We start from the raw sequence: 57,671 nt of genomic DNA on the forward strand, positions 1-57,671 counted from the left end.
CTCCACCGCCGGCACGGCGACCACCACGGGCAACGCGAACCACCGCCGGCCGGCCGGCGCCGTACCATGGCGTCGCGGGCGATCACCTGCACCCGGACGACGGGGGACCGAGGCCGTGGCGAGCGCCGTCGACCTGGCGAAGCTCCGGCAGGGAGGCTACTGAGATGCCGCAATTCGACCTTTCCCCGGCCGAGCTCGAGCGGTACCGCATCACGACCGCCGAGCCCGAGGACCTCGACGGCTGGTGGGCCGCCCGCCTCGACGACGCGCGCGCGGTGGCGAAGCCGGCCGAGCTCGTCCGGTACCGGCCGGACACCTACGGCCCGTTGCCGGTGTGGGACGTGGAGTTCTCCGGGGCGAACGGGGACCGCATCCGCGGCTGGTACCTGCGCCCGCCCGGCTCGGCGGACGAGCCCGTGCCGCTCGTGGTCACCTTCATCGGCTACGGCGGCGGGCGCGGGCTGCCGGTGGACCACACGGCGCTGCCGTCCGCGGGGTTCGCGGTCTTCGTCATGGACGTCCGCGGCCAGGGCGGCCGGTGGACCGTCGGCGCCACCGGCGACCCCGGGCGGACCGGGGCCGGACCGGAGTTCCCCGGCGTGCTGACCCGCGGCATCGCCGACCCCCTGACCTACTACTGCACCCGGCTGATCACCGACGCCGCCCGCGCGGTGGAGGTCGGCGCGCGCCTGCCGGGCGTCGACGCGGACCGGATCGCGGTGCGCGGGGCGAGCCAGGGCGGCGGCCTGGCCCTCGCGGCGGCCGCCCTGAGCGGCGACGCGGTCCGCGTGTGCCACGCCGACGTCCCGTTCCTGTGCGACTTCCAGCGGGCGGTGACGGTGGCGGGCAGCCCGCCGTACACGGAGATCAGTGACTTCCTCGCCCAGCACGTCGACCTGGTCCCCGCGGCGCTGGACACGCTGCGGTACGTCGACTGCGCGCTGCTGGCCCGGCGCATCACCGCCCAGTGCCTGCTCAGCGTGGGCCTGATGGACGAGGTCTGCCCGCCGTCGACGGTCTACGCGGCCTACCACGAGATCCGGGCCCCGAAGGAACTGGCGGTTTCGCCGTTCGGCGGCCACGACGTGCCCCGCGCGCACTCCGAGTACCAGCTGAGCCGGCTGCGGGCCGGCTTCGGAGGCCGGCCGTGATCGCGTCGACGAGGTGCTGGCCGGAAATCGAAAGAATCGGCAGACGTGCGACGGGCCGGTCATTCCTCCGTGGGCCGCGTCCATTTGAGCCTCACCTCGAACTGGCCGTCCAGCCCGGTTTTCGCGATCACCGCCCCCGCTTCGGCCGAAAGCTTCACTCCGAACTTGATCTCCACCTCGTCCGGCTGGCGTGCCATCGCCTGGAACTGGCCGAGGGCGGCCGACGCCGCGTCCTTCACCGTGCCGAGTGCCCGCTCGAACGAGACCTTCGCGTCGAGCACCAGGTCTTCGCGCCGGGACGCCCGGGTGGTCACCGGTCCCGTGCGCACCTCGACCACCACGTCGCCGCCCTGCTCCAGCTCGAACCGCGCCAGCTCGGTCACTTCCGCTCCCTTCCCTGTCCACAAGGGACGTTCAGCCATTCGACGGCGGGGACGCTCTTGCGGACGGTTTCCAGGTCCGCCAGCAGCTTGTCCAGCCGCGAAGGGTCGTTGAGGTACTCCAGCACCGCCCGGTAGAAGGCGCCGGTCATCGTGGCCGGCATCAGGTCGGAGGCGTCGAAGCACAGCAGCTGCTGCTCCGGGAAGGTCAACGTCGAGGCGACCTTGCGGCTCACCTTGTCGTCGTAGACGTTCGCGACGTCGCCGTCGACCGAGAACACGCTGCCCCGGTGGATGCCGGGCCAGATCCGCTGGGCCTCGTCCGAGGCGAGGTACTTCATCAGCTCGCGCGCCTGCGGGGTGTCGTGGAACATCGCGGCGAGGTCGGCGGACACCTCCGACACCGCGGGCCCGGGGAACGGGAAGAAGTCGAAGTCGCGTTCGGGCCGGGGCGCGGTGCCGTCGGGGCGTTTCATGCCCAGGTACCCGCGCATGGCGAACGAGGCCTGGTGTTCCAGCACGCATTCGGCCGGGCGGGTGAAGAGCCCGCGCCCGGCGTCGCCGAAGTCGGTCAGCAGCGCCGCGGAGGCGCCGCCGCGGACCGCGCCCGGCACCGCGACCAGCGCGCCCCAGTCCGCCCACGCCCGGCGCACGGCCGGGGAGGTCCACGCCAGCTCGCCCGCCGCCCACTGCTGGTAGCTGTCGGGACCGGCCGAGTGCAGCAGGATGTCCTCGATCCAGTCCGTTCCCGGCCAGCCGGAGGTCGGCGGCGCGCCCATGCCCAGGCACCACGGCGTGCGGCCGTCGGCGGTGAGGGCGTGGCCGAGCGCGACCAGGTCGTCCCAGGTGCCGGGCTTGGGGCCGGTGAGCGTGGTGACGTCGTACCAGATCGCGCTCTTCAGGTCGGCCTTGACGGCGACCGCGTACTGCCGGCCGGTGCCGGCCTTCTCCAGGTCCCGCCACTGCTGGGCGTATCCCGGCTGCGGGCCGAGCAGGGTGTCCAGCGGCTTGAGCTTCCCGACCCGGGCGTAGGTCGCCAGCGAGCCGGGGTTCGGCAGCACCGCGATGTCCGGGGCGGTGTCGCGCCGGACGTCGGAGGCGAGGACCTGGTCCAGCGCGCGGGTGCCCTGGTAGTCGGCCTCGATGCCGGTGGCGGCGGTGAACGCCCGGAGCACCGTGCGGAAGTCGTCCTCCTCGGCGCCGGTCCAGGACGCCAGCACGACGACCCGGCCGGCGCCGCGGGTCCCGCAGGCGCTCGCGCCGAGCAGCAGCACCACGAGGGCGAGCAGCCCGCACTTCGTCCACAGTGGATTCTTCATGCGCGGTACCGGTATTCGTCGATGCGGCGGGACATGCCCCAGGCGATCAGGCCGAGCGCGCCGACGGAGAACGCCGGGGCGAGGTACTCGACCCCGCGGGAGTCGGCCGCGTCGCGGGCACGGGCGACGACGTCTTCGGTGCCCGCTTCGATCGCGGCCTCGTCGGCGGGGGTCGCGGCGAACCGCGGCTGGGCCGTGAAGTCCGCGACGGTGCTGCCGCAGCCGGGTGCCGGGTCGCAGTACCGGGCCAGCAGCGTCGCCAGCTCGGTCCGCCCGGCGACGTCGGTGACGGCGATCCGGCTCTGCCGGTCGGCGAGCACGGTGTCGATCCGGGCCCGGACGTCGTCGAGCCGCAGCTGCAGCCCCAGCGCGACGGCGAGGGTGACGCCCACGCCGACGGTCAGCGCGGTCGCGCCCGCCAGCGGCAGGTTGAACCGGCGGCGGAAGCGGCGCCACAGATACCACTGCGTGCCCACGAGCAGGACCGCCGACACGGCCGGGGCGAGCAGCCACAGCGGCAGCAGTGCCGGGCTCATGCCGTCTCGGAGCTGGTTGTCGAGGGCCGCCCGCTGGAGGCTTTGCAACGTCGTCAGCTGGGCGAGGACGCCGTCCGGGCCGTGCAGCAGCCGCGAGGCGTACCAGAGGTCGGCGACGCCGAGGACCTCGCCGCCCGGCTGCCGGAAGTGCGCGTCGGCCTGGCCGACGGCCCCGGAGTAGGCCGCGACGAGCCCCTCGACCACCTGCAGGATGCCGGTGCCCGCGGCCCCGGCCTGGTTGGCCTCGGCGACCTTGGCCAGGCTCTGGCTCGCCCCGGCGAGGTCGTTGGCGAAGTCCTGCCCGGGCCCGGCCAGCTTCGCCTCACCGGTCCGGAAGGACTCGCCGGCGGCGAGGTCGGCTTCGCTGAGCGCGGCGCGGGCGGCGGCCACTTCCAGGACCGCTTCGGTGGTGCGGTCGCGGACGGTCCGGGCGGCGTCGAGGACGCTGAGGACCGCGCCCAGAGAGATGGCGAGCATCACCAGGGTCGAGGCGAGCAATGCGGTGAGGGTGCGGATCAGCCGGACCCGGGTGCGGGTCGGGCGCAGGGGTGGTGCTTCGGCGGGTGCGGTCACGTCGTCACCTCGCCGGTGCGCAGAGCCCCCGTCGACAGCGGGCCCGGATGCGCCCCAATGTGGCGTTGGGTGCGTTGGACGCACCGAACGCCACATTGGGTGCGTTGGACGCACCCAATGCCACATTGGGGCGTTTGGGGCGACACCGGGCCGGCTTCGCTCGACGCGGCCGCGGCTTCCGGCGGTGCTTCGGCGGGTGCGGTCACGTCGTCACCTCGCCCAGCGGGGCCCCACAGCGCTCGCACAGCCGCGCCGCCGCCGGGGACAGCTTCCGGCAGCTCGGGCAGGTGACCGGTGGCCCCTCCGCGTCCGGCTCCGGCTTCGACGTGGACCCGATCCGGGACACCGCGGAGATCAGCAGGTGGAGGACGGCACTGCGGCCGGCGCCGGGGCGCAGGCGGACCGAGCCGGCGTCCAGGATCTCCACCACCCCGCGCAACCGGTCGAGGACCTCCTCGTTGCCCTGCGCCGTCGCCAGCCGGACGGCCGCTCCCCACGCCCGCTCGGCGTCGGCGGTCCGGCCCGCCGCCAGCGCGTCGCCGCCCGTGGTGATCGCTTCCGCCAGTTCGGCCTGTGCCGTGTAGCGCTCCACCAGCGGGTGCACGACCGTCGGGCCGTGTGTCCAGCGGCCGAGCACCGCCGCCGGGCCGTTCGTGCGGGCGCCGGCCACCTCCGCCAGCTCCGCCCAGGCGAGCTGGCGGTCCTCGTCGAAGCTCGGCTCCAGCTTCTCGTCGAGGTCGAGGCGGATGTGGTAGTCCCGGGATTCGTCTCCCGAGAAGGAACCCAGCGCGAGCACCACCTCGCGGTCACCCGCCGGGCGGCAGCGGTCCGTGAGGTCGTACTCGCCGGGGTACACCTGCTTGACGAACCGCAGCGAGCTGTAGTCCATCGTGCCGATTCGCAGCCGGACCTCGGGCAGCACCTTCGTGAGCGCCGCGCCGACCAGCCCGCGGAAGTCCAGCTCGCGGGGCTCGACGACCGAGTCGGCGCTGCCTCGCAGGACCTTGACGATCTCGGCGAGTTCGTCGGGCAGCCATTCGTCGCCGACCCCGCGGGCGTCGCAGACGAAGTGCCCTTCGCACGCGTTGAGGGTCTTCACGAGCGACTCGTGCGTCTCCGACTGGTTCCGGCCGTCGGTCAGCAGGACCGCGTGGCGGACCGTGCCGGTGTGCCCGTCGAACAGCCACTTCGCGTGGTCGAGCCACCGGCCCATCGCGGTGCCGCCGAAGGCGGTCAGGCGCGCGATCTCCTTCCGCGCCGCCCGCCGGGTCTCCGCCGACGCCGTGACGAGCCGGCCGGCCCGCGGGTACACCGTGGACGCCGTTTCGGTGCCCCGCACGACGGCGAACTCGACGCCGTCGGGCAGGACGTCGATCGCCGCCGCGGCCGCGCGCTTCGCCTCCTCGATCTTCGTACGCGGGTGGCGCATCGAGCTGGAACAGTCGATCAGCAGCACCTCCGCGGCGCCGCCCGGCCGGCCGGGACCACCCCGCGCGGTCACCGACAGGATCGCGTGCATCGCGGTGTCGCCCTCGGCCAGGAACTTCTGCTGGTGCACCTCGATGCTCAGCTCCGTCCCGCTCGCCACCGCGCGCTCCCTTCTCAGATCCAGCTCGCCGGCCTGGTCGCGTTGGCCAGGTCGGTCAGCACCTCGTGCGCGTGCCTGCTGCCGGGCGCCAGCCACGCCAGCTCCCGCAACGCCTCCGACAGCCCGGCTCGCAGGCCTTTCCGCGTTGGTTCCACCCCGCAGAGCGGCTTCGCGAGTTCGCCGTGGAAGTCGATCGCCGCCTGCAGCAGGAGCGCCCGCAGCCGGATGCCCGCCGCTTCGCTCAGTTCCATGACGGACAGGCGTTCGCCGGCTTTCCCGAGGTCGGCTTCGGACGGCGTGTCGCCGTTCGGCAGCCGCCCGGCCAGCACGCGGATCCCGGCGAGCCGGGCCGCCTCGTCGTGCCGCGAGAACTCCGGGACCTCGTCGAGCACACCGACCGCGCGCGGCCGGTCGCCCCGCGCCAGCGCCACCCTGGCCAGCCCGAACGCGGCGTTCACCTGGCCCCGGTGCACCCACAGGGCGTCGTAGAACGGCTCCGGGTCCACGCCGGTGTGCTCCGCGCACAGGCCCAGCGCGAGCTTCGGGGTCTCCTCGCCGGGGATGTCGCGGTAGACCGCTTCGAAGTTCTCGGCCGCGGTCACGACGTCGCCGCCGGCCAGCGCGATCAGGCCGCGGTGCCAGCGGAACCGCCAGTCGTGCCCGGCGCGGCCGCCGAGCTGCCGTTCGGCGGCCGTCAGGCGCCGGGCTGCTTCGTCCACTTTGGACAACTCGAGGAGCGCGCGCAGCCGGCGGAATTCGACCTCGACCGACGACGCCGCCCGCTCCAGTTTCTTCAGCAGCCGTCCCGCGTCCGGCGCGCGGACGGTGTGCAGGAACGCCGTCTGCGGGTCGTGCGGGTCTTCGCGGGGCACCGGAAGCCCGAGCGCGATGTCCCGCGGTGACGGCCGGGCGCCGGGGGAGAGCTCGACGCCGGCGGTCCAGTGCTCCAGGGGCGGCGGCCCGCCGAGGCCGGCGTCCAGCAGCACGGTCGGTTCGGTGAACAACGTCGAGACCACCGGCCGGGGCTCGCGGTCCCGCAGCGAAAGGATCTCGTTGAGCACGCCGTCCAGCTGGACGAGCATCTCCCGCGCGGTGGCGAAGCGTTGCTCGTACGGGGCCGTCGCCCGGTCCATGACGTGCCGGAAGCTGCGGATGCCGAAGGCGATCGGGCCGCTCCGCGCGTCCGGCAAGGCCCCGTCACTGGCGCCGAACAGCTCCAGCAGCGTCTTCCCGACGGTGTGGACGTCGGACCGGATGGTCAGCCGGTACCGGCGCAGCTCCTCCTCCGGGGCCTGGTAGCGCGCCGTGCCGACCCACGGGCTCTCGTCGTCGTCGATCCGCCGGATCCCGCCGAAGTCGATCAGCTTGAGCCGCTGCTCGCCGCGGATGACGTTGTCCGGCTTCATGTCGCAGTACAGCAGGCCCTGGTCGTGCAGGTAGGCCAGCGCGGTGAGGATCTCCCGGCCGTATTCGACGACGTGCTCGGTCAGCAGCCGGTCCTCCGCGGGGGCCAGCAGCGCCCGGCCGCGGTTCTTCACTTCGCGCAGCGAAAGCCCGTCGACGTACTCCATCACGATGTACCGGCAGTCGTCGTGGGTCACCACGTCGAAGATCCGCACGATGTTCGGGTGCTCGAGGGCGACGAGCACCTCGCTTTCGTTCTCCGCGATCCGCACCGCGGCGGTGTTGTTGACGTCGATCAGGCCCTTGAGCGCGACGTGCCGGTGCAGCCGGTCGTCGGTCGCGAGGTAGACGAAGCCGAGGCCGCCGCGGCCGATGCAGCCTTGGACGTCGTAACGGCCCGCCACCCGGTCGCCGGGCCGCAGCCTCGGGGCGAACGAGAACCGGCTGCCGCAGTAGGGGCAGAACCCCTCCTCGGTCCCCGGCTGCCCGGGCAGCGACCGGCCGACCGGCTTGCCGCAGCCGAGTTTCCCGCAGAACCGTTCCGTTTCCGGGACTTCCGGCCGGTCGATCACCCGGCCGGTCAGGTCGGGCAGGGCGGCCGTCGGCGACTGCGCCCCGTCGCCCCCGGTGCCCTGCCTGGTGGTCGGCCGCGGCCGGGTGGCGGCGACCTCGGTCTCCGCCGGTGGGCGCACCGGCGCCGTCGGCTCGGAGCCGGGTCGCGGCGGCCGGAAACCGCACTTGGCGCAGTACCCGGTCCGGCCGATGCTGCCGGTGCACGCGTTCCTCGGGCACGCCGTCATGGGCGGCCCGCCGACCGGTCGCGCACCGCGGTCACGTAGGCCTTCACGGCCCGCTCGGCCTTGTCCTGGTCGATCGGCGCGTCGGCCAGCGCCTTCTCGGCGACGCCGTACAGCCGATCGAGCCGCGGGTCCTCGACCAGGCCGTGGTCGAAGGCCATCTCGGCGTAGCACGCCAGCAGGGCCTGCAGCTCCGCGATCCGCGCGCCGGCCTCGACCGCCTGACCGACGCGCCGCTCGAAACCGGCGAGGTGACGCTCGATCCAGCCGAAGTCACCGTCCGCTTCGGCGCCGCGGAACTGGTTGAGCTCGCCGCGCAGCCTCCTCGCGCGGTCGAGCCGGCCTTTCTCGAGGGCGACGAGCCGGTGGACGTCCTCGCCCAGCGCGTCGAGACGCTCGCGCAGGTCCGCCCGCAGGAGGGAGCGCACGGCGGCCAGTGCCGGTGACGACTCCCGGCGGAACCCCAGCAGCAGCCGGATGCCGCGCCGGTCCGCCTGCCCGGCCAGCGCGGAGACCACCTCGTTCACCAGCGGGAGCGGTTCGGCCGCGTTGTCGACACCGTCGATGACCACCGTGCAGTCGCCCGCGGCGCGCAGGTCGTCGAGCTTCAGCCGGTCCTTGACGCGGTGGCCGACTTCGCCGGCGGACTTGCCCGTCGCGTCCACGGCGAGGTCGACCGCACCCGGCGGCGGCGGATCGCCGGCGCCCCGGGGGAACTCCGGCGCGCTCACCGAGAGTTCCCGGTCGGCGTGCACCACGGTCACCCGGATGGCCTTCGTGATCGCCGACTCCTCGTTGCCGGTGACGACCACCCAGACGCTGCCGGAGCCGGTCCGGGGCAGCCAGTTCACCACCTGCCGTGCGAACTGCCGCACGAACTGCCGCACGGACTGCGGGTCGGCGGTGTCGCCGGACTTGACGAAGCTGTCGTCGACGGCGGGTTCGCCGGTGGACCACTCCCGCAGCCGCGGCAGGTGGCCGAGCATCGTCTCGACCGGGATCATCCACGCGACCCGGCCGCCGTCGCCGGTGTACCGGCCGACGATCATGCCGACGACGGCCCCGGTCTTCCGGTCGAGCAGGGCCGTGCCGCTGAACCCCGGCCCGACCCGCACGCCGGAGGTGTTGTCCAGCTGGATCCACTCGCCGCCCGGGCCGCCCTCGCCGACGAGCTTGCCCAGCGTCCACGCCCCGTCGTCCGCGCCCTCCGGGAAACCGTAGGCCCGCACCGGCTGGTCGTCGCGCAGGGACATCCGGTGCAGCCGTGCGCCGCCCACGCCGGTGACCGGCTTTTCCAGGCGCAGCAGGGCGATGTCCCCGCGGCCGTCACCGGTCGGCGGCACCCAGCCGTCCGCCACGACGGTGGCTTCCCCCGAGGGGGCGCCGGGGAGGCCGACGAAGTCGACCGCGACCCGCGCGTGCCGCCCGCCGCAGTCGTCGACCACGTGCGCGCAGGTGAGCAGGTGCCGGTCGTCGAGCATCGTGCCCGCGCCGTGGATCCGGCCCCGGTCGTCACCCAGCCGGACCCGCCACCGGCGTCGCTCCGCCTCCTGCCCCACCGGCCGGACCCTACGCCGGGGCCGGTGCCCGCCGCCCCGGTTTCCGCCGAACTCGGCCGGGCCGGCCCAACGGACTCACCCGGATGGAGTCCGCACGCTGCGTCACCAGCGGCCCGGCTGCCCGAGGCCGCCGGTGAGCGGTGCCGCGGTGTACCGCAGGTAGCGGCCCGGGGTGCCGAGCGCGGCCGCGGCCGCGTTCAGCTGCTCCGGCGTGGTTCCGGTCCACCGGCCGGTTTCGATGCGGGATTCCAGCGCGTGCAGCGCCGCGATCGTTTCCGGCGGCTGGAAGGCGCAGTGCCCCGGCGCGTCGACGAAAGCCTGGCGCAGCAAGGGTTCCCGGCCGGCCGCCCGCACGCGCCGGGCGTACCAGTTCTCTTGCTCGGCCGGGACCAGGTGGTCCGAGGTGGTGTGGATCGTCAGTTCCGGCACGCGGAGGCGTCCGGTCACCATCGACGTGCGGGCGAGGGTGCCGACGGCCTGCGGATCGGGCGTGACGTCCGCGTGGCGGGTCAGGTTCGCCAGGTCGGCGTCGAGGTCGAGGCCGGCTTCGCGGTACAGGGCACGGACTTGCCTTGACAGCGCACTGCTCGCCAGCAGCGACCGGTAGTCGACGCCTTGGGTGAACGCGCTATTCCCGCCCGCGGCGAGTTCGATCTCGTAGCGGCCGGAAACGACGAAGCCGAGCACGAACTGCGTCAAGGCTTGCTGCTGTTGCTGTTCCTGGCCGGCGTAGTCGGCCGGCGCGGTGGGGCCGGTCAGCCACGTCGGCGTGTTCATCAGCGCGGCGCCGAGAGCGATCCGGGCCCGGCCCGCCGCGGTGCCCTGCGCGTCGGTGACGAGTTTGGTCAGCGCCGCGGCCGACGCGCTCGCTTCGGCCGCGCTCGCGAAGCGGACCAGCTTGACCGGCTGGGCCGGGCCGAGCAGGCGGGAAAGCGCATACTCGCCGTCGAGCTGGTAGTTGTTCAGGTTGAGCGCGCCCGCGACGAGGCCGCAGGTCGTCAGGGCGCCGTCGAGCCGGTGGCCGCCGGACTCCGCTTCCAGGGCGCTGACCAGGCCGCCCATCGACGTGCCCCAGGCGATGGTGCGCCGGGGCCGGCCGATCAGCCGGCCGAGCGCGTCCAGCGAGGCGAACTGGTCGCGGACCGCGGATTCGAGCGCCCAGAGCGACGGCCCGCTGTAGGACGAGCCGACCAGCGCGTAGCCCTGGGCGAGCAGGGCCTGCCCGGTCGGCTCGTCCGGCGCGTCGCGCGCCACGAGCGGGCCGAAGCCGTGGCTGTAGAGGATGACCGTGCCGTTCCACGCGCCGGGGACGTCGGCCACCCAGCTCGCGCCGTCCGGCAGGCTCCCGGTGTAGTGCGTGGGCGTCGCGGCGTGCGCGGCGACCCCGGTGGTGAGCTCGAGCGCGGTCAGCGTGGCGGCCAGGAGCGTGCCGATCCGGCGTGGCCACGTGCTCATGCGCGATGTCCTTCCGGTTCGTGGGTGAGGGCCGGCTCCTCCGGCGTGATCGCGCGGTGGCTCGTCTCCCGCAGCGCCAGCAGGCAGAGGGCGGACAGGAGGCAGAACGCGGCGATCGTCCAGGAGACCGGCGTGGTCGAGGTGCTGCCGCGCTGCAGCTCGGCGAAGATCAGCGGGGCGAACCCGGCGCCGAGCCCGGCGAGCTGGTAACCCAGCGACGCGCCGGTGTACCGGCTTTCGGTGGCGAACAGCTCGGTGTACAGCGCGGCCAGCGGCCCGTACATCATCGGGTGGATCACGCCCTGGCCGATCACCAGCGCCAGGACGAGCAGCAGGCCGCTGCCGCTGCGCACCATCGGGAACAGCAGGAACCCGAACCCGGCCATCACGACCACGCCGGCGAGGACGACCGGGCGGCGCCCGACGCGGTCGGACAGCGCGGACCACAGCAGGATGCCGGGCACCGCGCAGGCCGAGGACAGGGTCAGCGCGTTGAGCACTTCCGGCCGCGGATGTCCTTGCTTGACAGCGTAAGCGAGGACGAACGTGGTCAGCGTGGCCTGGACGACGAACGCGGACAGCCCGACACCCACGCCCAGCACGAGCGCCCGCGGGCGCTCCCGCAGGACGGCGACCAGCGGGATGCGGCGCCGCTTTTCCTTCTGCGTGGCCAGGAACGCCGGGGTTTCCTCGACGCGCGAGCGGACGAACAGGCCGATCGCGAGCAGGACGATGCTGAGCAGGAACGGGATCCGCCAGCCCCACGCGAGGAAGTCCGCCTCGGAGGTGAGCGCGGCGGTGCCGGACATCGCGAGCGTCGAGACGACCATACCGCTCGGCGCGCCGGCGTTCGTGAACCCGGCCCACAGGCCCCGGCGGGTTTTCGCGTGTTCGGCCGACATCAGGACGGCGCCGCCCCATTCGCCGCCGACCGCGACGCCCTGGACGACGCGGAGCAGCACCAGGCCGAGCGGGGCGAGCGGGCCGATCTGGGCGTACCCGGGGAGCAGGCCGATGAGGAAGCTGGCGACGCCCATCAGGCTCATGGTGAGCACGAGCATCCGCTTGCGGCCGAGGCGATCGCCGAAGTGGCCGAACAGCAGGCCGCCGAGCGGCCGCGCGAGGTAGCCGGTGGTGAACGTGCCGAAGCTGGCGACCGTGGCCAGCGCCGGATCGAGGTCGGAGAAGAAGACCTTGCCGAAGACCACCGCGCTGGCCGTGGCGTAGAGGAGGAAGTCGTAGTACTCGATGAGGCTGCCGAGGAAGCTCGACGTGACCGCTCTGCGGAGCTGAGTGCTCATGGGGACCCTCGTCTTTGGGGGTGGGGCCGGCGTGGCCCGGATCACGTTAGTCATGCTTGTGACGGCCGTCAATATTCTGCACAACATCAACTGGCTTCCGGCCGGGAGCTACGCTCGTGGGGTGGAGACGCCCCGGGTGAAGTCCGTGATGCTGACCTTCCTCGGCATCCACGTGCTCGGCCGGGCGGTGGCGGTCTCCTCGGGCAGCGTGATCGAGGTGTTCGCGCGGATCGGCGTCTCGGAGGAGGCGGTCCGGTCCACGCTGACCCGCATGGCGAGCCGCGGGCTGCTGACCCGCCACCGCGACGGCCGGAAGGTCCACTTCGGACTGAGCCCGCGCCTGGCGGCGGTGCTGGCGGACGGCCGCCGCCGGGTCTGGGAGACGGGCGCGGTCAACCGCGCGGGCGACGGAGACTGGACGCTGGTGGGCTTTTCCCTCCCGGACAGCCGCCGCGGCGACCGCCACGACCTGCGCACCCAGCTGACCTGGGCGGGGTTCGGCCCGCTGCAGAACGGCCTGTGGGTCGCGGCGGGCATCCGCGACGTCACGGGGATCATCGAGCAGCTCGACCTGGCGGGCCACGTCACGGTCCTGACGGCGCGCCCGGCGAAGCCGACGGAGTCCGCCGAGCTGGTCCGGAAAGCGTTCGACACGAAGACGATCGAGGCGCGTTATCTCGAGTTCCTGGCGAAGTGGGAGACCGCGCGGTCGCCGTGGCCGGACGAGCTGACGCGCCGGCTGATGCTGCACACGGACTGGCTGCAGGTCATCCGCCGCGACCCGCACCTCCCGGCCGAGCACCTGCCGGACGGCTGGCCGGCGGCCCGGGCCGAGCGGCTGTTCCGGAAGCTCGACGAGAGTCTCCGTGAAGGAGCGGCGAAGGAGGCCGGAGAGGTGCTCGAGATGCTGACGCTCAACGGTCCCGAGGTACCCGTCGCCTAGGGCGCTTCACGGCTTTGCGAGCGGCTTGATGAACCGGGCCGACCTGGCGCAGACGTCGTCGTAGCCGAGGCCGCGGTAGAAGGCGTGGGCCGCTTCACGGGCCCGGTTGCTGGTGACCTCCAGCTCCCGGCACCCGAGCCGGCGGGCCTCCCGTTCGACTTCGGCCACCAGGGCGCGGCCCACGCCCCGGCCGCGGCACGAGTCGTCGACGACCAGCGCCACCAGGCGGCCCCGGCGCTCGTCGTGCTCCAGCAGGGGCATCGCGTGGAACGCCGCGACCCCCGAAACCTCGCCGGCCACCTCCGCGACCGCCAGCACGCTGCGCGGGTCGGCCAGCCACTCGTCCAGCCGGGCCCGGACCCGTGCTTCGCCGGTCGGGTAGCCCAGCTGCCCGAGCAACACCGCGATCCGCGCCGCGTCCGCGGCCTCCGCCTGCCTGATGGTGATCGTCATGCCCCCAGTCTGCGGGCAGGATCGGCGACGAGGCATGGCCGCCGCCCGAGCGCCGCGAATGACTCATTCGGGACCTCGCACGTCCCGAATGAGTCATTCGCGACACCGGCGGTCGGCTCGCGGTGCTGCTGAGCCCGCTGGACCGGGCGGGAAAATTCGGATATTTTTCGCCACGTTGTCCCGTCGCCCGGCCAATCGCTTTCGCCGGAATGGTCGTGAAGCCTTCCTGATGTCGGTTTGATGCCGGGTTGAAGCCACCGTTTCGCAGGATTCCGCTCCGTCTGTCCACGGGGGATGTGGCGGGGGATGCGGGGAGGAACAACGGTGCGCGTGCGTCGTGCGGTGGTGGCCGGGACGGTCACCGCCCTCCTGGGTTCGATGCTGACGCTGCTCGCCGGCAGCGGGCAGCTGGTCGCGCCGCGTCCGGCGCCGGTCGCCGAGGCGCCGGACGCGCCCGCGGCGATGGCCGCGGCGCGGCTGCAGGGGTCCCGGGTGGAGGTCGCCGACGAGCGCACGCCCACCCGGGCCGTCTACGCCAACCCCGGGGGCACCCTCACCGCCGAGCTGACGCCGGTCCCGGTGCGGGTCCGGCAAGGCGCCAGGTGGGTCGGCATCGACACCGGCCTCGCCCACCGCGCGGACGGCCGGGTCGCGCCGCGGGCCGCCGACGGCGATCTGACGCTGTCGCCGGGCGGGGACGCCGCGCTCGCGACGCTGCACCGCGACGGCAAGGCCCTCACGCTGTCCTGGCCGGGCAAGCTGCCCGCGCCGGAGCTGTCCGGCTCGCAGGCCACCTACCGCGGGGTGTTCCCCGGCGTCGACCTGGTGCTGATCGCCCAGCGCGACGGCTTCAGCCAGCACCTCGTGGTGCGGGACGCCGAGGCCGCGCGCAACCCCGCGCTCAAGGCGGTCAAGCTGGCGATCAAGGCCGACGGTCTCAAGGTGACCACGGCCGCGGACGGCTCGCTGCGGGCCGTGGACGGCGCCGGGGCCGAGGTGTTCGGCGCGCCGCCGTCGACGATGTGGGACGCGGCCGGGCGGGTCGCGCGGGTCGGCGTGTCCATTGTGGACGACTCGTTGGTGCTGGCCCCGGACGCGAAGTTCCTCGCCGACCCGGCGGTGAAGTTCCCGGTGACCGTCGACCCGACGTGGGCCACGATCCAGAAGTGGGGCTGGGCCAACGTGCTCTCGGGCCACCCCGACACGGCGTACTGGTGGACCAGCGGTGACGGGAACGCCCAGGTCGGGCAGTGCCCGAGGGACCTGCCGGACAGCTACTGCAACGGGATCGGCGAGGGCTGGGCCTACTTCCAGTACGACACCTCGTTCCTGTCCGACAAGACGGTGCTCGAAGCGAAGCTCACCACGGTCGCCATCTCGAGCCCCGACTGCTCCGACCGCGACCAGGTCGTCTACCGCGCCAACGGCGGTATCTGGAGCGGGATGACCTGGAACAACAAGCCCGGCGGCGGCTGGAACCGCACGCGGTCGGTGCCCGGCGTGCACAGCGGCACCTGCGGCACGGGCTGGAAGGAAGTCGGCTGGGACATCCCGGCCGACCTCATCGACCGCGGGGCGCACACCCCGCTGTTCCTGAAGGCCGCCAACTCCGGCGACCAGTACGCGTGGCGCAAGTACGACCCGGCGCAGACCGTCCTCCGGGTCAACTGGAACCGCACCCCGTACACGCCGGGCGCGATCGGGACCGACCCGCCGCTGCCCGCGCCGTGCAAGTTCTGCGGCGGCCTGCCGTACGTCGGCCAAGACTCCATCACGCTGCGCGCGCAGACCGCCGACCCGGACGGGGACCGGCTCTACCCGCAGTGGCGGGTTTCGGCCAACGGCAAGGAAATCGCGTCGTGGGACGGGCCGGCGCAGGACTCCGGCGCCGTCCACACGGCCACCATCAACCTGAGCGACAAGGACGGCCAGCAGATCGGCTGGTGGGTGCACGGCTGTGACGGCGCCACGTCCAGCCCCGCGGCGTCCGGCGCCCCGTTCGTCGTGGACCGCACGGGTGTCCCGCTCCCGCCGACGGTGGGCTCGGACCTCTACACCGAGGACAACCGCTGGCACGGCGGTACGGACGTGGCGGCCGAGTTCACCTTCGGCAGCAACGGCGTCGGCGACATCGACCACTACAAGTACGGCTGGCAGGACCCGCCGAACACCCAGGTCGACGCGGACGCGCTCGGCGCCGGTGCGACGGTCGAGCTGACCCCGCCGGGCGACGGCCCGCAGACGCTGTACGTGCGCAGCTACGACCGGGCCGGCCACGAAAGCCCCCAGCGCGCGTACCGGTTCTACGTCCGCGCCGGCAACGGCCCGCTGGCCAAGTGGTCGTTCGACGGCAACGCGCAGGACAGCGCGTTCCTCGGCGACCGGCACGGCACGCTGAACAACGGCGCCGGCATCCAGGCCGGCGGCGCGCTCGGCTCGTCGGTCCAGCTCGACGGCGCCGACGACGACGTCACCGCGCCGAACGCGGTCCGGACCACCGCCGGGTTCACCGTGTCGGCGTGGGTGAACCTGCAGCGCTACAACGGCGCCCGGGCGGTCATCAGCCAGGACGGCCTGAAGTTCCCCGGTTTCGCGCTGTGGTACCGCGCCGAGAACGACGGCAGCGACGCGCACTGGACGTTCGGGAAAACCGCCACGACGAGCTCGTGGACGGGCATCGCGATGGCCCAGACGGCGGCCGGGGTGCCGCAGCTGAACACCTGGACCCACCTGGCGGGCGTGTACGACCCGGCCGCGAACGAGATCCGGCTGTTCGTCGACGGGAAGCTCGCCGGGACCGCGCCGGCCCCGCCGGCCACGGAGAACGCGGGCGGATCGGTCCGGATCGGCCGGACCATCTGGGACGGCAGGATCGTCGACCCCTGGCCGGGCGCGGTCGACGAGGCGCAGATCTTCGACCGCCCGCTGTCGGCCGCCGAGGTCGGCGGCCTGGTCAGCGCGGGCAACGTCCAGGTCGCGCGGTGGAAGTTCGACGACGACAAGGGCACCACCGCGCGCAACGCCGTCGAGGGCGGCACGGACGCGGTGCTGCAGGGTGGCGCGGCGTTCGTGCCGGACGGCGCGGCCGGCCGCGGCGTGCGCTTCGACGGCGTCACCGGCGGCGCCACGACCGCCGGCCCGATGGTGCGCACGGACCAGAGCTTCTCGGTCGCCGCGTACGTCCGGCTCGACGCGGGCGCCGACGAGAACGGCACGTTCACCGTGCTCAGCCAGGACGGCGAGCAGAACTGCGCGTTCTGCCTGCAGTACCAGAAGAAGAAATGGGTCTTCGTGCTGCCGCGCGCGGACGGGGATCCGCCGGGCTACGACTGGGTCGAGACCGCTTACCAGCCGGCGCGTGACCAGTGGTACCACCTGGTGGGCACCTACGACGCACCCAGCGGCAAGATCCGGCTCTACGTCGACGGGCAGCAGATCGGCGAGGCCGGCCGGGTGACGCCCTGGCAGGCGCAGCACTCCTTCCGGATCGGCTCGGCCCTGATCAACGGCGGGGTCTACCAGCGGCTGCCCGGCACGGTCGACGACGTCCGGGTCTACAGCAGGGCGATCTCGCCGGACGAGGTGCAGTCGCTGGTCACCGGCGCCGCCGTCACCGCGGCGACGTGGAAGTTCGACGGCGACGGCACCGACGCGAACGGCAAGTTCGGGGCCACCGCCGCGCGGGGCGCGGACTGGGCGGCCGGGCAGACGAACCAGCCCGACCCGGGCGACCTCGCCCTGCGGCTCGCCGGCTCCGGGTACGCCGCGACGACCGCGCCGGTGGTGCGCACCGACCGCAGCTTCTCGGTGACGGCGTGGGCGCGGCTGGACAAGATCGGGGCCCAGGCGGCCGTGGTGTCCCAGAGCGGCGCGCACGTGGCCGGCTTCGACCTGCGCGCGCTCGCCGACGGGCGCTGGGGCTTCGTCGCCATGAACGCCGACCAGGCGCAGCCGGGCGACGAGGCGGCCGGGCCGGTCGCGCAGCCGGGCGTGTGGACGCACCTGGCCGGCGTGTACAGCAAGGACCGGCAGCGGGTCGAGCTGTACGTCAACGGCGTGCTCGCCGCGTCGGCCGCGCACACCGGCGGGTTCGACGCCAGCGGCGGTGTCCAGTTCGGACGGTCCCTGTGGGCGGACAACCCGGACGCCGAGCTGTTCACCGGAGCCATCGACGACGTCTCGCTCTACACCCGTGCCCTGACCGGCGGGGAGGTTCAGACGATGGCCGGGCGGGACGTCAGCCTCGCCCACGACTGGACGTTCGACGAGGGCAAGGGCGCCCGCGGCGGCGACACCGCCGGCACCAGGCCGGCCACGCTCGGGGCGGGCGCGACCTTCGCCCCCGGCCGGGCCGGCAACGCGCTCGACCTGTCCGGCAGCGGCGCCTACGCCGCGACGTCCGGGGTGGACGTGCGCACCGACAGCAGCTTCACGGTGTCGGCGTGGGTCAACCTCAAGGACAACCCCTGCGACATCGACACTACGCAGCGGTGCTTCCTCAGCGCGGTGTCCCTGGACGGCGGCAACGGCACGAGCAAGTTCCGGCTCGGGCACGTCGTCGACGACGCCGGCCACGACGGGAACTGGATCTTCGAGGTGCCCGAGGAGGGCGGCTCGGTGACCAAGGCGTCCCTGGCGGTCATCCCGGGCGAGCTGAACCGGTGGGTGCACCTGGCCGGCGTGTACGACGCGCCGGGCAAGACGATCTGGCTGTACGTCGACGGCACCCGCAAGGAGCCCGGCACGCTGCTGAAGCCGTGGCAGGGCACCGGCGGGCTGCAGGTCGGCCGGTCGATGACGGCCGGCGCCTGGGGCGGGTACTGGCGCGGCGGCGTCGACGACGTCCGGCTCTACAGCGGCGCGCTGACCGCCGACCGGGTGTCCGCGCTGTGGCGGTCCTACCCGGCCGCCCAGGCCGCGCCGTTGCCGGTCGCCGACGCCGGGAACTGGAAGTTCGACGAGAACACCGGCACGACCGCGGCCGATTCCAGCGGCGGCGGGAAGACCGCGACGCTGAGCCCAGGCGCCGGCTGGCACACCGGCCACGATGCCTACACCGGCTGGTTCGACGGCAAGAGCGGGTTCGCGGAGACGGCGGGCCCGGTGATCGACACGACGGACAGCTTCTCGGTCTCGGCGTGGGCGTACAACCTGGACAACAGCCGCTACACGACGGTGTTCGGCCAGGACGGCGACCGGTACAGCGCCTTCTACGTCCAGTACGACCCGACGGCGAAGAAGTGGGCGGCGGTCGTGGGAGCGGGCGGTGACCTCAAGTACGTCCTCTCCACCGAGAGCGCCTACACCGACGGCTGGACGCACTTGACGTTGGTTTACAACAAGTCGCAGGGTCAGGTGAAGCTCTACGTGAACGGCGCGCTCTCCGGGGCGATGACCGGTGTCACCGTGCCGCTCGCGAACGGGAAGTTCTCGATCGGCCGGTGCCGCTGGGACGGCGCGAACCAGTGCTTCTTCAAGGGCGGCATCGAGGAGGTCCGCGCGTACGGCCACAAGGCGCTGTCCGACGCCGAGGTCCGGAAGGTGCACGACGACATCCCGCCCGCGTCGTTCGGACGCTGGCGCTTCGACGACGGCACGGTGAAGGACACGTCGTGGGTCGGGAGACCGACCACGCTGGCGGGCACCGCGACCTACCCGGCCGGCCAGTCCGGCAAGGCGCTCCAGCTCGACGGCGCGTCCGCGGCGACCGCGGGCAACGTCGGGGCCGTCATGCGCGACAGCTTCACCGTCGCGGCGTGGGCGAAGCTGACCCGCGACGACAAGGTGGCCACCGTCGCCGCCCAGGACGGCACCCGGTACAGCGGGTTCGCGCTGCAGTACCGCCCGGAGATCGGGCGGTGGATCTTCGGTGCCCCGGCGGCGGACGACGCCTCGGCGGACTACCACCCGCTGACCTACGCGAACTCCACGCAGGCGCCGGCGTTCGGGATCTGGACGCACCTGACCGGGGTCTACGACTACCCGGCGCGCCAGCTCCGGCTGTACGTCAACGGGGAGCTGGTCGGCACGAAGGACAACGTGCTGCTCTGGACCGCCTGGGGCGGCCTGACGATCGGGCGGGACCTGGAGCTGGGCGCACCCGCCGGGTTCTTCACCGGCGCGATCGACGAGGTCACCACGGACGAGGGCGTGGTGCCCGACGACGAGATCCGGGCCCGCGCGGGCTGGCCCCCGGCGGCCGGCGGCCAGCTCGGCCGGTTCACCACCCCCGGCGACCACCGCACGGTCGCGGCCACCGGCGGGATCTGGGACCGGTTCGGGCCGAGCCCGGCCGGCTACCGGTTCGAGACGCCGCTGGGCCGGACGCTGCCCGCGGGCACGGCCGGGACGCACCCGATGTTCAGCTGCCTGATCAACGACGTCGACGCGTTCACCTCGATCGACCCGAACTGCGAAGGCGCGAAGAAGCTGGGCGAGCTGGGCTCGAGCTACCTCGACCCGCCCGCCGGGGTGACGACGATGCCGGTGTACCGGTGCCTGTTCAACGGCGAGCGGTTCGACTCGAACTCGCCGACCTGCGAGGGGCAGCAGGTCGACGGCCTGCTCGGGTACCTCCCGGCCTACGCGCCGCTCGTGCGGTACTTCCTGCCGGGCGTGGGCGAGCATGCCGTGGACACGGAGGAGGTGCCACCGGGTTACCGGTTCGAGGGCTCCTTCGGCCTGGTGGCGCGCACGAACGAGCCGGGCACGCAGGTGCTGATGTCCTGTGTGGACACTTCGGACCGGTTCGTGTCGCTCGACCCGGCGTGCGGCGGCAAGACCGCCGGCGACCCCGTCGGCTACGTCTGGACCCAGCCGCCCGCGAACCGGCCGAACCGGCCGATCTACCAGTGCGCGCTGAACAGCGGTCCGTCGGCCGGGGAGCTGTTCGTGTCGCTGAGCGCGACCTGCGAAGGCCAGACCGTCCGCGGCCCGCTGGGCTACGTGCTCAGCGCGTGAACACCAAGGGGAGAGTTGTGCGCAGAAGAACCCGACGTGGCCTGACCTTCGCGGTCGCCACGCAGCTCGCGGCGTCCCTGCTGCTGGCCGTCGCGGCGCCCTCGGCGTGGGCCGGGGAGCCGTCGGCCAAGCTGGACGACACCCCGTCGGTGCCGGTGTCCGGTCCGTCGTGGCGGACCGTCCAGCCCGACCAGGCGTCGGCGCACGCGCTGACCGGCAACCAGCAGGCCAAGCCGGAGCAGGAGGGCGCGGGCACGGCGACGGCGTCACCGCTCTCGCCGTCGGCGTCCTGGGCGGTTTCGCCGCACACCGGCGACTTCACGTGGTCGTACCCGCTGCGGGTGCCGCCCGCGGCCGGGCCGGCCCCCGGCTTGTCACTGTCGTACCGGTCGTCCGCGGTGGACGGCCGGACGACGGTGACGAACAACCAGCCGTCCTGGGTGGGAGACGGCTGGGCCTTGTCCTCGGGGTTCGTCGAGCGTGCTTACTGGGGGTGCTCGACGGACTCCGAGGGCGATGTCAAGCCGGCACAGGTGGGGGACCTGTGCTGGCGCAGTGACAACGCGACGGCGTCCTACGGCGGCGCGGGCGGGCCGCTGATCCGCGACGACGCGACCGGCAAGTGGCGGTCGCGCGGCGACGACGGGTCGCGGATCGAGCACCTGACCGGCGCCGCCAACGGCGACGGCGACGGCGAGTACTGGAAGATCACCACGGTCGACGGGACCCAGTACTTCTTCGGGTCGGAGGCGGACTCGACGTGGACGGTGCCGGTGTTCGGCGACGACTCCGGCGAGCCCTGCCACGGGGCGACGTTCGACACCTCGTCGTGCACGCAGCCGTGGCGGTGGAACCTGGACAAGGTCGTCGACCGCAATGGCAACGAGACGCGCTACTACTACACGAAGGAAACGAACTCCTACGGCCTCGGCGGCAAGGACGCCGCGGTGCCCTACGTCCGGGGCGGGTACCTGGACCACATCGACTACGGGCTGGGCCACGGCGCCGCGCAGCCGGCCGGGCGCGTCGTGTTCACGACCGCCGACCGGTGCGTGCCGGGCAGCGACTGCCGTCCGGAGGCGCCCGCGAACTGGCCCGACGTGCCGTGGGGGGCCAAGTGCGACACGGCCACCTGCGCGGCGAACCACTCGCCCACGTTCTGGACCACCAAGCGGCTCGCGTCGGTGACCACGAAGGTGTGGCGGGGCACGGCCTTCGGCGACGTCGACCGCTGGGACCTCGACCAGCAGTACCCCGACCCGGGTGACGGCGAGAAGGCCGCGTTGTGGCTCAAGGGGATCAAGCACACCGGCCTGGCCGGCACGCCGGCGGAGATGCCGTCGGTCACGTTCCAGGGCACGCCGATGGCCAACCGGGTCGAACTGCCGGAAGACGGCGCGTCACCGCTGATGCGCTACCGCCTCACCGGGATCGTCTCGGAAACCGGCGGCGTCACGTCGATCACGTACGAGTCCGAGTGCAAGCCGGGGAACCTGCCGGCGAACCCGGAGACCAACACCAAGCGGTGCTTCCCGGTGCGGTGGGCGAAGAAGAACATGGCCGAGCGCACGGACTACTTCCACAAGTACGTCGTCACGGCGGTCGTCCAGTCGGACCGGCTGACCGTCGACGGGCAACCGGCGTCGACGTTCCCCGAGCAGGTCACGCGGTACGAGTACCTCGACGGCGCGGCGTGGCACTGGGACACCTCGGAGTTCACCAAGGACGACAAGCGGACGTGGAACGAGTTCCGCGGCTTCGGCCGGGTCCGTGTCCGGAGCGGGGTCGCGGACGACCCGGCCGGCCCGGTCACCATGTCCGAACAGCGGTTCTACCGCGGCATGGACGGTGACCACCTGCCGTCGGGGACGCGGTCGGCCACCGTCACCGACTCCGAGGGCGGCGTCCGCGCCGACGCGGACTGGCTGGACGGCTTCGGGTTCGAGACGGCGGCGTTCGAGCGGGAAGCGCCGTCGGACCAGCCGGACCCGCCCCGGGTGAGCAAGACGATCACCGAGCCGTCGGTGCAGGGGCCGCTGGCGACGCGCGGCGCGTTGAAGGCGTACCTGGTGCGTCCGGGCGTCTCGCGCGCATACACGGCCGTGGGCACGGGATGGCGGACGACGCGGACCGAGACGACGTACGACGATCTCGGGCTGCCCACTGCCGTCGACGACCTCGGCGACGTGGCGACGGACGCCGACGACCGGTGCACGCACACCGAATACGCGCGCGACGACGGCGCCTGGCTGATGAGCCTGCCCGGGCACGTCTGGACGGACTCCGTCCGCTGCGGCGCTTCGGCCGAGTACCCGCGTGACGCGCTTTCGGACGCGAAGACCACGTACGACGCTCACGGCAACGCGACGAAGACAGAGGTCGCGAAGGACCGTCCGGCCGCGGGGCCGGTGTACCTGACGACCGGGACGGCGACGTACGACGCGCTGGGGCGCGTCACGGCCACCACCGACGTGTTCGGGAAGACCACGACGACGGCCTACACCCCGGCCGGCGGCGGCCCGGTCACGCAGACGGTGGTCACCAGCCCGGGGACCGACGCGGTCCCCGCCGGGCTCGTGACGACCACGGCGCTCGACCCCGCCTGGGGCGTGCCGACGCTGGTCACCGACCCCAACCTGCGCAAGACGGAGACGTCCTACGACGCGCTCGGCCGCCCGGTCGCGGTGTGGACGCCGACGTGGACCCGGGCCGACCACCCGGACGTGCCGAACGTCCGGACGGCGTACCTCGTGCGCGGCGACAAGCCGACGGTGGTCACCACGACCCGGATCGGCCCGACCGGCGCCGAGGTTTCCGGGAACACGATCTACGACGGGTTGCTGCGGCCGCGGCAGCAGCAGGCCAAGGCGGTCGGCGGCGGCCGGCTGCTGACCGACACGCGGTACGACTCGCAGGGCCGTGCGTGGAAGACCACCCAGCCGTACTACAACGACAAGCCCGTCGACGACGGGCTGTGGCTCGCGTCCGATGTGGACGTTCCGGGGCACACCCGGACGCACTTCGACGGGGCCGGCCGCGCCGACGCGTCGATCTCCTTCGCGGGCGCGTTCGAGAAGCGGCGGACCAGCACGGCGTACTTCGGCGACCACGTGGACGTCACCCCGCCCGCGGGCGGCACGCCGACGTCGACCTACACCGACGCGCGCGGGCGGACCGTCGAGCTGCGGCAGCTCCACGACGGCGGGTTCGACTCGACGCGGTACACGTACACGAAGGCCGGGCAGGCCGAGACGATGACCGACCCGTCGGGTGCGGTGTGGCGGTTCGGCTACGACTTCCTCGGCCGCCAGGTCAGCAGCGACGACCCGGACAGCGGCCTGAGCACCAGGACCTACGACGACGCCGGGCAGGTCCTGGCCTCGCGTGACGCGCGGGGTTCGGTGCTGGCGTACACGTACGACAGCCTGGGGCGCCCGACCGGGAAGTTCGCGGGGTCGGTCGCCGGGAAGAAGCTGGCGGAGTGGACGTACGACACGGTGACGAAGGGGAAGGGGCAGCCCGCGTCGTCGACCTCCTGGGTGGACGGCAAGCCCTACACCGGGAAGGTGCTGAGCTACGACCCGGCGTACCGGCCGACCGGGACGTCGGTGATCATCCCGCCGGCGGAAGGCCTGCTGGCCGGGACGTATTCCTCGTACACCGGCCACAACCCGGACGGGAGCGTGTCGAGCCAGTCCTACGCGGCGGCCGGCGAGCTGCCCGAGGAGAGCGTCAGCTTCTCCTACGACGAACTCGGGCCGTTGCTGTCGAGTTCGGGCGGCTACGACGGCTCGACGACCGAGCTGGTGTCGGCCACGAACCTGACCCGCTACGGCGAGCCGGCGCGGCTGACCTTGGGGACGGGCACGAAGCGCGTCTGGCTGTCGCGGTACTACGACCAGAACGACCGGCGGCTGACGAGGTCCATCGTGGACGCGGAGGCGTCGTCGCCGATGCAGTCCGACGTGCGCTATTCGTACGACCCGGCGGGGAACATCACGTCCCTCGCGGACGTGTTCGCGGGCGACGTCCAGTGTTTCCGGTCCGACGGGCTCCAGCGGCTCACCGAGGCGTGGACCGCGCCGACGTGCTCGGACGGCCCGTCGGTCGCGGGCCTGCGCGGCCCGGCGCCGTACTGGCAGTCGTTCACGTACGACAAGGCGGGCAACCGGGCGACCGACACCCGGCACGCGGCTTCGGGTGACGTGGTCCGGACTTACACCGGCCAGGTCCCCGGCCACGCGCACGCACTGGGGTCGGTTTCCTCGCCCGCCGGGCCTGTGTCCTATCAGTACACGGCGGCGGGCCAGCTGGCTTCGCGGTCGACGGGTGAGCAGTTCACCTGGGACGAGCAGGGCAAGTTGGCTTCGGTGACGAAGGGTTCGCAGGCGACGTCGTACGTGTACGACCCGTCGGGCAGCCGCGTGATCCGGCGTGACCCGACCGGGACGACGTTGTACCTGGGAGGCCAGGAACTACGGCTTCCGGCGGCCGGTGGCAATCCGACGGTGACGCGGTACTACGCCCACGGTGGCCGGACGATCGCGATGCGACAGGGGAGAGGGGCGCTGACGTGGCTGGCGTCCGACCACCAGAGCACGGCCCAGGTGGCGGTCAACGAGTCCACTTTGGCCGTCCAAAAACGACGGCAGCTGCCGTTCGGGGCCTCGCGCGACCAGGCGGCGTTCCCTGGTAATCGCGGATTCCTCGGCGGTGTTTCGGACGCGACGGGGTTGACGCACCTGGGTGCGCGCGAGTACGACCCGGACACCGGCCGGTTCATCTCGGTGGACCCGGTGCTGAACGGGGGCGATCCGCAGCAGCTCAACGGGTACACGTACAGCGACAACAACCCGATCACGTTGAGCGACCCGTCAGGCCTGATCGCGATGCGCTGCATGGACGACGACTGCAGCCACTCCGGTGGCTACAACCCGGCGTCCCCGACGCCGCAACCGGCGGCCCGGCAACCGGTGTCGGCTGAGGTGTTCAACAGCGCGGCCCCACCCAGGTACGACCCTCGGTTCTACTCCGAAATCGGCGGCCGGGGGTCCAAGCCGGCCAGGATCAGTGCGACCGACGTGAAGGTGTGGCGCGCCGAGACCTCGAACGCGGACGAAGTGGCGATGCGCTGCGACGCCGGCCCGGTGTTCAACCGGACCCCGCTGCTGTCGTCGGACCGCGGCTGCCGCCAAGCGGCCGGGCAGCTCGAAGACGGGAAGAAGGTCAGCAACAAGATCATGAACGAGCCCGTCCGCACCCCACGCAAGCCGATATCGCTGTGCGGCGCCTGCCTATGGGACTACGAGTGGAAGACCGCCATGGCCCCGAATGCGATCAACCTGCCGTTGGCGGTCCCGCTCAAGGTGCTCGAGGGAGCGGGCGTGCGGACGTCACCGGACTACATCACCCTCGAGGGGTCCGGATTCCTGCCCAACTTCATGGGCGGTGCCACCGGCTTCACGATCACCAGGTACGGCCAGGTGACGTTCAACAAGCCGTTGGGCGGTTTCGGCACACCCGGCCTAGGTGGCGCCGTGCGCTTCGGCTGGCGGCCAGGAGACCGCACCGAGGAGGGCATCAACAATTTCGTCCAGGGGCAGGCGGGCGGCGTCGGCGTGGGGGTCCCGGCCGTCGGACTGCTGGGCGTGAGTGGCGGAGTCACCACCGCCAAGGGGGCCGCGTATCCCGAGGGCTACGAAATCGGCCCGTCGATCGGAGGCGAATGGGGAGGCTCCGCCACGGTCACCGAAGGCAAGTTGCTCGGCGACCTTTGGTGAGTACAAGACGTGGGTGCCGCGGCGAGGGAGGCGCCACGGCACTCACCCGCAAGGGGGGAGAGAAGGACGCCTTCGGCGCATCCGCCGCGCTGAAGGCGTCCTTCGGCACCTCAAGCCCGCACCGGTTCCGATGCCTCCGGGACCCCGAGTTCGGTGAAGATTTCCTGTGCGGCCGCGAGAAGCGCCGGGTCGCCGCAGGAGCCCGGGATAGCCGCCGCCACCCGCAGCGCGCGGGCCTCGTTCAACCGCTGCCCGTTCTCGCGAGCGATCGTCAGCGCCCGGTCGATGTGCCCCGAAGCCGCCGGGTGGTCACCGAGATCGCGGCAGGCCGCCGCCAGCTCCGTCAGGGCCGCGCACTCCAGCACCCGCATGCCCGTCTCGTTCATCTTGGCCAGGGCCAGCTCCGTGTGCTCCACCGCCTCCGACGGGCGGCCGAGCGCGCGGTGCGCCGCGGCGAGTCCGATGAGGATGGACGCCTCGCCGTAGCGGAAGTGGATCTTGCGGGCCAGCTCCAGCGCCACCGAGTACCGCTCGATGCTCTCCGCGTACCGGCCACGCCGGCGGGCGACCGTCGCGAGGATCTCCAGCGCGCCCGCTTCCTGACGGCGCTCGCCCAGCTCGCGGCCCTTCTCCAGCGCCTGCCGGGCGTGCTTCTCCGCGTCGCTGTAGCGGCCGAGGTCGCAGTACGTCTCGGCCAGGCACACCAAGCTGGTGATGAACCAGTGCCGCAGCCCCCACTGCTCGCACAGCGCCACGCTCTCCTCGTGGCACTTCGCGGATTCCCGCATCCGGCCCGCGGTCCAGTGGGCCAGCCCGAGACCGTTGAGCGCGACCAGCCGGACGTACGGGTTGCGGGCCCGCTCGCTGATCTCGACGGCCTTCGTGTGGCACCCGATCGCCTGCTCGACCCGGCCCAGCGACAGCAGCGACACGCCGACGTAGTTGATCTCGCGCGCCTCGGTGTCGAGGTCGCCGATCCGGCGGGCGATGGCCAGCGCGCGCTCGTGGTGGCGCATCCCGTCGCGCGGCCGGCCGAGCTGCGAATACACCCGGCCGAGACCGTGCCGTGCCTCCGACTCGGCCACCGGGTCCATGTCCGGCCCGCCGGATTCGAGGACCTCCTCGTAGCGGGCGATCGCGGAGCCGTAGTCGCTCAGGTAGTACGCGATCGTGCCGCGCAGCACGAGCATCGCGACCTCCGCGCGGCGGTCGCCGGCCTCGCGGGCCGCCCGCAGGGCCGCGGTGGCCGCCGCCAGGCCGTCCGCCGCGAGCCCGCGCCCGGCGAAGTAGCCACGCAGAGTGTCGGCCAGCAACGTACTGTAGTCACGCAGCTCCGGAGACCGGGCCGCGCGCTCGACCGCGGCGACGAGGTTCGGGCGCTCCTCGTCGAGCCAGCGCATCGCCGGCCCGTCGTCCTCGAACGACGCCTCGGGCGCCGAAGTGGTCAGGATCCGGCGGAACAGCGGGTACAGCCGCCGGGTCGCCGCGGCCGCGGTGTCCAGGTAGTACTCGTACAGCCGGGCGTCGGCCGCGGCCAGGTCACCGGGTGCTTCGTCGGCCCGCGCGCGGTCGGCGGCGTATTCGCGCAGCAGGTCGTGGAACTGGAAGCGGGTGGCGCTGCGCCGGGTCAGCAGGCTCGCCGCGACCAGCCGGTCGAGGCAGCGCCGGGTGTCCGGGCCGGCCAGCGCCTCGGCCGCGGCGAGGCCGAAGTCGGGCCCCGGGATCCGGCCCAGCAGCCGGAACACGCGCCGCGCCGGGGCGTCGAGCGCCTGGTAGGACAGCTGGAAGGTAGCGCGCACGGCGACGTCCGGGTCGCCCTCGATGGCCAGCTCGGCCAGCGGGTCGGCGCGCAGCGCGGCCACGTAGTCCCCGATCGCGGAGTGCCGGCCGACCAGGTTCGCCGCGGCGATCCGCAGCGCCAGCGGCAGGTGCCCGCACAGGTCGGCGAGCCGGTCGACGGCCTGCGGCTCGGCGTCGACCAGGTCCGCGCCGAGCAGGTCGGTGAGCAGCGTCCGGGTGTCCGAAGTGGTCAGCACGTCGAGGGCGAGCGCCCGCGCGTCGTTGAGCACGGTCAGCCCCCGCAGGTCACCGCGGCTGGTCACCAGCGCCGCGCAGCCGGGGTTCGGCGGCAGCAGCGGCCGGACCTGGTCGGCGTCGGCGGCGTTGTCCAGCACCACCAGCACCCGGCGGCCGGCCAGCAGCGTCCGGTAGAGCACGACCTGCTCGTCCAGCGTCACCGGCACCTGCAGGGCGGACACGCCGAGCGCGCGCAGGCACAGCGTCAGCGCCTGAGTCTTGGAGATCGGCGAGGTCGACGCGTAGCCGCGCAGGTCGACGAACAGCTGGCCGTCCGGGAAGCGGCCGGCCATCCGGTGCGCCCAGTGCACGGCCAGCGCGGTCTTGCCGATCCCGCCGGGCCCGGAGATCACCAGCGTCCGGTGCCCGGGCGGGTCGCCGAGCAGCGCGTCGAGCTTCGCCAGGTCCGACGTCCGCCCGGCGAAACCGGTCAGATCCGCGGGCAGCTGGCAGACGGCCGGGAACGGCTCGGCGACCGGCGGCTCCTCCTGCGCGGTGAGGATCGCGCGGTGCGCCGCGCGCAGCCTCGGGCCCGGCTCGACGCCGAGCTCGTCGGCGAACATCCGGTGCACGTCGCGGTAGGTCTCCAGCGCGTCCGCCTGCCGCCCACAGCGGTGCAGCGCCAGGATGTACAACGCCCACAACGACTCCTGCCAGGGGTTTTCCCTGGTCAGGGTGCCGAGCTCGCCGACGATCTCGCGGTGCCGGCCCAGCTCGAGGCTGACCTCCAGGTACCGCTCGCGGGCGCGCAGCAGCTCTTCGGCGAGGGGGACGGCCTCGTCGCGCTGCAGCGGCTCGGACGGGATGTCGGCCAGCGGCGCGCCGCGCCGGCAGGCCAGCGCCTCGGCCAGCAGCGTCCGCTCGGTCTCCGGATCGGCCTCGCGGGCCCGGGCGACGAGCGCGCGGAAGCGCAGCAGGTCCAGCCGGTCGGGCGCCACCCGCAGCAGGTAGCCGTCCGGGCGCGTCTCGATCACGGCCTCGCCGAGCGCACGCCGCAGCCGCTGCGCGTAGAGCTGCGCGCTCTTGCGCGCCGTCGGGGGCTGCTCGTCGCCCCACAGGTCCTCGACGAGCCGGTCGAGGGTGACCGTGGTGTTCGCCCGCAGCAGCAGCGTGGCGAGCACGATGCGCAGTTTCGGCCCGTTCACCGGGACCGGCGCTTCCCCGCGTGTCACCTCGAGCGGACCGAGGATTCCGAACCTCAGATCGGTTGTGTCCACGTTTTCCCCTCGCACGGGCCACCGGTTTTCGATCAGCGGCCCGCTGGCGGACAGGGTAACGGGCCGGGCGCCCCGGCGCCGGGATCTGTGGCAAACCCGATACCGGACATACCCGGCCCGCCCGATGTCCTGCACGACTCGTTCAGGACGCCGGACGTCTTGAACGAGTCGTTCAGGACATCGCGGTGGCGGCCGCCCCGGCGGGTATCCGAGAATTATTCGGGAGTGCTCCGCGCCTAAACTAACCCGCACGGGGGAGAATTCGGCGGGATACGTCCCGGCGAGGTCAATTTCCGGCAACGCGATCAAACCGTTATGTGCCGGACGCCGGTCGAGTCGTATCTTTTCGTGCAGGCGATGATCGACATCGGCTGACGGAGGTGCCGGAAGGTCGCGGCGGGCTCGAACAGTGCGGCCCGGCCGGGACGGCGGAGCGTGCCGCGGGCGGACATCCGCGGAAACGATTCGTGTAATCGCCGGAGTGCCGATTTCCGTTCTGAGGAAATCGGCTCCCCAATTGACCGGAGTAATTCATCGAAGGATTCGTCATGCCCTTTGCCATCAGGTCGTTGTCCGCGGGGGACCAGCTTGGGGTGAACGAGTACCGCTATCTGCTCTTGCCGCCCGCGGGGGGCACCGTCGGGACCTTCCGGCACGCCGTGGCGGCGGCGGGGGGTGCCGAGGTGTGGGGCGTGGAGTACCCGGGGCGGGGCGACCGGCTGGACGCGCCGTCGCCGGCGTCCGTGGAGCAGCTCGCCGAGCAGGTCACCGGCGAGCTCCTCCGCCGGAAGGCCGCCTGGGTGCGGCAGACCGTCGTGGTGGGGTTCAGCATGGGCGGGTTCGTCGCGGTGGAGCTGGCGCAACGGCTGCGCACCCGTTGCGGGCCGGCGCCGGCGGCCGTCGTCGTCATCGGGACGCCCGCGCCGCACCGGCGGGTCCCCGGGCGGCCCGCTCCGGCGGGCGAGAAGGACCTCCTGGAGGTGCTGACCGGCGAAGGGTTCGTGCCCGGGCTGGGCAACCGTGCTTCGTTCGAGGTGTGGGCCTACGCCGTCGAGCTGCTGCGGCGGGACGTCGGCCTGACCAGGGCGTACCGGGGGCCGGCCGACGTCGCCGTCCGGTGCCCGCTGGCCGCCCTGTGCGGTGACCGCGACCCGGTGGCGACGGAGGACGCGACCGAAGCCTGGCGGACGTGGACGACGGGCCCGTTCCTGGCCGCGACCGTGCCGGGCGGGCACCTCGGGCTGCTGGCCCCCGGCCGCGGCGCGGAGCTCTGGACGTGGCTGCGGCGGATCGAGCGGGAGCTGGTCGCCGCCGGAGTGCGGGATGCCTGACCGGCCGCCGTCCGTGGTCGGGGGCGGCAGGCGCTTCGTGCCGAAAGTGGGCTGGCAGGAGCTGTTCGAACTGCGGGCCCGGGCGTTCCCGGAGCGGACGGCCCTGGTGGCCGACGGCGTCACGTGGACCTTCGGCGACCTGCGCCGCTGGAGCGGCCGCCTGACGAGCGTGCTGCGGGCCGCCGGGGCGGTGCCGGGCTCGATGGTGGCGTGCGCGATGGCCCGGTCCGCGCGGGCGGTGCTGGCTCCGCTGGCGGTCGCCAAGGCCGGCGCGGTGTACCTGCCCCTGGACCCGGGCCTCCCGCCGGCCCGGCGGGACCTGATCCTCGCCGAGGCCCGCCCGGCCGTGCTGCTCACCGACGTTCCCGAGCTCGCCGGGCAGGCAGACGTCGTGCTCTCGCCCGGGCAGTGGTGCAGCGAGCTCGCCGGGCGGCCGGAGCACGCGGTCGCCGGCACCAACCCCGCCGATCCGGCGTACGTCGTCTACACCTCCGGCTCCACCGGCCGCCCGAAAGGCGTCGTGGTCGGGCACCGGAGCCTGGTCAACCTGTACTGCGAGCTCGCCGCGCGGCTGTTCCCCACCGGGGGCGCGCCGCAGCGGGTGGCGCACGGCCTCCCGCTGGCGTTCGACGCGGCGTGGGACCCGCTGCTGTGGCTGGTCGGCGGGCACGAGGTGCACCTGGTGCCCGAGGACGTCCGGACCGATCCCGAGCGCTACGTCGGCTTCGTCCGCGCGCACCGGCTGTCGGTGGTGGAGGCCGTCCCGACCCAGCTCACCGGGCTCGTCGACGCGGGTCTGCTCGACGGGGACGTCCGCCCGCGGACGCTGCTCACGGGCGGAGAGGCGGTCGGGCCCTCGCTCTGGGCCCGGCTGCGCGCGACGCCCGGCCTGACGGCGGTCAACCTCTACGGCCCGACCGAATGCACGGTGTTCACCACCGCCTGCCGGCTGGCGGAGCACGAGGAGCCCGCGATCGGGCAGCCGATCGCCAACACCAGCGTCCAGGTCGTGGACGCGCACCTGCGGCCGGTGGCGGTCGGCGAGGCGGGCGAGCTCCTCGTCGGCGGGTCGTCCCTCGCGCTGGGCTACCTCGGGGACGCGTCGCTGACGGCCGAACGCTTCGGGACCGCGCCGCACCGCTGGTACCGCACCGGCGACCGGTGCCGCTGCGAGCCCGACGGCACCCTGCGCTGGCTGGGCCGGCTCGACGACCAGGTCAAGATCCGCGGTCACCGCGTCGAACCGGGTGAGGCCGAGCAGGCCCTGCTCGCGCAGCCGGGGGTGCGGCAGGCCCTGGTCCGCGCCGAGGGCGCCGGCGACCGCCGTCACCTGGTCGCGTACGTCGTCCTCGGTTCCGGCACGGGGGAGCACCTGCGTGACCGGCTCCGCGAGACGTTGCCCGACTACCTCGTGCCCGCGGCGGTCGTCGAAGTCGACGCCCTGCCGGTCGGGCGCACCGGCAAGGTGAACCGCACCGCCGTCCGGATCGAGCCGCGCCGCCTGACGCCGGCCGAGGCCCTCGTCGCGGCCGCGTTCCGGAGCCAGCTCGGGATCGCCGAGGTGACGGCGGACAGCGACTTCTTCGCCCTCGGCGGCCACAGCCTCTCCGCCGCGGCGCTGGCGGCACGGCTGCGGGCGCGCGGGGTGCCGTGCACGCTGCGGGACGTCCTGCGCCGCCGGACGGTCGCGCGGCTCGCCGAACTCGTTCCCGATCGCCCGGAAGGAGGCGCGTGATGGCTGATTTCGACGTCGTCGTGGTGGGTGGCGGGCCCGGCGGGTCGACCGCGGCGGGGCTGGTCGCCGCCGACGGGCACCGCGTCCTGCTGCTGGAGCAGGAGCACCTGCCGCGTTACCGGATCGGGGAGTCGCTGCTCCCCGCGACGGTGCACGGGATCTGCGCCCTGCTCGGGGTGCGGGACGAGGTCGAGCGCGCCGGGTTCGTCCGCAAGCGCGGCGGCATGTTCCGGTGGGGCAGCGACCCCGAGCCGTGGAAGTTCGCGTTCGCCGCCTCCGACCGCATGGCCGGCCCGACTTCCTACGCCTACCAGGTGGAGCGCACGAGGTTCGACACGATCCTGCTGCGCAACGCGAGCCGGCTCGGCGCCGACGTCCGCGAGGGGCACCGGGCGCTCGGCACGCTCCGGGACGGCGGCCGGATCACCGGCGTCCGCTACCTGGACGACACGGGCCGGGAACGGGAGGCGACGGCGCGGTTCGTCGTCGACGCGTCCGGGCACACGAGCCGGCTGCACCACGACGTCGGAGGCGTCCGCGAATACTCCCCGGATTTCCGCAACCTGGCGTTGTTCGGCTACTTCCGCGGCGGCGCCCGCCTGCCCGAACCGGACGCGGGGAACATCCTGTGCGCGGCGTTCGCCGACGGCTGGTTCTGGTACATCCCCCTGGCGGCGACCCTGACGAGCGTCGGCGCGGTCGTCCGCCGGGACGCGGCGGCAAGGGTCCAGGGCGACCCCGAGACGGCGTTCCGCGGCCTGATCGCGGACTGCCCGATGATCCGCGACTTCCTGCGCGGCGTCCCGCGGGCCACCGAACCGCCGTACGACCGGCTGCGGGTGCGCAAGGACTACTCCTACGACCGGACGTCCCTGCGCTGCCCGGGAATGGTGCTGGTGGGCGACGCCGCGTGCTTCATCGACCCGGTGTTCTCCTCCGGGGTCCACCTCGCCACCTACAGCGCGCTGCTGGCCGCGCGGTCGATCAACAGCACCCTGGCCGGCCTGGTGCCGGAGGAGCGGTGCTTCGCCGAGTTCGAAGCCCGTTACCGCCGCGAGTTCGGCTTGTTCCGGGAGTTTCTGCGCGGGTTCTACCGGCTGGAAGCCAACCAGCGGGCGTATTACCAGTACGCCGGCCGGGTCACCGGCCGCGACGAACGGACGGCGTTCCTCGATCTGGTCGGCGGGGTGTCGTCGGCGGACTTCGACACCCTGGGTGAGGTCCTGGCCGAAGGAGCGCAGCTGCAGCTGCGCGGGTTGCTGGGTGCCGATGCGGGTGAGGAACCGCCGATGTTCCCGGGCGGGTTGGTGTCCACTTCGGACGGCCGGCGCTGGCGGGTGCCGGATGCCTGAGTGCGCCCATGCGTCCACTTCGGACGGTCGTGGCCGGCAGGTGACCGATGTCTGAACTCGCCGTCCTGCTCGCCGCCTTGGCCGTCCTGCTCGGTCTCGCCCGGCTCGCGGGTGCGGCCACGGCCCGGCTCGGCCAGCCCGCGGTGCTCGGCGAGATCCTCTGCGGTGTGGCGGTCGCACCGGCCGCGCGGTTGCTCCCGGCGCGCGTCGACACCACGCTCACCGCGATCGCCCAGCTCGGCCTCGTGCTGTTCCTGTTCGCCGCCGGCGCCCACCTGGCGCCGTCGCTGAGCAGGAGCAGGCTGAAGGCCGTCGTCGTCCCGGCGCTCGGGGCCACCCTCGTCCCGCTCGCCCTCGGCGCCGTTCTCGCCCTGTGGCTGGCCCGGCGGCACGCGCCCGCCGGCACCGGGCCGTTCGTGGTGTTCGTCGCGGCGGCGATGGCCGTGACCGCACTGCCGGTCCTGGCCCGCATCCTCGCCGAGCGCGGCCTGGCCGACAGCACCACCGGACGACGTGCGCTCAGCGCGGCCGCCGGTTCCGACGTGACCGCCTGGACGCTGCTGGCCGTCGCCGCCGCGGCACTGCACGGGTGGTCCGCGATCGCGTCGCTGCCCGTCGCGGCGTTGCTGGCGGTGGTGCCGTGGCTCGGCCGCCGCCGCTGGATCGCGCGGCTTTCCCGGCCATCGGCGACGGTGGTGTTCGTCGCCCTCGCCTGCGCGGCCGCGGCGGTGACCGAGGTGGCGGGCCTGCACCCGGCCATCGGCGCGTTCTTCGCCGGCGTGGTCCTCGGCCACGCCATTCCGGCGCTCGATCCGGCGGTTGGTCCTGCTGTCCCGGCGTTGGGCCACGCCGAAGCTGGGCCTGTTCCGGTGGTGGGCTCCGCTGACTCTGCGCCTGTCTCGGTGGTGGGTGCGGCCGATCCCGCGCTCGTTCCGGTGCTGGGTTCCGCTGACTCTGCGCCGGACTCGGTGGTGGGCTCGGCCGCCCCGGTGGTGGGCTCCGCTGACTCTGCGCCTGTCTTGGTGGTGGGTGCGGCCGATCCCGCGCTCGTTCCGGTGCTGGGTTCCGCTGACTCTGCGCCGGACTCGGTGGTGGGCTCGGCCGCCCCGGTGCGGGGCTCCGCTGACCCCGCGCCCGTCTTGGCGGTGGGTGCGGCCGACCCCGCGCTCGTTCCGGCGCTGGGTTCCGCCGACCCTGTGCCGGTTCCGGTGCTGGGTGCGGCCGATCCCGTGCTCGACCCGGTGCGGGGCTCCGCCGCCCCCACGCCCGTCCCGGCGCCCATCCCCGCCGACCCCGCGCCCGCCCCGGCACTCGCTCCCGCCGCCCCGGCGCTCGACCCCGCCGCCCTGGTCACCCCGGTCGCCTCACTCCTGGCGCCGCTGTACTTCGTGCTCGTCGGGCGGGCCGTCGACCTCGGCCGGCTCGACGCGGGCCTGGCCACCGACATCGCCGCCGTGGCCGCCGTCGCCGTGGCCGGGAAGCTCGCCGGTGCCTACCTGGGCGCTCGGCTCGGCGGGCTGGCTCCGCACCCGGCCGGGGTGTTCGCGGTCCTGATGAACACCCGCGGCGTCACCGAACTGGTCTTCGTCGCCATCGGGCTCGGCCTGGGCGTCATCGACGGCGCGCTCTACACCGCGATGGTCGTGATGGCGCTCGCCACGACGGCGATGACCGGCCCGCTGCTCACCCGGCTGTCCCGGCAACGCGAGGGAGTCTGACATGTCCGCCTACCCACCGGAACCGTGGCGCGTCAAGATGGTCGAACCGCTGCGGTCCACCACCCGGGCCGACCGCGAAACGGCCCTGCGCGCGGCCGGCTGGAACCCGTGCCTGCTGCGCTCGGAAGACGTCTACGTCGACCTGTTCACCGACTCCGGTACCAACGCGATGTCCGACCGGCAGTGGTCGGCGCTCATGCGGGGCGACGAAGCCTACGCCGGAGCCCGCAGCTTCTACGTCTTCGAACAGGCCGTGCGAACCTTCTACGGCTACGAGCACGTCATCCCGGTGCACCAGGGCCGCGGCGGCGAAAACATCCTGTCGCGGTGCCTGATCCGGCCCGGCACCCACGTGCCGGGCAACATGTACTTCCCCAGCACGCTCGCCCACCAGGAGCTCAACGGCGCCACGTTCCACGACGTGATCGTCGACGAGGCCCACGACCCGTCCTCGGAACACCCGTTCAAGGGCAACGTCGACCTCGCGAAGCTGCGCGCGGTCATCGCCCGGTTCGGGGCGGAGGCGATCCCGTACGTCTCCCTCGCCGCGACGGTCAACATGGCGGGCGGGCAGCCGATCAGCGTCGAGAACCTCACCGAGGCCTGCGCACTGGCGCACGCGCACGGGATACCGGTGTTCCTCGACACCGCCCGCGCGGTCGAAAACGCCTGGCTCGTCAAGCAACGCGAGCCGGGCTGGGCTCGGCGCACCGTGGCGGAGATCCTGCGGGCGCTGTGCGCGCCGACCGACGGCGCGGTCATGTCCGCCAAGAAGGATTCGCTCGCCAACATCGGCGGCTGGCTCGCCCTGCGCGACCCGGCCCTGGCCGAACAGGCCCGCGGGCTCGTCCTGCTGTACGAAGGCTTGCACACCTACGGCGGCATGGCCGGCCGCGACATGGAGGCCATCGCCGCGGGCATCGCGGAATCCGTCGAGGAGAACCACATCCGCGCCCGCGTCGCCCAGGTCGAATACCTCGCGACGCGGCTGTGCCACGCGGGCGTGCCGATCGTCCGCCCGACCGGCGGCCACTGCGTCTGCGTCGACGCGGCGGCGGCGCTCCCGCACGTCCCCCGGCCGGAGTTCCCCGGCCAGACCTTGGCCTGCGCGGTCTACCTCGAAGCCGGCGTCCGCGGCGTCGAACGCGGCGCGGTCTCGGCCGGCCGCGACCCGGACACCGGCGAGAACCGCTTGCCCAGCCTCGAACTGCTGCGCCTGGCGATCCCGCGCCGCGTCTACACCCGCGCCCACATGGACCTCGTCGCCGACGCCGTCATCGCCGTCCACCGCGACCGCGACCGGATCCGGTGCGGGCTCAGGTTCACCTGCGAGCCCCGGCAGCTGAGGTTCTTCCAAGCCCGGTTCGAGCCGGCGTCCGGAACGACGATCTTCGGCCGGCGTCGCGCGTCCGAGGTTCGTTGACAGCGGCTCGGCTCAAGCGCCCCAATGTGGCGTTGGTTGCGTCCAACGCACCGAACGCCACATTGGGTGCGTCCAACGCACCCAATGCCACATTGGGGCGCATTGGCCCGAACCGCGGTACTAGGTACCGCCCGTGTGCAGCCATTCGGCGAGGTCGGGCGGCGCGAGTTCGGCCAGGCGCCGGTGGTAGTGGTCCACGGTGGCGGGGTCGAGCAGGTCGCGCCACTGGCCGCTGGTGCCGGAACGGAAGAAGTCCTTGTTGCTGCGCCACAGTTTCGCGTCGACGCCGGGGGCGAGTTCGTCGGCCCGGTTCCGCATGCCTTCGAAAGTCGCGGCGTCGGCGAGTTCTTCGAGGCGCTCCCGCGGGACGTCGATCGAGAGCCTGCCGGCCAGGCGCTCCAGCTGACCGGGCAGATCGGCTTTCAGGTCCGCGTAGTGGAAAAGCGCGACCCGCGGCGAATCGCGGCGTTCCCAGAACGTCCGCACGTGGTGGACGAGGTTGGCCAGGCTCACCCCGAACCAGGCCGACTCGGGGGCGAACTCCGCGTCCGCCCATGCCCGGAACCGTTCGAGCGGATCCTCGGCGGGCGGCGGCCCGGCGTGCTGGTCGAGTCCGCCCGCCGCGATGGCCTCGGGGGCGATGTTGGCCACGGCGTGCTCGAACGACAGCATGGCGTCGCGCGGGTCACGCCCGACGCAGACGTACGTCACCCCTTCCTCGGACGGCAGGCCGTCGAGCGGGGTGTGCGTCTTGACGAACCGCCGGTGCCGCTGGCGTTCGAGGTCGGCCAGGATCGCCTCGGTGTCGTAGGTGGTCGCGTCCAGCCACGGCGAGATTTCCGTGAGCGGGCGCGGAAGATCGGCGGTTTCGAAGACCAGCAAGGCACACAGCATCTGCATCCACGTCGTGCCGCACTTGGGCGGCGTGCTGATCACGATGTCTCCCGCGCGGAACCGGAAGCGCGCCCACAAAGCGCTGTCGGACACCAGCGTGCGATACCGCCGAAGTTCGACCATTCTCAGCCCTCCCGACTGATGAGGCCTTCGCTCGCGCCGGCTTCAGGATGCCACGCCCGGCAGCTTCCCGTCACCCGGCCGAGGGGCGTCGGAACCACGGCCCCGCCCGGAGCCCGGGAATCACCAGGCCAGGGAGAACTTCACCGGCAGCGCCGACAGGCCGCGGAACAGCGGCGACGGCCGCCAGGTCAGCGAGTCGGCCGGGACCGCCAGCACCACGTCCGGGAGCCGGTCGAGCAGGACCTCGATCGCGGCCTCGGCGATCACCTTGGCGATCTCCTGGGCCGCGTACGGGCACCGGTGATCGCCGTAGCTGAACGACATGTACGCCTGGTTGCCGCTCGAGGTCTGCGGCAGCGGGCGGACGAGCGGGTCGTGGTTGGCCGCCGCCAGGCCGAGGATGAGCAGGTCGCCCTTGCGGATCTGCCTGCCGCCCAGCCGGAGGTCGTGGACGGCGAACCGGCCCGGGAAGTTCTGGGTGGGCGTGTCCTCCCAGAGGACCTCGTTCAGCGCCTGGCCGACACTGCGGCGGCCGCCGGCCAGCGTCATCGCGAAGCGGTCGTCGGTGAGCATCAGGCGCAGGGTGTTGCCGATCCAGTAGGCGGTCGGCAGCTGACCCGCGTTCATCAGGTGCAGCAGGTCCTCGGTGATCTCCTCGGCGGCGAGCCCGGCCGGGTGGGCCAGCAGCCGCGACGCGACGTCCGCTCCCGGAGTGTCCTTTTTGGACTCCACCATGCGCCGCACCTTGTCCCGGACGCGCGCGTAGGCCTCGTTCGCGCCCTCGCCCGCGGCATGGGTCAGGTAGACGTCACGGACCAGGTCCGCGGTCTCCGCCTCCGGCACGCCGATCATCCGGGCGACGACGGGCAGCGGGACGCCGTCGGCGTACTGGGCGATCAGGTCCGCCTCGCCGGACCCGGCGAAGGCGTCGATGAGCCCGTCGGCGACCTGCTGCGCCTGCGCGCCGAGCTCGAACTGGTCGACGGCGCCGAGCGCCTCGTCGAGGGCCTCGGCGCGGCGCCGGTGTTCGGCGCCCTCGGCGAACATCATCGTCGGCTGGTGGCCGATGAGCGGCAGCAGCGGCCAGTCGGGCGGGACGCGGTCCCAGGCGTTCCAGCGCCGCGAGTCGCGCCCGAAGACCTCCGGGGTGCTCACGACGTACTGCACCTCGCGGTAACCCAGCACCAGCCACGCCGGCACGTCGCCGTCGAGCAGGACCGGCGCGACCGGCCCGTGCGCCCTCCGCATTTCCGCGTAGAGGTCCGCCGACGTCTGCTGGAACGCCGGCCCGGACAGCGGCGTGGCGTGCCGGAAGGCGGGATCCAGGGCGGGGGCTGCGGGACGGGTCATGGTGTGGTCTCCCGGACGGAGGACAGGGCGAAGAGGTGGTGGACGAGCGCGAGCAGGACGGACTTGCTGGAGTCGCGACGGCGGGCGTCGCAGTCGACCAGCGGCACCTCGGGGGACAGGTCGAGGGCCTGGCGCACCTGCTCCAGGCTGTGTTTCGGCGGGCCGAAGTTGTTGCGCGCCACGATGAACGGCGTCCCGTGGTGCTCGAGGCGGTCGATGGAGTACCAGGAGTCGGCCAGCCGCTCGGTGTCCACCAGCACGACCGCCCCCAGCGTCCCGGAGAACAGGCGGTCCCAGAGGAACCAGAACCGCTCCTGGCCCGGCGCGCCGAACAGGTACAGCACCATGCGCTCGTTCAGGCTGATCCGCCCGAAGTCGAACGCGACCGTGGTGGTGGTCTTGCCGTGCGAGGCGCCGTCGTCGATGCCGACGCCCGCCTGCGTCATGGTCTCCTCCGTGCTCAGCGGGCGGATCTCGCTGACGGAGCCGACCATGGTCGTCTTGCCCACGCCGAACCCGCCGACGATCACGATCTTCAGCCCGTCCCTGGCGGTGCTCGGCAGCGGAGCACGGGTGTCCTGCTCAGAGCTTCTGAAGTCCAACGAGCACCTGCTTCAGGGTTTCGAGGTCGGGCAGACGGGTGTCGACGGGTGCCGAGGACGGGTGGCGGGCGGTGATCCGGCCGGTGTCGAGCAGGTCGCACAGGAGGATCTTGACGACGCTCACCGGGAGGCCCAGATCCGAGGAGACCTCCACCAGCGCCGTCGGGTTGCGGCACAACCGGAGGATCTTGACGTGCTCGGACTGCATGCCCGGAACCGGATCGCACTCGCTCACGATCAGCGTCACGAGGTCCAGCGCGCTCTCGTTCGCGCGGCTGCGCCCGCCGGTGACGGTGTACAACCGGTCGGGGTCCTCGCGGTGCAGGTCTTCCCAGGTCATGTCATCCGCCGCTGTGCTGGGGCTGAGGACGCGGCGGCGCCGTGAGGTACTCGCCGATCTGCTCGACGAGCTCGTTCATGTTGTGGCCGATGAGGCCCACGTCGGCGTCGTCGTCGGCGATCACGGCGAGGTGGGCACCCGCGCCGGCCTCCACGATGAACAGCATCCCGCCGTGGAACTCCGTCATGGACTGCCGGACGCCGCCGGTGCCGTCGCCGAACTCGATGGACGTGCCGTAGGCCAGGCTCTGGATGCCCGAGGCGATGGCGGCCAGCTGGTCGGCCTGGTCGACGGTGAGCCCGCGGGTGTGGCAGAGCTTGAGGCCGTCCTTGGACAGCACCAGGGCGTGCCGGGTGCCCGGGGTCTTGCTCTGCAGGTTCTCGAGCAACCAGTCGAGATCGTGGTCGGTGGTGTTCATCGGGATCCCTCGCCTCCGATCTGCGGTCCGGTGGGTGCTTCGAGTCCAGGGGCGGTTATCGGCTCCCCGCTGGGGGGAACGGGGCGGATGCCCCGGCCTGCCGCGCGGAACGCGCTGAACCTCGCCCCGGCGTCGGCACGGGCCGGAGCGGGACTCGCCGCCGGTGCCGGCGCCGCCACCGGCACGGGCGCCGCCGCCAGCGTCTGCCCGCGACGTCGCCGCGGCAGTCCGGCCAGGTCACCCTCTACTTTGGACTCCGTTGCGATGGGCGCGGCGGGCGCGCGTACCTCGGGAGGTGGCGTGCCCACCGCCGGCGTGGCCGGCAGAGCGTCCTGTTCGGACTGGGTGATCAGCTGCCGCGGGATCATGACGACGACTCCGGTGCCGCCGCGCGCGGACGGCCGGAAGTGCACGCTCAGGCCGTGCTTGCGCGCCAGGCAGCCCACCACGGCCAGCCCCAGCCGGGTGCCGGACAACGTGGTGAGGTCCAGCGGCTCGGCGGAAACCGCGCGCACGGCCCGCTCGAGGGCCGCGGCGCTCATGACGAGGCCGCTGTCCTCGATCGTGACCACGACACCGGCGTGGACCTCCTCGACGTACACGTGCACGTCCTCCGACGGCGGGGAGAAGCTGGTGGCGTTGTCCATCAGCTCGGCCAGCGCGTGCATGACCCCTTCGGCGGCGTACCCGGCGACCGCGACGGTGCTGGTCGAGTGCGTCCGCACCCGCTGGTAGGCGCTGATGCGCCCCATCGCGCCGCGCAGGATGCTTTCCATCACGATCGGCTTGGTCCAGCGCCGTCCGGAGCGGGCGCCGGTCAGGACCGCGATGCTGTCCGCCAGCCGGCCCGCCTGCGCGGTGCTGTGGTCGAGCTTGAGCAGGTCGCCGAGGACGTTTTCGTCGTGCCGCCCTTCCATTTCGCGCAGGTCGGCCAGCATGCTGGTGGCCAGGGCTTGGACGCGGCCGGCGGCGTTGGCGCAGGCGGCCATGGTGGCCGCGCGCATGCGCTCGCCGCGGCTGATCTCCTGCGCGACCGCCGCCAGCAGGCGACGGCTCGCGCCGTCCACGGAGGACGGCACCTCGGCGAGCGCGGTGTCCGCCGACGCTCCGCCGCGCACCCGCTCGACGAGGGCGGGCAGCGTGTCGTCGGCGAGCCGGGCGACCTCCCCGTCCAGCACCGCGGCCCGGCCCTGGAAGTGGCGCGACGCCAGCGCGAAGTAGACGGCGACCGTGACCGCCGCGCACACCACGGCGGCGGCGACCCCGCCGGACCAGGCCACGAACGTCCGGCCGGCCGCGGGCGCCGCGGCCGTCGTCCACCACAGGATCCCGCCGGTGACGACGATGGCGGCCGGCAGCGCGAACAGGGCTCGTCCCACCGGCGGGCGCTCGGCCCGGGGGCGAGCGGGTAAGTGCACTGACATCGATCAGGTCCTCGCGGGCGGTCGGATACAGAGAAGGGAATTACGCCGAATGCCGGACGTTACTGGCCCGGCCGGTCTCAAGGGGATTCAAACAATTCCGGCGAGCGGCGGCGGTGCGTGCCGGAAGACCGTCGTGGAGTCGGGTGGGGAAGCTACTCGATTTCGACTCCTCAGTGCCTGCGACGGTCGCTCCGGCACCCTAGCGCCCATCTTTCCCGTGCGTAAGGGGCAGTTTCGCGGTGATACCACTTCGCCAGGACCCGGTGGTTCCGGAAAGTCAATTCCCAACGGCGCCGCGATGTCATGAATGACTTTTTCCGGTCGTCCGGCGGCGGGAAAGAGTCATTCACGGCGGCCGCCGGGCATACTGATCATCGGACTCGGCGCGACCGGAGGGTGCGGATGGCCAGGCTGGTGGACCGGACGATCCTGATCGTCGGGGCGTCCTCGGGGATCGGCGCCCAGGTGGCGCGCGACGTCGCGGGCCACGGCAACCGGGTGGCCGTGGTCGCCCGGCGGGCGGCGGAGCTGGCGGCGGTCGCGGCCGACGTCCGCGCGGCGGGGAGCCCCTGTCTCGACATCGTCGCCGACGCTCTCGACCCCGTGGCCGCGGCGGCGGTGGTGGCGCGGGTGGCGGCGGAGTTCGGCACGGTCGACGTCGCGCTGCTCAATGCCGGGCAAGGGCCGGACATGGCGATGGCCGAGGCCGGAGTGGCCGACGTGGCCCGCGTGATGGCGCTGAACTACGACGTGACGGTGAACTACCTCGTCCCGTTGATCGCGCAGCTGCGGCGGCAGGGCGGTGGCCTGATCGCCCAGACGAATTCGCTGGCGGGGCTGATGGGCATCCCGCGTCAGGGTCCCTATTCGGCCGCGAAGGCCGCCGTGCGGACTTTGCTCGACGCCGCGCGGGTCGAGCTCGCTCCGGAGGGAATCCGCTTCACCTCGCTCTATCCCGGCTTCGTGGCGACCGCGCGCGTCAGCGCCGACGGGTTGCCGAAACCCTTCCAGATCAGCGAAAAACAAGCCGCGCGCCACGTCGTGCGGGCGTTGCGGCGGGAACCGGCCAACGCGTCCTTCCCCTGGACGACGTCCGCGCTGGTCCGGTTCCTGCGGGTGCTCCCCGCGCCGGTTTCCGGCGCGGTGCTGCGAAAACTGGCCGGCCGCCGAGAGCCGGACGGGCTCAGGGCAGCTGGCCGCCGTAGTCGGGGAGCTTGAACGTGCGTTCCGCGTGGCCGCCGGCCAGGTCGGAGTCGTTGTTCCCGATGTTGGCGACGATCGTGTAGCCCTTGGCCTCGATGTCCGCCCGCGCCGCGGTCTTGTACTTCTGCAGGTCGAACAGGTCGCCGAGGCCGGTTTCGTAGACGTCCGCGTACTGGTAGCCGACCTTGGTCAGGTTGTAGCGGGTGATCCAGTCCTCGAGCTTGAGGCGGCCGGTCACGAAGAAGACCGTGGCGCCGTGCTGGGCGGCGTACTGGGCGACCCGCAGGACGGGGGCCACGGCCGGGACGTCGGCCAGTCCCGGGTGGTAGTTGCTTTCCAGTGACGTGTTGTCGATGTCGAGCACGACCGCGGGGCGCCCCGAGCCGGGCAGGCGGTCGCGCAGGTACGCGGCGGCCTGGTCGGTGACCGCGGTGACGTCGGCGATCCACGTCGAGTAGGGCGGCAGAGCCGCGGCGGCGGCCTGCGGAGCGGTGGCGGCGGCGGCTTGGCCGGGCAGGGTGAGCAGCCCGGTCAGCACGGTGCCGGCCACGGCAAGCGGGACAAAGGCGCGGAAGCGGGGCATCGATGCTCCTCATCGTCCGAACTAAGGCGAAACTTGTTCACGTTCGCGCGAGTAACCTACCGCCGCGTAGGTACCTGCCGAAAGCGGCAAGGGAACGATCGGCGCTGCGCCGTCCGCCGGGCCGTGGCGACGATCGGACGCGGCCAACAGGCCGCCGACCGTCCCGGTACGGGTAGGGTTCACCGTTCTTGGCCGACTGGCCGGACGAGGATCTCGTTGACGTCCACGGTGGCCGGCTGGCCGACCGCGTAAAGCACGGCCCGGGCGACGTCGGCGGGGGCGAGCTTGGGGTCGCCCGCCCGTTCGGGCGGGATGCCGCCGGTGTCCACCAGGCCGGGCTGGACCAGCGTCACCCGGACGCCGGTGCCGACGCATTCGGCGCGGATGGACTGGGCCAGGCCGGTGACGGCCCATTTCGTGGCCGAGTACAGGTTGCCCGGCCGGACTCCGCGGCCGGCGGCCGAGCCGGTCAGGACGAGGTGACCGCCGGAGGCGACCAGGGCCGGGAGTGCGGCACGGGCGGTCAGCGCGGGGCCGTAGACGTTGGCGAGCACCATGTCCCGCCACTGGTCCGGCGGTGCGCCGTGGCGGCCGAGGAACGAGGTGACGACACTGGTGCCGGCGTTGGCGAAGGCCACGTCGAGCCGGCCCCACGTGTCCTGGACCCGGGTGACGAGCTCGCTGAGCCGGGCCCAGTCGGTCACGTCGCAGGAGACCGGCCACGCCCGGTCGGGCCCGCCCAGCCGGGTGGCGAGGCCGGCCAGGCCACGCTCGTCGCGGGCGACGAGCACCAGGCGGTAGCCGGCTTCGGCGGCGAGCCGGGCGGTGGCGGCTCCGATGCCGCGGGAGGCGCCGGTGATGAGGAACACGGGATCGGTCACGGACGCAGGCTAGCCAACGACCCCGCAATGGTCTAGACCATAGGAGTCCTGTCGCCCCAGCGAGGAGAACCCGTGGACTTCACCACCGACTTCGGCACCGCCGTGCGCGAGCACCTCCGCCTGGTCGAGGACCGCAACGCCGCCACTCTCGACACGGTGGCCCGCCGGCTCCTCGACGTCGTCCGCACCGGCCGGCTGGTGCACGCCGCGGCCGCGGGGCACGGCCTGGCCGCGGTGCTGGAGACCTTCTACCGCGCCGGCGGGCTGGCCTGCGTGCGCCCGCTCTTCCACCCCGGCCTGCTGCCCCTGCACGGCGCCCAGGCCAGCACCCAGCTCGAACGGGTGCCCGGGCTGGCCGCGACGCTGGTCGCGCAGGCCGGTGTCCAGCCCGGTGACGTCGGAGCCGTCTTCTCCAACTCCGGCGTCAACGCCTTCCCCGTCGAGGTCGCCGACGAGCTCAAGCGGCGGGGCGCCTACGTCGTCGCGTTCGCTTCCCGGCCCCACATGGACAACGCCCCGGCGCGCTCCTTCGCCAAGCTCGGCGAGCTGGCCGACGCCGTGCTGGACACCGGCATCCCGCCCGGCGACGCCGTGGTCCCCACGCCCGGCGGGACGACCGCGGCCCTGTCCACCCTCTGCTCCACGTACCTGTGGAACCTCCTGCTCGTCCGCTTGACCACCGTGGCCGGCGACGTCTCCCTCCCCCTTTGGCAGAGCTCCAACCTCCCCGGCGGCGACACCGCCAACGAGCGGTACCTCGACCACTACCGGGCGCACGTGCCGGCGCTCTGACGGTTTCGCGTTGAGTCTCCCCCAAGGGGAGGCGGCAGGCTGGGGGCATGGACGACGAGAACCTCCTCACGATCGGGGCGCTGGCCGAGCGGACGGGCCTGTCGGTCAAGACGATCCGGTTCTACTCCGACAAGGGGATCGTTCCGCCGACCTGCCACAGCCCGGCCGGCTACCGCCTGTACGACGTGGCCGCCCTGGCGCGCCTGGAACTGGTGCGCACGCTTCGTGAGCTGGACATCGATCTGGCCACGGTCCGGCGCGTGCTGGCCGCCGAGACCTCGCTGGCCGAGGTCGCCGCGGCGCACGCCGCGGCCCTCGAGGCGCAGATCCGGGCGTTGCGCCTGCGGCGTGCCGTGTTCGCGGCGGTCGCGAGCCGGAAGTCGACCCCTCGGGAGATGGATCTGATGCACAGACTGGTGAACCTGTCCGACGCCGAACGGCGCCGCTTCGTCCACGATTTCATCGACGACACCTTCGGGGGTGTCGACGCCAACCCGGCCATGGTGGAACTGCTGCGGTCGACCATGCCCGAGCTCCCCGAAGACGCCACGCCCGGACAGGTCGAGGCGTGGATGGAGCTCGTCGAGCTGGTCCAGGACGACGACTTCCGGGCAGCGGTGCGGCGGATGGCCCAGTACCAGGCGGCCCAGCGCGCCGACGGGGACACCACGGGCCTGCACCACGACCTGACCGAGACCGTGCGCGAGGACGTCGGCCGGGCGCTCGCGGCGGGGATCGCCCCGGACTCGGAGCAGGCCGGTGGCGTTGTCGCCGCGCTCACCGCACGCTACGCCGAGACGTTCGGCAAGGCCGACGACAACCGGCTGAAGGCGTGGATCCTCGACCGGCTCGAGGTCGCCGACGATCCGCGCGTCACGCGGTACTGGCAGCTGGTGGCCACCATCAACGGCTGGCCTCCGCTCCCGGACCCGGGGCCGGTGTTCACCTGGTTCGGCAAGGCCCTGCGCGCTCGTCTCGGCTGAACCGGGACCCGGCCGGATTTTTCCGGAGCCCGGTGTCGAATCCCCGAGGAGCCGTTCGTGGAGGAGGTGAGCGGCCGCCACGAGGGCGCCGCCGAGGAACCGCAGGAGATGAGATGTCGCACCCGGAGCCCGTCGCCCGCCGCATGTTCGACCTGGTCGAGCCCATCGGCATGCTGCCCTACTTCGCCGGCGAGTCGGACGAGGCCCTGATGGCGCTGGGCCTGCGCAACGTCTGGGACGCCTACTTCGCCGGCCGCGCCGCGCCCTTCGGCCCGGCGATCCCGGCCGAGGTCGTCCACGCGGTCTTCTACAACTTCGCCCCCGGCGAAGTGGCCCGCCACATCCCGCGGATCTGGGACCTGACCACCCCCGAGGCGGCGCTGGCCGCCCGCGAGCGGGGCTGCGTCGCCGGGATGCGGCGGATCCTCGGCGAGCGTGCCGACGACCCCGCCGTCACGCGCGCGGCCGACCTCCTGCTCCGCGCGGCGACCAGCGCACCGATGGAGGGCCGCGCCCTCTACGCGGCCCTGCGCGCGCTCCCGGTCCCGCGGGAGCCGCTCGCCCGGCTGTGGCACGCGGCCACCCTGCTGCGTGAGCACCGCGGCGACGGCCACATCGTCGCGTTGCTGGCCGAGGGCATCGGCGGGACGGAGGCCCACGTGCTCCACGCCCTGTCCACCGACGTGCCCGCGGAAAAGTTCGGCCGGCTCTGGCACCTCCCGGCCGCCCAGCTCGCCGCGGTCATCGACGGCATGCGCGCCCGCGGCCTGGTCGGTGCCGACGGCTGGCTCACCGCCGAGGGCCGGGCCGCGAAGGAACGGGTCGAGGCGATGACGGACCGGCTCGCGGAGGCGCCGTACCAGGCGTTGGACTCCGGCGAGCTGGACCGGCTCATCGCCGACCTCGGACCGATCTCGGCCGCCCTCAAAGCGGAGTTCCCGTGGTAGCCGCCGGGAAAGGGGGCACGGTTCGCTACCGTTGCCGCGGTAGGCGATGTCCGAAAGGAAGCTCACGTGGTGCGCATCGGGATCACCGGTCACGCCAACCTGACCGACGCGACCGCCGGGCTGGTGGCCGGTGAGCTCCGGAGGCTCCTCGCGGGACACGCGGGGCTCGTCGGAGTCACCTGCCTCGCCCGCGGCGCCGACCAGGTGTTCGCGCGAACCGTCCTGGAGCTGGGCGGGACACTCGAGGTGGTCCTGCCCGCCGCGGACTACCGGGACCGCGAGGTCGAGCCGGACAACGCGGCCGAGTTCGACGGCCTGCTGGCCGAGGCGGCCGTCCACACGATGCCCTTCGCCGAATCCGGCGGTGCGGCCTACCTGGCGGCCGGCGAACACCTGTTGTCCATTGTGGACAAGCTGGTCGCGGTCTGGGACGGCGGTCCCTCCGGCGGGCTCGGCGGTACCGCGGACGTCGTCGAAGCCGCACGGAAGCGGGGAATGGACGTCACCGTCGTGTGGCCGGAGCGGGCCGCCCGGGGCTGAGGGCGGGGCGGGCGAGCGCCGGGGCCTGGCCGGCGCTCGCCCGCTCGGTCAACGCCGGGGCGTCACCGTGTTCGCCACGACGAGCGGGGCGAGCTGCACCCAGTCGACGTTCGGTCCCCACGCGGCCGGGTTGCCGAAGGTGAGCGCGCCACCCTTCGTGGTCAGGTCGATCGGAGAAGTCTCCGGCCAGAACCCGTCCCACGTGTAGTTGTGGCGGTAGGGGGCGCGGGTCACCGTGCCGCCGGCCTCGGTCGCCACCAACGTCCGGGTGATCGTGTCCGTGTTGTACGGGTGCCCGGTGTTCTTCTCCGCCTGCGCGTAGGCGACGGTGAGGTCGTACTGACCGGGGCCGCCGGTGCGCGGGATGGTCAGCGTGCCGCCGTTGCCCAGGTAGCCGACGTAGGAACCGCCGGACGCCCACGGCCCGGTCGCGGTCGTCGCGCCACCCGCGAGCCGGCCCGACTCGGCTTCGACGCGGACCGCGTTCCGGTCGGCCGCCGCGTCCCGCACCTGCGTGAGCGTGCCCGCCACCAGCGGGGTGCGGCCCTCGTTCGACAGGACTGCCTCGGTGACCCCTGCCTTGAGGAACACCGTGGTGCTGCCCGACCGGACGCCGATGCCGGTGGCGGTCAGGTCGCCGCCCGCCACGCGGCGGCCGGACAGCGTGAGCCCCAGCGTGCTGCGGCCGGCACCCGCCCAGGACGTCGACAGGCGGTAGTAGCCGTCTTCGGCGGCCGACAGGTAGGTCGTGACCTTCTCCCCGGGCGCCAGGACGACCGCGCCGGGCGCGACGACCTGGAGCGCGGCCGTGCCGTGGTCGACCGTGCCGCCGGAGCGGCGGGCGTCGGCGAGCGGGTACTCCGCCCGTTCCGGGCCGGTGACCTCGGTCAGGTCGAACCGGTCCAGCGTCACGTCGGACGAGCCGCCGAGGAACCCGTTCGGATCGCTGGTGCGCACCGAAATGCGGTGCTTGCCCGCGGTCAGCGTGAGCGGCGTGTCCAGCCGGCCGCGGTAGGTCCAGTTCAGCGTGGCCGGCAGGGTCAGGGTGCGGACGTAGGTGTCGTCGACGTACAGCGCCAGCCGGCCGACGAAGGCGTTGGTGCCGTAGAAGACGCCCAGCCGGTACGCGCCGTCACGCGGGGCGCCGACGTCCACGGTGACGCGGGAGGCGGGAGTGTTCATGGACCCGACGTCCTTGCCGCCCGACGTCGTGTAGCGCATGGCCATGTCCCACGAACCGGACCCGTCGTCCTGGACGTAGACCTGGGCGTTCTCCACGGTGCCCGCCTCGGCTTCGTAGCTCGCCTGCCACGGCGCGGTCGCCACGGGCGGCGCGCCGAGCCCCGCGGGCGTGACGACCACCTGGTACGCGGCCAGCGGGTCGCCGCCCGGCACGGAGATCGTCGCCTTGCCGTCCCGCACGGTGACCCGGGACGCCGCCACGACCGGCGGCTGCTGCGCGTCGCCCTCGTAGCCCGACCAGGTCGCCTTGGCGATCCGGACATCCACCCGGTCGCCGAAGACCTTCCGGTCCAGGCCGGTCAGCGCGACGTCGACCGCGTCCGCCGTGCCGCCGAGCAGGACGGTCGCCTTGCGGTCCGTGCGGTCGAGGGTGGCGAGGCCCTGCAGCGAGTTCCGGGTATCTGGCCGCGGCGGCGTCACGCGGACCGTGTCGCCGGACAGGTCGGCGTACCACTTGGTCAGCCACCAGCCGCCGTTGGCGCGGCCGGTGCGCACGGCGTTGTCGCTGAGGTTGCCCGCCAGCGACCAGTACGCCAGCTGACCGTCCACTTTGGTGTCTTCGAGCATGGTGATCCACTGGATCAGCCGCCCGGGCACCGAGGTGTCCTGCCGGTCGGTGTACTCGTTGATGGTGATCGGCCGCGGCGGGATGCCGAGCGAGCGTTCCATGGCGCGGTAGTCCGCGTAGTGCCCGCGGTAGGTGGCCGGTGAGTCGGGGCTCAGTTCGTGCCAGGTCGCGATGTCGGGCAGGACGTTGTTGGCCTTGGCGTAGGTGAGGAACTCGCGCAGGTGGTCGGGGCGGTACCCGGTTTCGCCGATGCCGGCGATCCGCGCGTTCGGCAGGACCGCCTTCACCACGCGGTAGACCTTCGTCCAGTCCGCGAAGAACTGCTGCTTCTTGTTCGCCCAGTCCGAGTACCAGTTCCCGTCCGGTTCGTTGAAGATCGTCCACACGAACCGGTCGCGGTCCGGTCGCTTCGCCACCTTGTCCAGCTGGGGCTCGAGACGCGCGATGTAGTCGTCGACGCCGAGATCCTGGTACGGCCAGCGGCTGTAGACGTCCTGGGCGTAGATGTGCACGTCGGTGCCGCCGGCGGCGAAGAAGCCGTCGGCCACGGCCAGTGCGTCGCCGTTGGGGTGCTGCTCGCCGTCGGGTGCCTTCTGGGAGATGGTCCGCGGGTGCATCCCGGCGATCAGGTCCTGCGACGGCACGCCGGGGTCGCCGAGGCCGTAGAGGATGCCCGTGGCACCCCCGTGGAACGCGCCCGTGGACGCGCCGAGGTCGACGCGCAGCGTTTCGGTCGCCGCGGCCTGGGCTGTGGCCGGGGAAAGCGTGGTGAACGCGAGGACGGCGACGGCCGCCCCCGCCAGGATTCGTTGTCGCATCAGCACTCCGCTTCGCTGGGGAGGGGGTTCACTTGACGGCGCCGCTGGTGATGCCCGAGATGATCTTCCGCTGGGCCACGGCGAGGACGACGATCAGCGGCAGGCTCATCAGCACCACGTAGGCGAAGATGAGGTGCCAGTTGTTGAGGTAGAGCCCCGCGCTGGCGACGCGGAACAGGTTGAGCGGCAGGGTGTCGAGCCGCCCGCCGACGACGAAGAAGGCGTAGAACACGTCGTTCCACACGTACAGGCAGATGAGGATGGTCGCGGTGGCCAGCGCCGGTCGCAGCAGGGGGAGAACGATGCGCCGGAACACCGTGAGGGGACTGGCCCCGTCGATCTGGGCGGCTTCTTCCAGCGACACCGGGATGGTCCGGACGAACCCGGTGACGAAGAAGATCACCGTGGACAGATAGATTCCCAGGTAGACACCGATCATCCCGATCGCGCTGCCCGCGAGGCCGAGCTGCCGCAGCAGGAGCACGACGGTGACGACGGCCGGCGGCAGCACGATCCCGCTGATGCCGAGTGCGTACAGGACGGCGTTGAGCCGGGTCGCGCGGCGGGCCAGCACCCACGCGGCCATGGAGCCGAACGTCAGCACTCCGGCCACCGTGGGCACCACGATCAGCAGGCTGCCGAAGAACGCCGCCGGCACCTCGCCCTGGACCCAGACTTCCCGCAGGTTCCCGAAGAGCTGCCAGTGGCTGGGCAGCGAGAGGTTCGGATTGAGCGCTTCGCCCTGGGACTTCCCGGCGGTCACCACGACGAGCCAGAGCGGGACACCGATGAGCGCGAGGACGAGCGCGGTGGTGACGACCGGCTGCAGCTTCGTCCAGAAACGCGCGTCGGACAGGCGGGCGGTCACAGGATCTCCTCTCGCTTGCGCAGGGTCCGGATCACCGGGAAGGCCAGGAACGCGACGAGCAGGAACAGCACCAGGCTCATCGCGGTCGCCTGGGCGAACAGGCCCTGGCCGAACGTGCGGTAGATGAAGATGTTGAGGATCTCCGTGGTGCGGGCCGGGCCGCCGCCCGTGGTGGCCTGGACGACGTCGAAGCCGTTCATGGACCCGAGCAGCGCGGTGGCCACGTTGAAGGTCACCGCCGGCGCCAGCAGCGGCGACTTGACGACCCAGAACGTGCGCCAGCGCGAGGCGCCGTCGATGCGGGCGGCTTCGAGGATGTCCTCCGGGACCGTCTTGAGCCCGGCCAGGTAGATGAGCATCGACAGGCCCATCCACTTCCACGCGTGGATCAGCGCGACCACGACGATCGACCAGGTGGTGTCGCCGAGCCAGGCGTAGTCGAACGTCCGCCCGAGCACCGCGCCGATCAGCTCGTTGAGGCTGCCGTGCGGTTTCAGCAGCGCCTGGAAGATGTAGCCGACGGCGAGCGCCGACATCAGCACGGGGATCAGGAAGAAGATCCGGGCGAGGCGGTTGAGCCGGTTGTCGCGTTCGAGCAGGACGGCCAGCGCGAACCCGAAGAGGTTCTGGAAGACCGCGACCAGCACCGCGTAGACGAGTGTGATCCGCACCGCCCGCAGCAGCGTGCCGTCGGAGGCCAGCTGGGTGAAGTTGTCCAGCCCCACCGGCTTGATCGAGCTCTTGAACCCGGACCAGTCGGTGAAGGCGTAGACGAAGTTGAACAGCGTCGGCAGGAAGAAGAAGACGAGCAGGATGGCGAACGCGGGCGCCAGGAACCACATCGGGTGCGTCCGCTTGCCGTACGTGCTCGTGCGGCGGGCGCCCGGCCGTGGAGCGGGCCGGGTGACCGGCCGCTCCACGACGAGCGTGCGTTCTGCGGTGGACATCAGAAGCCCGGGGCTCCGGCCGCCTTGGCCAGCTGGGCGAACTGGTCCTGGGTGGCCTTGGCCACCTGGTCCGGCGTCATGGTCCCGGCGATCATGTCGGCGAGGTTGATGTAGAGGTCCGGGTTGGCGACGGCCAGCGCCTGCATCGAACCGACCGCCGTCGGCAGCGACTTGTGGACGTCGAGCAGAGCCTGCGGCACGCCCGGCGGGTTCGCGACCGACGGCTCGAGGGAGACGGTCTTGCGGTCGGCGACGAACCCGGCGTAACCGGGGCCCATCCAGTACGCCAGCAGCTGCCGGGCCGCGGCTTCGCGCTTGGCGTCACCGGTGCGGAAGGCGACCAGGGCGTTCGACTGGTCCGGGATGAAGGTGCCGATCTGCCCGGACGGCGCGATCGGGAAGAAGCCGATCTTCTTGTCCAGCGTCGCGGTGTCGGCCTTGGCCTGCAGCTGGCCGAAGAACGAGTTGACCTGCACGGCCATGGCCGCCTTGCCGTCGAGCAGCGCGGCGCTCTGGTCCTCAAGCTTGGCGGTCTTGATGTCCGCGTTGAACAGGCCCTCGTCGATCAGCGCCTGGTACTTCTTGATGGTGTCGAGCACGACCGGGCTGGTGAAGGTCTCCTGCTTGCCGTTGATCTTGTCCCACAGGCCGTTCTTGGCGGCGTCGGCCAGCTGGACCTGCACCCACCATTGCGTCGCCCAGCGGTCGCCGCCCATCTCGAAGAACGGCGTGACGCCCTTGGCCTTGAGCGCGCGGGCCGCGGTGACCATGTCGTCGAAGGTCTTCGGCGTCTCGGTGATGCCGTTGGCGGCGAAGACTTCCTTGTTGTAGTAGACGCCTTCGACGGCCGGGCTGGTGATCAGGGCGGCGTAGCGCTTGCCGTCCAGCAGGCCGGTGATGTCCTTCAGTTCCGGCGCCAGCTTGGGCAGCCACGGCGCGTCGTCCAGCGGCTGGAGGTTCGTCTTCGCGTTGATGGCGGTCAGCATCGAGGAGGTGGGCTGCCAGAAGGCGAGGTCCGGCTTGTCACCGGTGGCCACCTTGGTCTGGATGCTCTGCTCGTACGGGTCGGGGATCGTCACGACCTGGACGGACGCGCCGGTCGCCTGCTCGAAGGCCGCCACGACCTGCTTGGGCACGGTGTTGCTGTTCTGCGCCGCCCAGACGGTCAGCTTGACGCCGTCGAGCTTCGCGGTGGGGTCGGCCCACGTGGCGGGTGCGGCGTCGGCGGGGGCGTTCGCGGACGGGTCGCTGCAGGCGGCGAGGCCCAGCACGAGCGCAGCGGCGGCGACGGCGCTGATCCATTTCTTCATCGGGGTGATCCTTCGGTGGGGGAGGGGTTAACCGGCGACGATGCGGAAGAGCCGCGCGGACGCGGTGGTGTGCGGGGTGGGGGTCAGGGTGAGGGAACCGGTTTCGGTGTCCCATTCGACGGTCCAGGCGGGCAGGTCCCGGGGGTAGCGTGCCTCGATGTGGACGTGCTGGGATCGCAGGTGTGGCAAGGACAACGTCACGGGCCCGGCGTCGTCCCCGCGCCGCCACACCGCGAGGTGCGTGACGTCGCCGGAGCGCAGGGCCAGGCTCAGCCACGGATCGCTCCAGCCGGGCAGGCCCAGCGGCCACAGGGGAACCGCAGCCGTCAGTCCTTTTCGGATTTCGCGGTACACCTCCACCGCGGCGCGCACGGAAGCCTGCTGGTCCGCGGACATGAGGTCAAGCCGTCCCGAAAGGTAGAAGCGGCCGAGCAGCCCGGTGCACACGGTGTAGGCGAAGTCCTCGTCCGGCATGTCCGGCTGCGGGTAGGCCCAGCTGGCCGACTGCTCCGGCAGGACCGACAGCGGGGCGGCCACGGCGATCGGCGGGTAACGCAGGTAGTCCTGCTGGTCGCTGGTGGACTGCAGCTGCATCCGCGACAGCATCGCGTAGTCCATGCGCATGGCGCCCGACGCGCAGTTCTCGAGGATCAGCCCGGGATGCCGGTCCAGGACCCCGTCCAGCCACGCCAGGTGCGCCCGGTTGCAGGCGAGCAGGCCCGCGCCGACGCTGTCGGCGGCCAGGTCGGTGCCCGCGCCGGGATCGACGTTGTAGTCGAGCTTGAAGTAGCCGACCCCGAGGTCTTCGACGAGCCGGTCGACCACGCCGTCCAGGTGCGCGACGGCGCCCGGGTGCCGCAGGTCCAGGACGTACCTGTCGTGTTCGACGAGCCGGACGCCGCCGCGCTGCAGGAAGGCCGCGTCGGGCAGCTTGTCCGCCATCGGGCTGCGCACGCCGATCACCTCCGGTTCCAGCCACAGGCCGGGCACCATGCCGCGCTTGCGGATCCGGGTGAGGACTTCTTCGATCCCTCGGGGGAACCGGGTTTCCGAAGGCTGCCACTCGCCGACGCTGTCCCACCAGCTGGTGCCGTTGTCGTACCAGCCGGCGTCGATGCAGAACACCTCGGCACCGGCCGCCGCGGCGGCGTCGATCAGCGGGAGCAGCTTCTCCGTGGTGGGGTCGCCCATCAGCGTGTTCATGTAGTCGTTGAAGACGACCGGCAGCCTGGACCGGTCGAGGTGCGGGCGGACCAGCTCGCGCCGGTGCGCGGTGAGCGCGGCGACCGCACCGGCCAAACCGTCCACATCGGACACGGCGACCGACACGGGAACGGTGGTGAAGGATTCGCCGGGCTGGAGGGCCTGGTGCCACTGGTGGTCGATGTCCGTCGGCCCGAGCAGGGCCAGGTACGCGCCGTCCCGGCGTTCGCCCACCTCCCACCGCCAGGCGCCGTTGTGCTCGACCTGCCACAGCCAGGCCTGCCCGGTCCGGCGGTCGGCGAGCCCGCCGGTCGGCAGGTGCGTGCCGGTGGACCAGGTGCCGGTGCTGACGGCGGCGAACCGGCCGCGGCCGTCCTGGCCGTGCAGCCCGAGGTTGAGGTCGGGCAGGACGTCGTCGCGCAGCGGCCGGCGGGTCCACCGGCTTTCGCCGAGCCATTCGCTGTCGGCCCGGAGCAGGTCGACGTCTTCGACGCGCGCGCCGGGGAAGCCCGCGGCGAAGGACGTCACGCCCTGCAGCAGCACGGGTTCCGGGCCCTGGTTGGTCACCGTGGTGGTGATCCGGCAGGCGGCGACGCCGTCGACCGAGCGGAACGACGTCCGCGCGGTCAGCCCGGTGCGCTCGTCGCGCAGGTCGACGTGCAGTTCGCGCCACTTCCCGTCCTCGCCCCGGACCGAGCCGGTGTAGACCAGCCTCCGTCCGATCGCGGTCTCGGAGAACCGGTGCGAAGCACGGGCCCGGCCTTCGCCGGCGACCAGCATTTCCACCAGCGGCTGTCCCGCCCGGAGGCGGTTGTGGGCGCCGCCGGCGGTGAGGCACCGGAGGGCGACCGGGCCGTCCGGGGACACGTCCACGACGAGTTCCAACGCCGAGTGGCCCCAGGCCAGGGTCGTGGCCGACTCCGTCGAGATCACCGTTGCTCCCTATCACGCGGTTGTCGTTTCTGCTGTTCACGGCATATGTGACCGGTCACAATCGCAGGCCAGCAGTGTGACTGTTCCCACGTCCGGCTGAAAAGCCCGCGTTACCTTGTTGTTACGAACAGTCCGATGTTCACCGCGCGCGGGGCGGGGCGGTGGATTCGCGGATCACGAGGGCGGGCGGCGCGAGTTCGACGGCGGGTTGCGGGTTTCCGGCCAGGTCGGCGGCGAGTGCGGCGAGACAGGCGCGGCCCAGTGCGACGAAGTCCATCCGGACGGTCGTGAGCGCGGGGGTCCAGTAGGCGGCGCCGGGAACGTCGTCGAACCCGACGATGCTGACGTCACCGGGCACGTCTCGCCCGGCTTCGTGCAGCGCGCGGCGGACCGCCATGGCGGTGTCGTCGTTGCCGCAGAGGATCGCCGTCACTCGCGGGTCCGCCGCGAGCTCCCGGCCGGCCAGGTAGGCCGACCGCACGTCCCACCCCGCGGGCACGACGGGCGGCACCGGCACCCGCGCCGCCTCGAGCGCGCCGCGCCACCCCGCCTGGCGGGCGCTCGTGCCGGTCTCCGAGGGGATCGCGACGTGGTGGACCGTGCGGTGCCCCAGGTCCAGCAGGTGCCGGGTCGCGTCGGCGGCGGCCTGCCGCTCGTCCAGGAAGATCATCGTGCGCGGGACGTCGCCCAGGCCGCCGGCTTCCGTCGCGGCCACCACCGGGACTTCCGCCGGCAGCGCCCGCAGGACTCCCGCACCGGCGGCGTCGAAGGCGACCACCACGATCCCGCCGGCATTGGGGTCGCTCACGTACTCGACGGCCTGCCGGACGTCGGCGGGCCGGTCCGACTCCACCACCCGCACCCCGACCGCGAGCCCCTTCAGGCGGGCGGCCTCCTCGATCCCGCGCAGGGTCGAGGCGTAGCCGTACAGCGTCGTGTCGGAGATGACCACCGTCGCCGCGTTCGACCGCCCCGAACCGAGCGCCCTGGCCGCCCGGTTGGGGCGGTACCCCAGCCGTTCGATGACCTCCAGGACGTGCTGCCGGGTGCCGGCGTTGACGTACGGCGAGTCGTTCAGCACCCGTGACACGGTCTGGTACGAGACACCCGCGGCGGCCGCGACGTCACGAATGCTGGGCGCGGCGGAGGAACGTCGGGTCACCGTGCCATCGTGATCGGTACAGGTCGCCACGTCAAAGCCGGCGGGCCCGGCCGCACCTCGCGGCCAGGCCCGCCGGCGCGGGATCAGCTGTACGCGACCTGGGTCGTCGCGCTGGCGGTGACGTAGGTGATCGTCCCGCCCTGGAAGTTGTTGCGGCGGCCGCCGGTGACCGCGAACTCGTCGCTGGTCGGGTAGTGCAAGCGGCTGGTCTCCCAGCCCAGTGCGGCCCACTTCTGGCGGATCGCGCCGTGGATGGACTGGGCGCCCGTGGCCACGGTGTAGTAGATCGAGGCGCCTTGGGCGCCGTTGAAGTGGTTGTAGCGGCCGACGCCGTCGGGCGTTCCGGCTTCGTCGGTGGTGGGGTAGCCCAGTCCGGTTTCCCAGCCGAGGGCGGCCCACTTCTGCCGGATCAGGCCGTGGATCGACTGCGCGCCGGTGGCCGCCGTGTAGTAGATGGACGCGCCTTGGGCGCCGTTGAAGTGGTTGTAG

General features: G+C 72.7%; 39 protein-coding genes (1 of these 39 only partly in view). 14 read left to right on the top strand and 25 right to left on the bottom strand.

The features are described 5' to 3' along the window. Window positions 1-164: 164 nt before the first annotated feature. Window positions 165-1,151, top strand: a complete 987-nt coding sequence (locus AB0G28_RS11675; protein ID WP_361086566.1) for an acetylxylan esterase — start codon at window positions 165-167, stop codon at window positions 1,149-1,151. A gap of 59 nt (window positions 1,152-1,210) precedes the next feature. Here the strand turns inward: AB0G28_RS11675 and AB0G28_RS11680 are convergent, their stop codons facing one another. The 8 genes from AB0G28_RS11680 to AB0G28_RS11715 all read right to left on the bottom strand — a co-directional run bounded on the left by AB0G28_RS11680 (window position 1,211) and on the right by AB0G28_RS11715 (window position 12,063). Beyond that, a complete protein-coding gene (locus AB0G28_RS11680) occupies window positions 1,211-1,534 on the bottom strand; it encodes a CU044_2847 family protein (protein WP_361086569.1) in 324 nt (107 codons plus the stop codon). Then, window positions 1,531-2,850 (bottom strand): ABC transporter substrate-binding protein, encoded by a 1,320-nt coding sequence (locus AB0G28_RS11685; protein ID WP_361086572.1) that lies wholly within the window; start codon window positions 2,848-2,850, stop codon window positions 1,531-1,533. The genes AB0G28_RS11680 and AB0G28_RS11685 overlap by 4 nt, the downstream gene beginning before the upstream one ends. Beyond that, entirely contained in the window at window positions 2,847-3,959 is a 1,113-nt protein-coding gene (locus AB0G28_RS11690) for a hypothetical protein (protein ID WP_361086575.1), read from the bottom strand. Before AB0G28_RS11690 ends, AB0G28_RS11685 begins: the two co-directional genes overlap by 4 nt. Before the next feature lie 202 nt (window positions 3,960-4,161). Continuing rightward, the gene (locus AB0G28_RS11695) at window positions 4,162-5,547 is read right to left on the bottom strand and encodes a VWA domain-containing protein (protein ID WP_361086578.1); all 1,386 of its coding nucleotides are present in this window, start codon (window positions 5,545-5,547) and stop codon (window positions 4,162-4,164) included. A 14-nt stretch (window positions 5,548-5,561) separates the two neighbouring features. Continuing rightward, window positions 5,562-7,643 (bottom strand): tetratricopeptide repeat protein, encoded by a 2,082-nt coding sequence (locus AB0G28_RS11700; RefSeq protein WP_361086580.1) that lies wholly within the window; start codon window positions 7,641-7,643, stop codon window positions 5,562-5,564. 104 nt (window positions 7,644-7,747) lie between these two features. Then, window positions 7,748-9,307 (bottom strand): serine protease, encoded by a 1,560-nt coding sequence (locus AB0G28_RS11705; protein WP_361086583.1) that lies wholly within the window; start codon window positions 9,305-9,307, stop codon window positions 7,748-7,750. A 102-nt stretch (window positions 9,308-9,409) separates the two neighbouring features. Further along, complete coding sequence (locus tag AB0G28_RS11710) at window positions 9,410-10,762, bottom strand: alpha/beta hydrolase (RefSeq protein WP_361086586.1); 1,353 nt, start codon at window positions 10,760-10,762, stop codon at window positions 9,410-9,412. Next, the gene (locus tag AB0G28_RS11715) at window positions 10,759-12,063 is read right to left on the bottom strand and encodes an MFS transporter (protein WP_361086589.1); all 1,305 of its coding nucleotides are present in this window, start codon (window positions 12,061-12,063) and stop codon (window positions 10,759-10,761) included. The genes AB0G28_RS11710 and AB0G28_RS11715 overlap by 4 nt, the downstream gene beginning before the upstream one ends. Before the next feature lie 121 nt (window positions 12,064-12,184). Here AB0G28_RS11715 and AB0G28_RS11720 point away from each other — a divergent pair, with 121 nt between their 5' ends. Beyond that, window positions 12,185-13,006: a PaaX family transcriptional regulator C-terminal domain-containing protein gene (locus AB0G28_RS11720; RefSeq protein ID WP_361086592.1), complete on the top strand. Its 822-nt coding sequence runs from the start codon at window positions 12,185-12,187 to the stop codon at window positions 13,004-13,006. Between the two features lie 6 nt (window positions 13,007-13,012). Here AB0G28_RS11720 and AB0G28_RS11725 read toward each other — a convergent pair whose 3' ends face one another. Beyond that, window positions 13,013-13,459, bottom strand: a complete 447-nt coding sequence (locus AB0G28_RS11725; protein ID WP_361086595.1) for a GNAT family N-acetyltransferase — start codon at window positions 13,457-13,459, stop codon at window positions 13,013-13,015. Window positions 13,460-13,783: 324 nt separating this feature from the next. Here AB0G28_RS11725 and AB0G28_RS11730 point away from each other — a divergent pair, with 324 nt between their 5' ends. Continuing rightward, complete coding sequence (locus AB0G28_RS11730; RefSeq protein WP_361086598.1) at window positions 13,784-20,419, top strand: LamG-like jellyroll fold domain-containing protein; 6,636 nt, start codon at window positions 13,784-13,786, stop codon at window positions 20,417-20,419. A gap of 17 nt (window positions 20,420-20,436) precedes the next feature. Further along, the gene (locus tag AB0G28_RS11735) at window positions 20,437-26,199 is read left to right on the top strand and encodes an RHS repeat-associated core domain-containing protein (protein ID WP_361086601.1); all 5,763 of its coding nucleotides are present in this window, start codon (window positions 20,437-20,439) and stop codon (window positions 26,197-26,199) included. A 110-nt stretch (window positions 26,200-26,309) separates the two neighbouring features. On the opposite strand, the gene AB0G28_RS11740 is transcribed toward AB0G28_RS11735, so the two are convergent. Next, window positions 26,310-29,492: a BTAD domain-containing putative transcriptional regulator gene (locus tag AB0G28_RS11740; protein WP_361086604.1), complete on the bottom strand. Its 3,183-nt coding sequence runs from the start codon at window positions 29,490-29,492 to the stop codon at window positions 26,310-26,312. Window positions 29,493-30,040: 548 nt separating this feature from the next. Here AB0G28_RS11740 and AB0G28_RS11745 point away from each other — a divergent pair. Genes AB0G28_RS11745 through AB0G28_RS11765 form a run of 5 tightly spaced genes read left to right on the top strand, consistent with a single transcriptional unit; the run spans window position 30,041 to window position 37,051 of the window. Continuing rightward, window positions 30,041-30,823, top strand: coding sequence for an alpha/beta fold hydrolase (locus AB0G28_RS11745; protein ID WP_361086607.1), 783 nt, complete (start codon window positions 30,041-30,043; stop codon window positions 30,821-30,823). Beyond that, complete coding sequence (locus tag AB0G28_RS11750) at window positions 30,816-32,558, top strand: amino acid adenylation domain-containing protein (protein ID WP_361086610.1); 1,743 nt, start codon at window positions 30,816-30,818, stop codon at window positions 32,556-32,558. The genes AB0G28_RS11745 and AB0G28_RS11750 overlap by 8 nt, the downstream gene beginning before the upstream one ends. Then, on the top strand, window positions 32,558-33,910 hold the full coding sequence (locus AB0G28_RS11755) for a tryptophan 7-halogenase (RefSeq protein ID WP_361086613.1): 1,353 nt from the start codon (window positions 32,558-32,560) through the stop codon (window positions 33,908-33,910). The genes AB0G28_RS11750 and AB0G28_RS11755 overlap by 1 nt, the downstream gene beginning before the upstream one ends. A 47-nt stretch (window positions 33,911-33,957) precedes the next feature. Further along, on the top strand, window positions 33,958-35,628 hold the full coding sequence (locus tag AB0G28_RS11760) for a cation:proton antiporter (protein ID WP_361086616.1): 1,671 nt from the start codon (window positions 33,958-33,960) through the stop codon (window positions 35,626-35,628). A 1-nt stretch (window position 35,629) separates the two neighbouring features. Continuing rightward, window positions 35,630-37,051 (top strand): tryptophanase, encoded by a 1,422-nt coding sequence (locus AB0G28_RS11765; RefSeq protein WP_361086619.1) that lies wholly within the window; start codon window positions 35,630-35,632, stop codon window positions 37,049-37,051. Window positions 37,052-37,171: 120 nt separating this feature from the next. On the opposite strand, the gene AB0G28_RS11770 is transcribed toward AB0G28_RS11765, so the two are convergent. From AB0G28_RS11770 to AB0G28_RS11795, 6 genes are all read right to left on the bottom strand, one after another. Continuing rightward, window positions 37,172-38,068: a sulfotransferase domain-containing protein gene (locus tag AB0G28_RS11770; protein ID WP_361086622.1), complete on the bottom strand. Its 897-nt coding sequence runs from the start codon at window positions 38,066-38,068 to the stop codon at window positions 37,172-37,174. A gap of 120 nt (window positions 38,069-38,188) precedes the next feature. Then, window positions 38,189-39,418 (bottom strand): cytochrome P450, encoded by a 1,230-nt coding sequence (locus AB0G28_RS11775; protein WP_361086625.1) that lies wholly within the window; start codon window positions 39,416-39,418, stop codon window positions 38,189-38,191. Next, complete coding sequence (locus tag AB0G28_RS11780; RefSeq protein ID WP_361086896.1) at window positions 39,415-39,948, bottom strand: ATP/GTP-binding protein; 534 nt, start codon at window positions 39,946-39,948, stop codon at window positions 39,415-39,417. Before AB0G28_RS11780 ends, AB0G28_RS11775 begins: the two co-directional genes overlap by 4 nt. A gap of 52 nt (window positions 39,949-40,000) precedes the next feature. Beyond that, entirely contained in the window at window positions 40,001-40,360 is a 360-nt protein-coding gene (locus AB0G28_RS11785) for a DUF742 domain-containing protein (protein WP_361086628.1), read from the bottom strand. Between the two features lies 1 nt (window position 40,361). Beyond that, complete coding sequence (locus AB0G28_RS11790; protein WP_361086631.1) at window positions 40,362-40,778, bottom strand: roadblock/LC7 domain-containing protein; 417 nt, start codon at window positions 40,776-40,778, stop codon at window positions 40,362-40,364. Next, window positions 40,775-42,202: an ATP-binding protein gene (locus tag AB0G28_RS11795; RefSeq protein WP_361086634.1), complete on the bottom strand. Its 1,428-nt coding sequence runs from the start codon at window positions 42,200-42,202 to the stop codon at window positions 40,775-40,777. The genes AB0G28_RS11790 and AB0G28_RS11795 overlap by 4 nt, the downstream gene beginning before the upstream one ends. Before the next feature lie 402 nt (window positions 42,203-42,604). On the opposite strand from AB0G28_RS11795, the gene AB0G28_RS11800 reads away from it, so the two are divergent. After that, window positions 42,605-43,420 carry an SDR family NAD(P)-dependent oxidoreductase gene (locus AB0G28_RS11800; protein WP_361086637.1) on the top strand — a complete coding sequence of 272 codons (816 nt, stop codon included), beginning with the start codon at window positions 42,605-42,607 and terminating at the stop codon, window positions 43,418-43,420. Here the strand turns inward: AB0G28_RS11800 and AB0G28_RS11805 are convergent. Together AB0G28_RS11805 and AB0G28_RS11810 are read right to left on the bottom strand one after the other, a co-directional pair. Further along, window positions 43,386-43,988, bottom strand: coding sequence for an HAD family acid phosphatase (locus AB0G28_RS11805; RefSeq protein ID WP_361086640.1), 603 nt, complete (start codon window positions 43,986-43,988; stop codon window positions 43,386-43,388). The genes AB0G28_RS11800 and AB0G28_RS11805 overlap by 35 nt on opposite strands. Before the next feature lie 179 nt (window positions 43,989-44,167). Continuing rightward, window positions 44,168-44,869: an SDR family oxidoreductase gene (locus tag AB0G28_RS11810; RefSeq protein ID WP_361086643.1), complete on the bottom strand. Its 702-nt coding sequence runs from the start codon at window positions 44,867-44,869 to the stop codon at window positions 44,168-44,170. 72 nt (window positions 44,870-44,941) lie between these two features. Between AB0G28_RS11810 and AB0G28_RS11815 the strand changes: the two genes are divergently transcribed. The 4 genes from AB0G28_RS11815 to AB0G28_RS11830 all read left to right on the top strand — a co-directional run bounded on the left by AB0G28_RS11815 (window position 44,942) and on the right by AB0G28_RS11830 (window position 48,131). Further along, window positions 44,942-45,661 (top strand): sugar isomerase domain-containing protein, encoded by a 720-nt coding sequence (locus AB0G28_RS11815; protein ID WP_361086646.1) that lies wholly within the window; start codon window positions 44,942-44,944, stop codon window positions 45,659-45,661. Between the two features lie 47 nt (window positions 45,662-45,708). Then, entirely contained in the window at window positions 45,709-46,644 is a 936-nt protein-coding gene (locus tag AB0G28_RS11820) for a MerR family transcriptional regulator (protein WP_361086649.1), read from the top strand. 113 nt (window positions 46,645-46,757) lie between these two features. Next, on the top strand, window positions 46,758-47,591 hold the full coding sequence (locus AB0G28_RS11825; RefSeq protein ID WP_361086652.1) for a MarR family transcriptional regulator: 834 nt from the start codon (window positions 46,758-46,760) through the stop codon (window positions 47,589-47,591). Window positions 47,592-47,657: 66 nt separating this feature from the next. Beyond that, on the top strand, window positions 47,658-48,131 hold the full coding sequence (locus tag AB0G28_RS11830; protein WP_361086655.1) for a hypothetical protein: 474 nt from the start codon (window positions 47,658-47,660) through the stop codon (window positions 48,129-48,131). Between the two features lie 48 nt (window positions 48,132-48,179). Here the strand turns inward: AB0G28_RS11830 and AB0G28_RS11835 are convergent, their stop codons facing one another. From AB0G28_RS11835 to AB0G28_RS11865, 7 genes are all read right to left on the bottom strand, one after another. Further along, window positions 48,180-50,759: a hypothetical protein gene (locus AB0G28_RS11835; RefSeq protein WP_361086658.1), complete on the bottom strand. Its 2,580-nt coding sequence runs from the start codon at window positions 50,757-50,759 to the stop codon at window positions 48,180-48,182. A gap of 28 nt (window positions 50,760-50,787) precedes the next feature. Next, entirely contained in the window at window positions 50,788-51,627 is an 840-nt protein-coding gene (locus AB0G28_RS11840; protein ID WP_361086661.1) for a carbohydrate ABC transporter permease, read from the bottom strand. Then, on the bottom strand, window positions 51,624-52,574 hold the full coding sequence (locus tag AB0G28_RS11845; protein WP_361086664.1) for a sugar ABC transporter permease: 951 nt from the start codon (window positions 52,572-52,574) through the stop codon (window positions 51,624-51,626). Before AB0G28_RS11845 ends, AB0G28_RS11840 begins: the two co-directional genes overlap by 4 nt. Next, window positions 52,574-53,884 carry an ABC transporter substrate-binding protein gene (locus AB0G28_RS11850; protein WP_361086667.1) on the bottom strand — a complete coding sequence of 437 codons (1,311 nt, stop codon included), beginning with the start codon at window positions 53,882-53,884 and terminating at the stop codon, window positions 52,574-52,576. The genes AB0G28_RS11845 and AB0G28_RS11850 overlap by 1 nt, the downstream gene beginning before the upstream one ends. Window positions 53,885-53,911: 27 nt before the next feature. Next, entirely contained in the window at window positions 53,912-56,020 is a 2,109-nt protein-coding gene (locus tag AB0G28_RS11855; protein ID WP_361086670.1) for a glycoside hydrolase family 36 protein, read from the bottom strand. Window positions 56,021-56,159: 139 nt separating this feature from the next. After that, window positions 56,160-57,182, bottom strand: a complete 1,023-nt coding sequence (locus AB0G28_RS11860; protein WP_361086673.1) for a LacI family DNA-binding transcriptional regulator — start codon at window positions 57,180-57,182, stop codon at window positions 56,160-56,162. Between the two features lie 83 nt (window positions 57,183-57,265). Continuing rightward, on the bottom strand, window positions 57,266-57,671 hold the final stretch of the coding sequence (locus tag AB0G28_RS11865) for a GH25 family lysozyme (RefSeq protein ID WP_361086899.1). It continues 1,133 nt past the right edge of the window; only the last 406 of its 1,539 coding nucleotides appear in the window; its start codon lies off the right edge, out of view — the gene reads right to left on this strand; it ends in the stop codon at window positions 57,266-57,268.

It is taken from the genome of Amycolatopsis sp. NPDC021455 (assembly GCF_040640995.1).
Taxonomy (GTDB): Bacteria; Actinomycetota; Actinomycetes; order Mycobacteriales; family Pseudonocardiaceae; genus Amycolatopsis.

Coding starts and splice junctions, on each gene's coding strand:
- AB0G28_RS11715 (WP_361086589.1), bottom strand. CDS start 12,063: ATGAGCACTCAGCTCCGCAGAGCGGTCACGTCGAGCTTCCTCGGCAGC.
- AB0G28_RS11785 (WP_361086628.1), bottom strand. CDS start 40,360: ATGACCTGGGAAGACCTGCACCGCGAGGACCCCGACCGGTTGTACACC.
- AB0G28_RS11800 (WP_361086637.1), top strand. CDS start 42,605: ATGGCCAGGCTGGTGGACCGGACGATCCTGATCGTCGGGGCGTCCTCG.
- AB0G28_RS11725 (WP_361086595.1), bottom strand. CDS start 13,459: ATGACGATCACCATCAGGCAGGCGGAGGCCGCGGACGCGGCGCGGATC.
- AB0G28_RS11795 (WP_361086634.1), bottom strand. CDS start 42,202: ATGTCAGTGCACTTACCCGCTCGCCCCCGGGCCGAGCGCCCGCCGGTG.
- AB0G28_RS11675 (WP_361086566.1), top strand. CDS start 165: ATGCCGCAATTCGACCTTTCCCCGGCCGAGCTCGAGCGGTACCGCATC.
- AB0G28_RS11775 (WP_361086625.1), bottom strand. CDS start 39,418: ATGACCCGTCCCGCAGCCCCCGCCCTGGATCCCGCCTTCCGGCACGCC.
- AB0G28_RS11850 (WP_361086667.1), bottom strand. CDS start 53,884: ATGAAGAAATGGATCAGCGCCGTCGCCGCCGCTGCGCTCGTGCTGGGC.
- AB0G28_RS11820 (WP_361086649.1), top strand. CDS start 45,709: ATGGACGACGAGAACCTCCTCACGATCGGGGCGCTGGCCGAGCGGACG.
- AB0G28_RS11770 (WP_361086622.1), bottom strand. CDS start 38,068: ATGGTCGAACTTCGGCGGTATCGCACGCTGGTGTCCGACAGCGCTTTG.
- AB0G28_RS11710 (WP_361086586.1), bottom strand. CDS start 10,762: ATGAGCACGTGGCCACGCCGGATCGGCACGCTCCTGGCCGCCACGCTG.
- AB0G28_RS11845 (WP_361086664.1), bottom strand. CDS start 52,574: ATGTCCACCGCAGAACGCACGCTCGTCGTGGAGCGGCCGGTCACCCGG.
- AB0G28_RS11835 (WP_361086658.1), bottom strand. CDS start 50,759: ATGCGACAACGAATCCTGGCGGGGGCGGCCGTCGCCGTCCTCGCGTTC.
- AB0G28_RS11750 (WP_361086610.1), top strand. CDS start 30,816: ATGCCTGACCGGCCGCCGTCCGTGGTCGGGGGCGGCAGGCGCTTCGTG.
- AB0G28_RS11790 (WP_361086631.1), bottom strand. CDS start 40,778: ATGAACACCACCGACCACGATCTCGACTGGTTGCTCGAGAACCTGCAG.
- AB0G28_RS11805 (WP_361086640.1), bottom strand. CDS start 43,988: ATGCCCCGCTTCCGCGCCTTTGTCCCGCTTGCCGTGGCCGGCACCGTG.
- AB0G28_RS11765 (WP_361086619.1), top strand. CDS start 35,630: ATGTCCGCCTACCCACCGGAACCGTGGCGCGTCAAGATGGTCGAACCG.
- AB0G28_RS11760 (WP_361086616.1), top strand. CDS start 33,958: ATGTCTGAACTCGCCGTCCTGCTCGCCGCCTTGGCCGTCCTGCTCGGT.
- AB0G28_RS11825 (WP_361086652.1), top strand. CDS start 46,758: ATGTCGCACCCGGAGCCCGTCGCCCGCCGCATGTTCGACCTGGTCGAG.
- AB0G28_RS11685 (WP_361086572.1), bottom strand. CDS start 2,850: ATGAAGAATCCACTGTGGACGAAGTGCGGGCTGCTCGCCCTCGTGGTG.
- AB0G28_RS11755 (WP_361086613.1), top strand. CDS start 32,558: ATGGCTGATTTCGACGTCGTCGTGGTGGGTGGCGGGCCCGGCGGGTCG.
- AB0G28_RS11745 (WP_361086607.1), top strand. CDS start 30,041: ATGCCCTTTGCCATCAGGTCGTTGTCCGCGGGGGACCAGCTTGGGGTG.